Source organism: Spirillospora sp. NPDC029432 (assembly GCF_040703975.1).
Lineage (GTDB): Bacteria > Actinomycetota > Actinomycetes > Streptosporangiales > Streptosporangiaceae > Spirillospora.
Map to the genome: position 1 here is coordinate 1 of NZ_JBEZWH010000037.1, position 57,014 is coordinate 57,014.

Genomic DNA, 57,014 nt, shown 5'->3' on the forward strand with positions numbered 1-57,014 from the left:
GCGGCGGCCGCCGGCGGCGGGGGCACCGCGGGCACGGCGGCGGGGGCCACCGGTGGCGGGATCTTCGCGGCGGCCGGTACGAAGATCGCGGTGACCGTGGCCGCGACCGCGCTGGCGGCGGGCGGAGCCGGCGCGGTGGTCGTGAGCACCCAGGGCGGCGACGACGGGCCGCGGGCGCAGGGGCCGGTCCGGCTCGTCCCGGTGGCGGCCCGGGTCGTGACCGCGAACCAGCCCGCGGGCGGGAGCGGGGCGGCGGCGTCCCAGCAGTACGTGACGATCAGCGGGCATTCCGACCCGGCCCTGGAGAAGAAGATCAACGCGGCCCTGCGCGCGGCGTCCGACAAGGGGCTCGCGACCTACCGCAGCGAGTACGCCGGGCGGGAGGACGTCCAGGAGGTCCACTCCACCGCGCAGGTCACGCTCAACACCAAGCGCTACCTCTCGGTCGCCTACGGCTTCGGCGTCACCCCCACGCCGGACAGCTTCGGCAACTGGGTCAAGAACTTCACCAGCGACAGCGCGGTCGTCATCGACCTGTCCAACGGGCGCCAGCTCGGCGTGGGCGACATCTTCACCGCCGCCACGCTCCAGCCGGCGGGGCTGAGCAGGCTGGCCGGCGTGCTGAAGAAGGGCAACGACTGCCTGAACCCGGACGCGGCGTTCCTGTCCGAGCCGCTCAAGCCGTTCCGGATCAGGCCGGCGGACCTGCACCGGCCCGGGTCGGCGATCCAGGTCACGCTGCGCCCCCGCGCCCTCGCGTTCAAGATCTCGGTGGAGGGGCTGGACATGACCATGAGCAGCCAGGCGTGCCAGATCACGAGCGCGACGCTCGCGGCGGACCAGGCCGCGCCGTTCCTGAACCCGGACGTGGCCAAGGAGCTCCGGGCGGCGACTCCCACGCCGTCGCCCTCCACCACTCCCTGACCGGCCCGCAGATTCCCCTGGAGACGGGGAAGGCCCCCGCGTGCAGGGCGCGGGGGCCTTCCGGTCCGGCTTCGTGCCGGTCGCGTTTCAGCGCGTGCCGGGCGTCAGTGCGTGTGCCGCCTGGCGCCCCAGCTCCGCCGGCCACCGCCCCCGCGGGTGTTGAACGAGGTGAGCATGGCCACCCCGAGCGCCGCGATGACGACGGCGAAGACGATCGCGACGAGCGTGCCGGCGCCGAGCGCGTCGGACACGACGCCGCCGAGCAGCGCGCCGGCGATCCCGACGAGGATCGTCAGCAGGATCCCGATGGGGTTGCGGCCGGGGACTATCAGACGAGCCAGCGCCCCGACGACGGCCCCGACGACGATGAACCAGAGGATCGTCCCGAGCATTGGTCGATCACCATCCGTTCCAGGGGGTCGCGTTCCCTTCGTTTCAACGACCCGTGGTCGGCGATCGGTATGCCCGTTGTGCCGGATTCAAACGCGCCGCAGGTCAGGCGTACCGGCTGCCGCCGAATCCGACCGTGCGGTCCTCCTCCTCGGCGATCTCCAGGTAGCCGACCCGGTCGGCCGGAACGACCACCCGTCCGCCGCGCTGGTCCCGGAGCACCAGGACCCCGCGGTCCTCGGCCAGCGCGTCGGCCAGCGCGCGCTGCACCTCGTCGGCGGACTGCGACGTCTCGACGACGAGCTCCTTGGGCACGAACTGGACCCCGATGCGAACCTGCACGCGATGCTCCCTGTGTCCCGCGGCCCCCGCCGTCGGCGGCGGGGCGTCCGACTCCGATGGTCGCACGGAGATCGCCGCGCGCGCCGTCCGGCGCCTTCGCTGCGAGTGAACGCGAAGACGCGGGCGCCGTGGAGACGCGGGAGGCCGGGGTGACCGTCAGGCGTTCATCGGGAAGCCGGAGATGCCGCGCCAGGCGAGCCGGGCGATGATCTTCTCGGCGGTGTCCTTGGGGATCGCGCGGTGCTGGGACAGCCAGTACCGCGCGCTCACCTCGGCCATGCCGACCAGGCCCATGCCGAGCAGGTGCGCCTCGTCGCTGGGGGCGTCGGTGTCCTCGGCGATCACCCGGGCGATCATCTCGGCGCACTGCTGGTTGGCCCGCTCGACCCGGGCCCGTACGGGGGCCACGTTGCGCAGGTCGGACTCGAACACCAGCCGGTAGGCCTCGCCGTCACCGGCCACGAAGTCGTAGAAGGCCCGCATGCTGGCCTGCACGCGCAGCTTGTTGTCCGAGGTGGACTCCAGAGCGTCGCGCACGGTCTTCACCAGGGCCTCGGCGTGCTCGTCCAGCAGCGCCAGGTAGAGCTCCAGCTTGCCCGGGAAGTGCTGGTAGAGCACGGGCTTGCTGACGCCGGCGCGCTCGGCGATCTCGTCCATCGCCGCGGCGTGATAGCCCTGGGCGACGAACACCTCCTGGGCCGCGCCGAGCAGTTGCCTGCGGCGCGCCAGTCGCGGCAGTCGCGTGCCACGAGGGCGGGCGTCCGGGGTCGCGGTCACCACACTCTCCGATCACCGAATAACGCGACGGAAAGGGGTACCCGCCGCTGGGAACCAATCTCCTCATCCTACGCGCCGGTAACCTCGCAGGTAACCACAACACCGAGGCGGATCGGTACGAGTCGGCCGCCCGCGGTGGCCCGGCCGGTCAGCGGTAGTCGTCCTCGTCGAGTTCGACCACCCGGCCCTGCTCGGCCGCGTCGGCCTCGTCCGCGTCGAAGGGTACCTGCTGCGGCCACTCTCCGTCGCCCGTGCGCTCCTCCTCGTCCCGGACCGCGAGCCGCTGCTCCGCCGCGTCGGCCTCGGGGGCCTCCTCGCCGAGCCCGTTCCCGGTGGGAGCGGGGTCCCGATCGGCCGGATTCATCTCGCTCATCTCCGTCATCCTCCCCAGGTCGGCGCCGCCGGCGGCCGCCGGCGGGTCCGGGACGCGCGCGGCCAGCTCGCGCAGCGGCGCCTCCAGCGCCTCCCCGTACGTCGGGAACGCGTGCACCACGTCGGTGAGCACGCCCAGCGGCGTCCCCGCGCGCACGGCCAGCGCGATCTCGCCCATCCATTCCTCCGCGTACGGCCCGGCCGCGGCGGCGCCGGCGAGCACGCCGCGGGCACGGTCGGCGTACAGCTCCACGCGGCCCCGGTCGTCGGCCCGCACCGCCGCGCGGGCGGTGGCGGCGAGGTCGTACCCGGCGGCGACCAGGTCTATGCCGCGCTCGGCGGCCTGAATGGGGGACAGCCCGACCGCGTAGACGGCGGGCGAGGTGTGCACCACGCGCGGGATCGCGCGGTAGTCGGCCGCGCGCCGCCCGCCCAGCAGGTTGGCGGCGACGACGCGGGCCTGGTAGCGGGCGGCGTGCGCGGTACGGCCGGCGGTGGTCACGTCCCCGGCCGCCCAGACCGTCCCGCCGGCCCCGGTGGCCGCGGCGGTCCCGTCCCGCCCGGTCACCCGGCACGCCGCGTCGACCGCCAGGCCCTCGCCGGGGCGTACCGGGACGCCGATCGCCTCCAGCCCGAGCCCCTCCACGCGGGGCCGCCGCCCGCAGGCGACGAGGACGCGGTCGGCGTCGACGATCCCGCCGTCCGACAGCCACAGCCGCAGCCCGCCGGCCCGCTCCACCTTGCCCGCCTCGGCGCCGAGCCGCAGGTCCACGCCGGTGCGGCGGAGCGCGTCGGCGAGGATCTCGCCGGCGAACGGCGCCTCGGCGGCCAGCAGCCGCCCGGCCGGCTCGACCAGCGTGACCTGGGAGCCGAACGCCGCGTACACCTGGGCGAGCTCGCAGCCGACCGGCCCGCCGCCCAGCACCACCAGCCGGCGCGGCAGGTCGGGCACGGTGAGCGCCGCGTCGCTGGTCCAGACGGGCACCTGGTCGAGCCCCTCGACCTCGGGGAAGGCGGGCGCGCTGCCGGTGCAGACGACCAGGTCGCCGTACCGGTACGCGGCGCCGCCCACCTCGGCCGTGCCGGGCCCGGTGATCCGGCCGCGGCCGCGCAGCACGGTCACCCCGGCCGCGGCCAGCGCCGCCACCGCGGCGCCGTCGTCCAGGTGCCGGGCGACGGCGTCGCGCCGCGCGAGCGCCAGCTCCCAGCTCTCCCCGCGCCGCGCCGACAGCAGCAGCGTCTTGGACGGGACGCACGCGAAATACGGCGGCTGCCCGCCGACCAGGCGCTCCTCCACCACCGCGACCGAGCGCCCGGCGCGCGCCGCCGCCGCGGCCACCAGCTCGCCCGCGGCGCCCCCGCCCAGCACCATGACGTCGAAGCGACGATCCTCTCCCACCGTGCCCGCCCTCCCGTTCCGCTACCGATCGATCACCCATGGTGGCGGAAGCGAGGGCCGAAATGTAGTCGTTCGACTACTCAAAGGGACTGATCGTGTTTTTCCAGGAGCGGTGCGAGAAGGTCGCCGTGCTCGTCCACCCTGCTCAGCACCTCGTCCGGGCCGAACCTCAGGTGCGCGGCGTCGTCGCAGCCCTCCAGCTCCGTCCAGGTGACCGGCGCGGACACCGACGGGGAGTCGGCGGCGCGCAGCGAGTACGGGGCGACGGTCGTCTTGGCCGGGTTGTTCTGGCTCCAGTCGACGAGCACCTTGCCCTTGCGCAGCCGCTTCTCCATCTTGCTGACCACCAGGTCCGGGTGGTCGGCCTCCAGCCGCCGCGCCGCCTCCTTCGCGTACTCCGACGTCCGGTCGCTCTCCTTGATCGGCACGTACAGGTGCAGGCCCTTCTTCCCGCTCGTCTTCGGGTACGAGTCCAGCCCGTCCGCGGCCAGCAGGTCGCGCAGCAGCCGGGCGACCTCGCACGCGTCCACGATCGTCGCGGGCTCCCCGGGGTCGAGGTCGAACACCATCAGGTCGGGGCTGCGCAGCCCGCCGCGCGGCCCCGCCTTCCACTGCGGCACGTGCAGTTCGAGCGCCGCGAGGTTGGCGCACCACACCAGCGTCGGCAGGTCGTCCACCACGACGAAGTCCAGGTGCTCGCGGCCGGTGGAGCTGCCGGGGGTGGGGACGCGCGCGGTGCGGATCCAGTCCGGGGTGTACGACGGCGCGTTCTTCTCGAAGAACTTCCCGCCGTGGACGCCGTCCGGCCAGCGGATCCGGGTCGCGGGACGGTCCTTCAGATGCGGCAGCAGCACCGGCGCGATCCGCACGTAGTAGTCGATGACCTCGCCCTTGGTGAACTCCGGGTACAGGTTCTTGCCGAGGTTCGACAGCGTCAGGTCGCGGCCCTCCACCCGGACGCTCTTCTTCTCAGTGCTCACGGGTCACCTCAGTGCTCGCGGGTAATCAGTGCTCGCGGGTAACTTCCAGCGGGTCCTTGTCGTCGCGCAGGCCGCGCCATGACGGGAAGCGCAGCCGGCCGTCCCTGGTCCGCACGCTGTAGGCGACCTCCCCGACGAGCCGCGGCTCAACCCATTGGGCGTCGCGGGCGAACTCGCGCGGCACCGGCTCGTCGTACGGGCTCGTCGGGCGGCGCAGCGGCCACAGCGTCGCGTACAGGTCGTCCAGCGCCCGGTCGCTGAACCCGGTGCCGACATGGCCGACGAAGCACAGCCGGCCCTTGCCGTCGTACTCCCCGAGCAGCAGCGACCCGACGCCGCCCTCGCGCCGCCCCTTGCCGGGCTTCCAGCCGCAGACGACCACGTCGCGGGTGAGGAAGTTCTTGACCTTGCGCCAGTAGTCGACCCGGCGGCCCGGCCGGTAGACCGAGTCGAGCCGCTTGGCCATCAGGCCCTCGAGCCGCTGCTCCTTGGTGAACTCCATCAGCTCGGCGACCTGGGCGGCGTCGCCGCCGTCCAGGTACGGCGGCACCTCGACCGGACCGGACCCGGCGAGGTCCAGGCCCGCCAGCAGCGCCCGCCGCCCGGTGTACGGGACGTCGTGCAGCGGCTCGCCGTCCAGGTAGAGGATGTCGAACACCACGTACCGGACGGGCACCTCGCGGATCAGCCGGGGGTCGGGGCGGGCGACGTGCATCCGGCGCTGGAGGCGCTCGAAGCTGGGGCGGCCGTCCTCGAAGGCGACCACCTCGCCGTCGAGGATCACGTCGTGGTGCGGCAGCAGGTCGGACAGGCCGGACAGCTCGGGGTAGCGGCCGGCCAGCTCGGTGACGCGGCGCCCGCTGGCACGCACCCCGTCGGCCGACACGTAGGCGATCACGCGGACGCCGTCCCACTTGAGCTCCAGTCCCCAGCGCCCGGTGTCGTCGGGGAGGTCTCCGGTGGCGGCCATCATGGGGCGTACGGGCCACGGCATGGTCATAATCGCGTCTTACCCCCGCCATCGCGCGGAGAAAAAAGGATCAAGAGCGTCTTTCTGGAGTAAAACGCTCTCGCTTGCGACGCTAAGGGGCACAGGCGCCGGGGTAAGGACGCATCATGCGCAGTATCTGGAAGGGCGCGATCTCTTTCGGCCTGGTGACGATCCCGGTGAAGGTCTACTCCGCGACCGAGCAGCGGGACGTCTCCTTCCACCAGGTCCACCGGGAGGACGGGGGCCGCATCAAGTACAAGCGGGTCTGCTCGGTGGACGGCGAGGAGGTCCCGTACGCCGACATCGCCAAGGGCTACGAGCTGCCCGGCGGCGAGATGGTCGTGCTCACCGACGAGGACTTCGCCGACCTTCCGCTGTCCACCAGCCGCCGCATCGACGTGCTGCAGTTCGTCGAGCAGGAGGAGGTGGACCCGATCTACTTCGCGAAGTCGTACTACCTGGAGCCGGACGCCCAGGGCGCCAAGCCGTACGTGCTGCTGCGCGACGCGCTGGAGAAGTCCGACCAGGTCGCCATCGTGAAGGTGGCGCTGCGCCAGCGCGAGTCGCTGGCGACCCTGCGGGTGCGCGAGGGCGTGTTCGTCCTGGAGACCATGCTGTGGCCGGACGAGGTGCGCGCGCCGGACTTCCCGTTCCTGGAGGAGGACATCGAGGTCCGCAAGCAGGAGCTCAGCATGGCCACCTCGCTGATCGAGAGCATGCAGGGCGACTTCGAGCCGTCGGAGTACAAGGACGCCTACCGGGAGGCGCTCCAGTCGGTGATCGACGCCAAGGTCGAGGGCCGCGAGGTCACCCGGCCGGAGCCGGAGGGCGAGGAGGAGCCGGCCGCCGACCTGCTGAGCGCGCTGCGCGCCAGCGTCGAGGCCGCCAAGAAGGACCGCGGGGAGAAGAAGGCGCCCGCCAAGAAGAAGTCCACCGCGAAGTCGTCGTCCCCTTCCTCGTCCTCGTCGTCTTCGTCGTCGAAGAAGGGCGAGTCGAAGCCACGCCGCCGCAAGTCGGCGTAGCCGCGTCCGGTGGCGGCGAGCCGCCGCTGGCCCGCCGCCGTACGCGTTCGCGTACCGGTCCGTCCGCCCGGCTCAGGAGCCGAACGGGACCGTGGTGCAGAGGAGGCGGTCGCCCGCGTCGCCCGTCCTGGGGTTCGTCGGCTTGGCGTGCAGGACGACCGACCCGGCGGTGCCCTTCTCGACCTTCCAGGGCACGACGGCCGTGGACGCCCCGCGGCCCTTGCGGTCGACCTTCACGTCCAGCCAGATCTCCTTGTCGCGCAGCGGAGTGCCGGGCTTGGCGTTCGGGTTCTGGTAGTGCGGGCCCGCGTCGGCCGGCCTGGGACCGCACTTGTGGCGGTGCACGTGGACGCCGAAGCGCTTGCCCTTCGCCGACTTCGGCATCCCGGCCACCTTGAACCGGACGGTGGTCCTGCCGCGCTCGTACTCGACGTGGACGGCCGTCCGCGCCTTCTTGTACGCCTTGGCGTAGGCGTGGGTCGGCCCCTTGGCCTTCAGGCCGTGCGGTTCTGGGCAGGCCGCGGCCGGGGCGGCGAGGACGCCGAGCGCGATCCCGGTCGCGGCGCAGGTGAGGGCCGTACGTCTGATCGTGGGCATTCGATGGTTCCTCTCGTCAGATGACGGACGGAACGATCATGCCTGCGGAGCGTGTCCGGCGCGTCACTCGAACGGCGAGAGAGACGGCCGCTTCGCCGAGATTTCATCTCCGGAAGACCGGCCGCGGAGACGGCGGCCGATCCACGGCGCCAGATGGCCGCGCGCCCACCGCACGTCGAACAGCAGCCGCGCGCCCCGGCTGAGCTCGGGGAGCGGCTCCAGCTCCGGCGCCCGCCAGTCCTCCAGCTCGGGGACGCCCAGCGCCTCCAGCATCGCCAGCGCGACCCGGCGGTGCCCCTCCGGCGACATGTGCAGGCGGTCGACGCCCCACATCCGCCAGTCCTTCAGCACGTCCATCGCCCACTGGTCCACCACGTACGCGCCGCGGCGGACGGCGATGGCGCGCAGGTGCTCGTTGTAGACCGCCACCCGGCCGCGGGTTCGGCGGATCACCGCGGAGCCGACCGGGTCCACGCCGGTGAACAGCACCACGTCGGCGCCCGCCGCGCGCAGCCGCTCGACCGCGCCGTCCATGCGCCCGGCGAGCGCGTCCACGTCCGTGCCGGGGCGCAGCAGGTCGTTGCCGCCGCCGGAGACCGACACCAGGTCGGGCTCCAGCGCCAGCGCGGCCGGCAGCTGCCCGTCGATGATCTCGTCCAGCAGCCGGCCGCGGATCGCCAGGTTGGCGTAGGCGAAGCCGTCGGTACGGGCGCTCAGCGCTTCGGCCACCCGGTCGGCCCAGCCGCGCCAGCCGCCGTCCGGATAGGGGTCCCCGATCCCTTCGGTGAAGGAGTCGCCGATCGCTGCATATCGCGTCCATGCCATGTCCACCATGCTATTGACCTGCGGTAAGGGCTCCGTACCGGGTCAGGTTCCGGCGGGCTCCAGAGGGCGCTCCACCGGCGGGGCGTCGCTCTCGCGGATGCCGTAGCGGCGGTGGACGCGGGCCAGCGGGCCGGGCGCCCACCAGTTGGCGCGGCCCAGCAGCCGCATGGTCGCCGGGACGAGCAGCGCCCGCACCACCGTCGCGTCCACCACGATCGCGATCACCATGCCGACGCCGACCAGCTTGATGAACGTGATCCCGGAGGTGGCGAACGCCCCGATCACGACCACGAACAGCAGCGCGGCGCTGGTGATGATGCCGCCGGTGCGCTGCAGCCCGGTCGCGACGGCGGCGGTGTTGTCGCCGGTCAGGTCGTACTGCTCGCGGACGCGGGAGAGCAGGAACACCTCGTAGTCCATCGAGATCCCGAACAGCATGGCCAGCATCAGGATCGGCATGGACGGGTCGATCGACCCGGTGGCGGTGAACGCCAGCGCACCGGACAGGTTCCCGTCCTGGAAGATCAGCACGATGGCGCCGAACGTGGCGGACAGCGACAGCAGGTTCATCACGATGGCCTTGAGCGGCAGCAGGATCGACCCGAACGCCAGGAACAGCAGCACGAACGTCGCGGCCCCGACCAGCAGGGCCAGCCACGGCAGCGTCGCCGACATGCTGTCGAGCTGGTCAACGACCTCGGCGGTGGCGCCGCCGACGTGCACCTCGGCGCCCGGCGGCGGCGCGACGGCCCGCACGTCGCGGACCAGTTCGCGGGCGGCGTCGGAGTTGGGCTCGGACTCGTACAGGAGCGCGAACCGCACGGTGTCGCCCTTCGCGCCGGTGGGCGCGACGCTCGTGATGCCCGGCACGGCGTCGAGCCGCCCCGCGAACGCGGCGATCCGCGCCTGGTCGGCGGTGCCGTCGGCGACCACGACGATCGGGCTGGTGGTGTTGCGCGGGAAGCGCGACTCCAGCGCCTCGGCGACGACCCGCTGCTCGTTGCCCTCGGGCAGCGCCCTGGCGTCCGTACCGCCCCAGTTGGCGCGCAGGAACGGGGTGCCGAGCGCGAGCAGCAGCGCGATCGTGGCGACGGCGTAGACGACGGGACGGCGCATCACGCTGTGCGCCAGCCGGAACCACCAGCCCTGCTGAGTCTGGGCGGACGACCCCCCAGGCCCCCCGCGCCCGGCGCGGGTGGCTCCACCCCTCGCACCCCCGGGGCGGCGGACGCGGAGCGCGTCGACGCGGGGGCCGAGGACGCCGAGCAGCGCGGGCAGCACGGTCAGCGCGCCGAGCATGCAGACGAAGACGGTGGCGATCCCGCCGTACCCCATGGAGAGCAGGAACTTCTGGTCGAACAGCAGCAGCCCGGCCAGCGACACCGCGACGGTGATCCCGGAGACCGCGACGGTGCGGCCCGCGGTGGCCATGGTCGCGGCGAGCGCGTCCTCGGTGGACGGGGTGCGGCGCAGCTCCTCGCGGAACCGGCTCACCATGAACAGCCCGTAGTCGATCGCCAGCCCGAGCCCGAGGAACGTGGTGATGTTGATCGCGAAGATCGAGACGTCGGTCACGTACGTGAGCAGGTGCAGCGCGGTGAACGAGCCGAGGATCGCCACCCCGCCGACCAGCAGCGGCAGGCTCGCCGCCACCACCCCGCCGAAAATGATCAGCAGCAGCACGACCAGGACCGGCAGCGCCATCCCCTCGGCGCGGCCGATGTCGGAGGTGACCCGGTCGTTGATCGCGGTCTCGGTGGGGAGCTGCCCGCCGACCTTGGCGGTGAGCCCGCCGCCGACCTCGGCCAGGTCGCCGCGGATCGCCTCGTACGCGTCGGCCCGCGCCCGCGCGTCCCCGGCGAGGCGGAGCGCGGCGTACGTCTCGGTGCGGTCGGCGCTCACCAGCTGCGGCGACCGGCTGCTCCAGTAGGTCGTCGCGGCGGCGACCTTGCCGTCCGGGAGCGCCGCGAGCGCGGACTCCACGGCGGCCCGGTAGGCCGGGTCGTCGACCGTGCGGCCGCCGGGCGCGTCGTACAGGACCACCACGTCGGCGGCGTCCCGGCCCAGCTCGCGCTCGGCGACCGCGGCGGCGCGGGCGCTGCCGCTGCCGGGGGTGCCGAACCCGCCGGACGCGTCGAGCGCGCCGAAGACGCCCGTTCCCCAGACCGCGGCGGCGACCATCGCGACCAGTGCGGCGGCGAGGACCGGCCGCCGGCGCCGGTACGTCCACCGTCCCCATCTCTCGAACATGCCCTGTGCTCCCCACGTGCGCTACATGGCGTCACGGTAGTGAACGCCGTTTACTCACGAACAGTGTTAACTTTGCATACGGCATTAGCTTTAGTCAACGCCGTGAATGGGGAATCATGCGGGAACGGCCGATGGCGGCCGGAAGGCGGCGCGAGCCGCGCGAGCAGGACGCGAGAAGGGGGGTGCCGGTGAAGTCACGGCGCGACCGGCTCCGCGAGGCGACCGTCCGGGAGATCACCCAGACCGCCCGGCGGATCCTCGTCGAGGAGGGGCCCGAGGCGGTGACCCTGCGCGCGATCGCGCGCGAGATGGGGATGACGGCACCGGCCCTGTACCGCTACTTCGGCAGCCACCACGAGCTGCTGCGGCACGTCGTCGGCGACGTCTTCGCCGACCTGACCGCCGCGCTGAAGGCGGGGCTGCACGCCGTGCCCGAGGGCGACATGGACGGCCAGTTCCTCGCGGCGGCGCGGACGTTCCGGCAGTGGGCGTTCGCGCACCGGCGCGAGTACGCGCTGCTGTTCGGCGCCCCGATGCCCGGGCTCACCGACCACCGCGAGCAGGCCGACTTCGCCGAGGAGAACGCGCGGCGCTTCGGCCTCACGTTCCTGACGCTGTTCCTGGAGCTGTGGAGCAAGTGCCCGTTCGAGGTCCCCGCCGATGAGGACATCGACCCGGGGCTGCGCGAGCAGCTGCGCCGCTACCGCGAGCTGGGCCTGGAGGGGGCGGACCTGCCCCTCGGGGTCATCCAGGTGTTCCTGCAGTGCTGGGTGCGCCTCCAGGGCGCGGTGAGCCTGGAGGTCTTCGGGCACCTGGACTTCGCGCTGGACGACCCCGAGCCGATGTTCGAGCTGATGCTGACCGAGCTGGCGCCGGTGCTCGGCCTGGAGTACTCGCCCCCGGCCCCGCCCGCTGGGGGCGGAACCGGGGACGGAGCCGGGGACGGAGAGACCCGCTAGGAGCGGCTCAGTAGGAGGGCAGGCTCGGGTCGATCTGCTTGACCCAGGCCAGCACGCCGCCGCCGACGTGGACGGCGTCGGAGAACCCGGCGTTCTTAACGACCGCCAGGGCCTCGGCGCTGCGCACGCCCGACTTGCAGTGCAGGACGATCTTCTTGTCCTGGGGCAGCCGCTCCAGCGCGCTGCCGTCCAGGATGTCGCCCTTGGGGATCAGCGTGGCGCCCGGGATCGAGACGATCTCGTACTCGTTGGGCTCGCGCACGTCCACCAGGAAGATGTCGTCGCCGCGGTCCTGCATGGCCTTGAGCTCGGTGGCGGTGATGGTGGAGTCCTTCACCGCGTCGGCGGCCTCCTCCGACACCGCGCCGCAGAAGGCCTCGTAGTCCTCCAGCAGCTCGGTCTGCGTCGGGTTCTTGCCGCACAGCGGGCACTCGGGGTCCTTGCGGACCTTGACCTGCCGGTACGTCATCTCCAGCGCGTCGTAGATCATCAGCCGGCCGACCAGCGGCTCGCCGATCCCGGTCAGCAGCTTGATCGCCTCGGTGGTCTGGATGGAGCCGATCGAGGCGCACAGCACGCCGAGCACGCCGCCCTCGGCGCAGGACGGCACCATGCCGGGCGGTGGGGGCTCGGGGTAGAGGCAGCGGTAGCAGGGGCCGTGCTCGGCCCAGAACACCGACGCCTGGCCGTCGAACCGGTAGATCGAGCCCCACACGTACGGCTTGCCGAGCAGCACCGCCGCGTCGTTCACCATGTAGCGGGTGGCGAAGTTGTCGGTGCCGTCCAGGATCAGGTCGTACTGGCCGAAGATGTCCATGATGTTGTCGCGGTCGAGCATCGTGTTGTGCACCACGACGTCGATCAGCGGGTTGATCTCGCGGACGGTCTCCGCCGCCGACTCGACCTTCGGCTTGCCGAGCGACGACTGCCGGTGGATGACCTGCCGCTGCAGGTTGGACTCGTCCACCACGTCGAAGTCGATGAGGCCGAGCGTGCCCACGCCGGCCGCGGCCAGGTACATCAGGGCGGGCGAGCCGAGGCCGCCCGCGCCCACGCACAGGACCTTGGCGTTCTTGAGCCGCTTCTGCCCGGCCATCCCGACGTCGGGGATGATCAGATGCCGCGAGTAACGATTGACCTCGTCGTGGGTGAGCTCCGCTGCGGGCTCGACCAGAGGTGGCAACGACACGGTGAGTGCTCCTGTGCTGACGCTCGGCTGGGGTTACGGGGGCGGACGCCATCGGCCGCGTTCATCCCTTCACCGCACAACCTTGCCATGTCGCCGCGCATTCCCCCCAGGTGAGGGCCCCTTCCGGGGGCATGCCGGCGGAACGGGTCTTGACAGATCACCCTGACGACAGGGCGGAACAGGGCAAAGCACGGCTAATCTGTGCGGTTGTGGCGTTCATGCCTCCTCCCCCCATGCCGCCGGCCCCGTCGGGCCCCCCGGCCCCATCGGCGAGCGGCCCGCGGGCTCCCGCGCCCGCGACCGTACTCGGGCTGCGCGCGCGCCAGTGGATGGTCGTCGCCGCCGCCCTCGCCGGCTGCTACCTGACCGCCAGCGCGGCCGCGCTCACCGGCTCCTGGGCGCTGATGAACCGCGAGCCGACGAACGCCGAACTGCGCCAGGCCGCGCTCGCCGAGGTGGCGCGCCGCTGGCAGGTGTGGCCGGCCGGCCGGATCTTCCCCGAGCGGGTCGCCTACAGCAGGGGCGGCGGCGAGAGCGAGTTCGCCACCCGCGTCGGCATCGCGCCGCAGACCGGCTGCGACACCGCCGTCGACCAGGAGTACGCGCTGGTGCTGCGCAAGCACGGCTGCCGCGCCGTGCTGCGCGCCACCTACACCGACCAGCTCCAGGGCGTGGTGGTGACGGTCGGCGTGGCCGCGTTCCCGGACCAGTGGCGGGCCGACAAGGCGTTCCGCGAGCTGCCCGCGAACGCGGACCCGGACCGTTCCGGCGGGGTCCGGCCCACCGTCCGCGCCGCCGCGTTCCCGGGTACGGCCGCGGCCCGGTTCACCGACGCGGCGCGGCAGGAGCGCGGCACCGACCGCGGCGGGCCGTACGTCATGCTCACCGCCTCGGGGTACGCCGACGGCCGCCCCGCCGAGGTGACCACGAAGAAGCACCCCGCCCGCCCGTTCGTGCTGGCCCCGCAGGTGGCGCGCGGGATCGCCAAGCCACTCTCCACGCAGGCCCTGCCGGACTGCTCCAGCCGTGAATGGCGGTGCTGAGGTGCCCCTACTGCGCAAGGCGGCCGGCGGCGCCGCGGCCGCGCTGGCGCTGGCCGCCGTGCTGGTGCCCGCCGCCCCGGCCGGCGCCGACGAGGTGCGCGACCGGCAGCGGCCCATGATCCGGACCCTGGACCTGGAGAACGCCTGGAAGACCACCCGCGGCCGGGGCGTGACCGTGGCCGTGGTGGACTCCGGCGTGGACGCGGACCAGGCCGACCTGAAGGGCTCGGTCACCACCGGGCCCAACATGCTGGCGGCCGTCGACGGCCGTACCCGGCCGACCCGGCTGCACGGCACCGGGATGGCGTCGCTGATCGCCGGGCACGGGCACGGCCCCGGCGGCCGCGACGGCGTCATCGGCGTCGCGCCCGAGGCGCGCATCCTGGCGATCCGCTCCCTCGCCGAACCCGAGGACCCGAGCTTCCCCCTCTTCCGCTCCTCCGAACGGGCCGAGGGCGCGGTGGCGCGCGGCATCCGGTACGCCGCCGACCGGGGCGCCGACGTCATCAACCTCTCCCTCGGCAAGTACCAGGACAACCCCGAGGAGCGCGAGGCCATCGGGTACGCCATCGGCAAGGGCACGGTGGTCGTCGCGGCGGCCGGCAACGACGGCGACAAGCGGTCCCGGCTCGACGACGACGGCTTCGCCCCGTACTCGTACCCGGCGTCCTATCCCGGCGTCATCGCGGTCGCCGCGACCGACGACGAGCACCGGCGCGCCGCGTTCTCCAACACCAACTACTCGGTGCTGGTCTCCGCGCCCGGCGCGGGCGTGCCGGTCGCGGCCCCCGGCGGGGACTACGTCCTGACCAACGGCACCAGCGACTCGACCGCGCTGGTCTCCGGCATCGCCGCGCTCATCCGGTCCCGGCACCCGAAGATGCCGCCGACGCTGGTCGCCCAGGCGCTGATCCAGGGCACCCGGCACAACCCGGGCAGCACCTACGACGCGGAGGTCGGCTACGGCGAGGTCAACGCCGCTCGCTCGCTCGCCGCCGCCGACGGCCTCACCAAGCCCCGCGCCGGCGCGTCCGGCAAGCCCGCCCGGCAGCGCTTCGGCGCCGGCGACCCGGGCCCGGTCAGCGTCATCCCGCGGCCCGCCTGGGTGAACGGGATCATCATCGTCGTCACCACGGCGGGCGTCGCCGGCGCCGTGATCGCGCTGATCATCACGATCACCCTGCACCGCCGCAACCCCAAGCGCCGCGCGGGGCCCGCACCTGCGGGCCCCGCCCCGCCCGCCGCCGCCGGTCCCGCCCCGGACCCCTGGCGGCCGCCGCGCGGACCGTACTGATCGCCCTGGCCGGTTCCGGACGGCCGTCGTGATCATGATGAGACACGCTGCCAGTTGGATCTGGCATCGTGTCCCCATCCCCGAAACCCCCGCTCATCGCGGTGATCGCCACCGCGCTGCTCGGCCTGACCGCCATCGCGGGCGGCGCGTCCGCCATCGTCCACGACCTCACCCGCGAGCCCACCGAGGCCGAGAAGCGCGCCGCCGCGGATGCCGAGGCCGCCGACCGCTGGCGCATGCGCACCGCGTCGGAGATCTTCCCGGCGCGCGTCGACCAGCGCACCGACGGGATCTCGCGGGGTGAGGTCATCTACACCGCCCTCCGGGTCGGGATCGCGTCCCCGGCCTCCTGCGGTGCCGCGTTCGACGCCAGGGTCGCCGCCGTCCTCGCCAAGTACGGGTGCCGCACCACGCTGCGGGCCACATATGTCGACGGCAGCCGGACGCTCGCGTCGACCCTCGGCGTCGCGGTGCTGCCCGACGCCGCTCGCGCCACCAAGGCGGGCGGCGAGCTGAGCACCATGCTCGGCTTCCGTGGGGCCAAGGGCAGGGAGGGCCTGCGGACGGTGCCGTTCGCGGGCACGGTCGCCGCGGCGTACACCGACTCCCTGCGGCAGGAGTTCTGGTTCAACGCAGACAACAGCCCGTACGTGTTCTTCAGCTCCAGCGGCTGGCTCACTGGCCGCGGCACCCCCGAGAAGGGCCGGGTCGTCGAGTCGTTCCACTTCGCGCGGTACGGCCTCCAGCAGGTGGAGCGGCTGTTCGGGGCTAACGGGCCGGCCTGCGAGAGGCGGGGTGTCCGATGCTGAAGCGACGTTGCGCGGGAGTCGCCGCGGCGGCTCTGCTCCTCGCCCTGGCCCAGCCGCTGGCGCCGCCCGCGGAGGCCCGCGCGGCCGCGCCCACCTGGCTGTCGCGGATCGCGGGAGATTTCATGGAGGCGCACCGGATCACCCGTGGCAAGGGCGTGCGTATCGCGCTGCTCTCGGACGGTGTGGCGCCCGGCGTGGCCACCCTGGACGGGGCGCTGGAGAAGGGCCGCGACTTTGTGGGGACGCCCCGGCCGAAGCGCGAGCTGGGGACGTTGCTCGCCTCGCTGATCGTCGGCGGCGGCCCTACCGCCGACGCGCCGCTCGGCGTGCGCGGTCTGGCCTCGGCGGCCACGCTGCTGCCTGTCCGCGTCTACGCCACGCCGCGGGAACCGGGCGGCCGCGCGTGGGCGAACCGGGACATGTGGGACGTGACCCTGGCCAAGGGGATACGCTACGCCGTCGACCAGGGGGCCCAGGTCATCGCGGTGGAGCCGTACTCGCTCAACGGGCACGCCTTCGGCGGCAGCCCGGGCGGTTCGCTCCCGGCGGCGATCGCGTACGCCCAGAGCAAGGACTCCCTGGTCATTGCGGCCGCCGGTGTGCAAGAGACCTACCGGGTCGCCTACCCGGGCGTGATGGCGGGCGTGGTCGGCGTCGGTGCTGTCAACGAGAAGGGGCGGCGCTCCGCGAGGTTCACCAGCGGGACCACGGCGGTGCTCCTGTCCGCGCCGGGCTTCAAGGTGCCGCTGACGGGGCCGGACAACCGGCTGTGGACGGTCTGGGGCCACCCGGTCGCCATGAGCTGGGCGGCGGGGGCGGCCGCCCTCGTCCGGGCGAGGTATCCCGAGCTGACCGCGGCGCAGGTCGTCCAGGCGCTCACCTCGTCGGCCCGGCACCCCAAGGGCAAGGGGCGGTACGACACCGACCTCGGATTCGGTTACGTCAACGCGGTAGGGGCGCTCAACGCGGCGCGCGAACTGTCGGGGAAGCCCGCCCCGCCCGTGGCGGCCAAAGTGGGCGTGGTGAAGGACGGAGCGCACTTCGGGGAGCGGCGCGGGACGGTCCGGGCCGTCCCGTACGACCCGGCCGTGCTCGGAGGCTTCGGGGCGCTGACGCTGGCCGGGCTCGCCGCGGTCGTGCTCGCCGGGTGGATGCTGGTGAGGCGGCGCCGGTGGAGGCGGCTCCCCGCCGTGCCCGAGGTGGCGGAGGCCGGGCCGGTGGCGCCAGAATCGGCGGGTGCAGACAGCGCCTGACGACTACGCCGAAGCGGTCCTGGACGCGGTCGAGCGGATCCCGCCCGGCCGCGTCCTCGCGTACGGCGACGTGGCCGAGCTGGTGGGGAGCGGCGGGCCGCGCCAGGTCGGCCGGGTGATGTCGCTGTACGGCGGCGCCGTCCCGTGGTGGCGGGTGATCCGCGCGGACGGGCGCCCGCCGGACGGCCTTGAGGTGCGGGCGCTGGAGGAGTACCGGGTCGAGGGGACGCCGCTGCGTCCCGACGGGCGCCGCGTCGACATGCGCCGCGCCCGCTGGGACGGCCGCTAGGCGGGACCCCAGCTAGGCGGGACCCCAGCTAGGCGGGACCCCAGCTAGGCGGGACCCCAGCTAGGCGGGACGTCGGTGCAGCGGGAACGCGGCCGCGATCACCAGGGCGACGATGACCGGGCCGAGGGCGGCGGCCGCGAGGGGAGCGGAGTGCATCAGCGCGCCGCCCGCCGCGGCGCCGGCGGCCAGGCCGCCGATGACGGCGGTGCGCAGGCCGGCGGAGGCGGCGGAGCCGATCGCGAACGAGCCCATCATCGAGGTGAGCGTCCCGGTCACGAACGTGGTGGTGATGCCGTCGGCGGCGAGCGTGCGCGCGGCGGCGGTCTGCACGCCCATGGCGGCCGACGACAGCGCGATGAGCCCGAGCAGCATGGCGCCCTCGGGGCGGGCTCCGGTCGCCGCCCAGCCCGCCAAGAAGACGAGCTGCAGGACGAGGTCGGCGGCCAGCGCGCGGGTGACGGCGGGCGGCCACAGCCGGGCCGGGTCGCCGCGGCCGGCGAGCCGGAAGCCGAGCAGCAGGCCGAGCGCGAACGCGAGCGTGGCCACGCCGCAGCGGGCCAGTTCGGCGCCGTCGCCCTCGCCGGCGGCCATGCCGAACAGCACGATGTTGCCGGTCATGTTGGCGGTGAAGACCTGGTGCATGCCCAGGAAGCCGACGATGTCGATGACGCCGGCGCCGAAGGTCAGCGCCACCAGGAGGGCGATCCGGACGCGGCGGGGGGCGGGGGACGGGACCGGCCCGGTCTCCTCCGGGGACCGGGCCGGTTCGGTTGCGGTGGTCAACGGGCTCCTCAGAAGATCGCGATGCCGACCAGCGTCGAGACGACGAGGCCGGCGACGACGGGCACGAACGAGCGGCGGACCAGCTCCAGCACGGGGACGCGGGCGAACCCGGCCACGGCCAGCAGCGACGACCAGGCGATCAGCACGCCGCCGCCCGCCCACACCGAGCCCATCTGCCCGATCGCGGCCAGCAGCGCCGGGTCGGTGCCGGAGGCGGGGCCGAGGGTGCCGGCCAGCGAGCCGGTCAGCGGCAGCCCGGAGAAGCCGGAGCCGTCCAGGCCGGTGATCACACCGATCAGCAGCAGCCCGAAGCCGACGATGAGCCCGCTGTCGGGGATCGCCCCCTGGATCTTGGTGACCAGGTCGAACAGGAAGCCGGGCGCCGTGGCGCCGTCGCCCAGCGACATGATCTTCCCGGCGAAGTCGGCGTTGCCCAGGAAGAAGAAGCCGGCGATGGGGATCACGACGCCCATCGCCTTCACCGAGAAGACCAGGCCGTCCACGATGTGGTCGGCGCAGGTGTCCAGGCAGCGCGGGCCGTCCAGCGACAGTGCCGCCGCGATCAGCAGCAGCACGGTGACGCCGCCGACCAGGGCCGCCGCGTCGCCGCCGACGACCTCCGGGACGAGCCCGGTGAACTTGCCGAGCAGCATGTAGACGACCAGCCCGGCCAGCGTCAGCGGGACGATGACCGCGAACGCCTTGGAGCGCCGCACGCAGTTCTCCCCGGGAACCGCGCCGCCCTCACCGTCCGGGCCGCCCTCGCCGTCCGCGCCGTCCGAGGCGTCCGTGCCGGTGCCCGCGCCGCCGGCGAGCGCCCGCTCGGTCATCGCGTCCCGGCGCGGCGGCCCCTTGTCGATCACGGTGGTGCCGCCCGCCGCGCCGCCGCCCCCGGCGGGGACGGCCACCGGCTCGGCGGGCGCGCGCCGGATGGACAGGAACCGGCGGCGGGCCCGGACGACCGTCTCCTCCGTGCCGTTCTCCCAGGCGACCAGGTGCTGGACGTCGGGGGCGCGCATCTCGCGCCGGTTCATCAGGTAGCCGACGAAGAGCGCGACGCCGCCGGTGATCAGGGACAGCACCATGGCGCGGTCGGCCACCTCGGTGGTGCCGACGCCCGCGGCCTTGGCCGACAGGCCGGGCGCGACCTGGATGACGTAGTCGCTGGACAGCGCCATGCCCTGGCCGGCGATCGCCATCGCCATCGCGGCGGCGATCGGGCGCAGCCCGGCGGTGATCGCGGCCGGCAGCAGGATGGCGCCGATCAGCGGCACCGCGGGCGTCGGCCAGAAGAACAGGCTGATCAGGTACGTCATCCCGGCGATCACCCAGAACGCCGAGTGGCCGCTGCGCATCACGTGCCGGAACGGCTCGACCATCCGGCGGTCGGCGCCGAGCCCGCGCAGCGCGCCGAGCAGCGCGGTCACCAGCGCGATGATCAGGAAGATGTTGAACAGCTCGGCGGCCGCCGTGAGGCTGGCGTTGAAGACGGACTGGAGCGCCCGGACGGGGCTGCCGTCGAAGGCCAGCGCGGTGAGGAAGGTGGCCGCGATCGCGGGGATCACGACGTTCTTGCGAGCGATCATGGCCGCGATGATGACCACGATCCCGGACAGGAAGACCCAGTGTGCGGCGCCTATCTGCACGCCACCACCTCCTTGTCGACCCCGGGGGGACGAGTCGAGCAAACGTGTGGACGGGGTGGATGCAGAGAATCTGCTGGATCCCTCGCGGGTGAACAATGAGGAACGTGCACAGCCGGGACGTGGTCGTTTTGTGCATCGTGCAGGGTGACCGGCCCAAGGTTCGGGTGACGGCACCCGGTACGGCGCCGGATGTGCGCACTGCCCAAGGATCACCTCCGATCTTCGGCATTGCGTCCATGTCGGAGCCGCGGCGGCGGCCCTGACACTTGGGGCATGCCAGCAGATTCAGCAGCATCCCTCCTCGCGGAGCTCGGCTGCCAGGGGCGCGGGCCGACCGTCGGGACCGGCGGGATGGTCTCCTCCAGCCATCCGGCGGTCAGCCGCGCCGGGATCGCCGTCCTGGAGGCGGGCGGGAACGCCGCGGACGCGGCGCTCGCCATGGCCGCGATGTCGTGGCTCGCGCTGCCGGGCCAGTGCGGGGTGGGCGGCGACGCGTTCGTCCTGCTGCACCGGCCGGACGGGACGGTCGTCTCGTACGGCGGCAGCGGTTTCGGGCCGGACGGCGGCGAGCCGGGCTTCTACCGGGACGGTCGCGGCCTGTCCGCCGTACCGCTGGAGGGGCCGCTGGCGGTCGCCGTGCCGGGCGCGGTCGCAGCGCTGGCGGCGCTGCACGCCGGCGCGGCGACATGGGACCTGCCGCGCCTCTGGGAGCCGGCCGCCGCGGCCGCCGAACGCGGCATGCCCTGCACGTACAAGACGCGCGAGGACATCCTCGAACGCCGCGACGCGCTGTCCCGCGACCCGGGTACGGCCGCCGTCTACCTCCCCGGCGGGAACGTTCCGGCGGTGGGGACGCCGCTGCCGCAGGCCGACCTCGCGGCCACGCTGCGCCGCCTGGCCGCCCGCCCCGCCTCCTTCTACTCGGGCGGGCTCGCCGAACGGGCCGTGTCCGCCCTGGCCGCCGCGGGCGCCCCGTTCAGCGGGGACGAGTGGGCCGCGACCGGCGAACCGCTGGTCGGTGCCAGCATCACCGGCCGCTACCAGGGCGCGACCGTCCACCAGACGCCGCCGCCCACGCCCGGCTGGATGGTGCTCCAGCAGGCGGGCCTGAACGACGGGCTCCTCGCGGAGCGGCCGTGGATGTCGGCCGAGGCCGTGCACCTCGCGGCGGGCGCGGCGCGGCTGGCGTTCGCCGACCGGTACGCGGGCTGCGGCGCCGACAACGACCACTGGGCGGGCCTGCTGGCCCCGGACGCGATCGCCGCCGCCCGCGCCCGCCTCGCCGCGGGCGACCTCCCGGACCCCGCCGTACCGGCCGTCCCGGTGGACGGCGACACGACGTCGATGGTCGTGGTGGACGGCGACGGCATGGCGGTGAGCCTGATCCACTCGCTGGCGTTCACGTTCGGCGCCCGGATCACCGTGCCCGGCACCGGCGTCGTCCTCAACAACCGGCTCGGCCGCGGCGCGTACCTGATCGACGGCCACCCCAACGAGGTCCGGCCGCGCCGCCGCCCGCTGCACACCCTCAACGCCTGGCTCGTCACCGACGCGGCCGGGCGGCTCCGGCACGTCGGCAACACCCCCGGCGGCGACGGCCAGGTGCAGTGGAACACGCAGCTGCTCTCCCACCTGCTGGACCACGGCCTCGACCCGGCGGCGGCGGTGGCCGCGCCGCGCTTCACCGTCCACCCCGGCAGCGACGCCGACGTGCTCGGGCAGCCGCCGGAGCTGCGGGTCGAGTCCCGCATCGGCACGGCGCGCATCGAGGCGCTGCGCGACCTGGGGCACGCGGTGACCGTCCAGTCTGCGTGGGGAGCGGGCGGCAGCGCCCAGATCATCTCGGTCGACGGAGCGACGGGCGCGCTGCTCGGCGCCGCCGACCCGCGCCAGGACGGAGTGGCCCTCAGTGTCTGACCTCCCTGAAGCGCCGCGGCCGCAGGGCGCGTACGTGCCCGCCGTCATCGCGCCGTACGCCCCCGGCCTGAGCCTCGTCACCAGTGCCGGCATGACGCCGCGCCGCGACGGCGTGCTGACCGTGACCGGGCTCGTCGGCCGCGAGGTGGACGCCGCCGCCGCGCACCGTGCCGCCGGCCTGGCCGCCCGGAACGCGGTCGCCGCCGTCGCCGCGGCCGCCGGCGGCGTGGAGCGCGTCCGGACCTGGCTCCGGATGACCGTCTACGTCGCCTGCGCCGACGGCGTCACCGAACTGTCGGCCGTCGCCGACGGCGCCTCCGCCGCGCTCGCCGGCCTGACCCCGGACGCGCGGCTCCCGGCCCGCAGCGCCATCGGCGTGCGGGCGCTCCCCGGGGGCGCCCCCGTCGAAGTGGAACTGACCGCCCTCGCAACAGCCCAGGAGGACCGCTGACCATGCCGACCGGACAGCAGCACACCGGACAGCAGCACACCGGACTCAACCTCATCGCGGGGGAGTGGGCGCCGGCCGCCGGCGGGCGCACCTTCGAGCGCCGCAACCCGGCCGACCGCGGCGACCTCATCGGAACGTTCCCGGACTCGTCGGCCGCGGACATGGCCGCCGCGGTCGCCGGGGTGGCGGAGGGCGCCGCCGAGTGGACCGCGGCCCCCGCCGAGCGCCGCGCCGCCGTCCTGGAGAAGGCCGCGGACTGGCTGGAGGCGCGGCGGGACGAGCTCACGGTCGAACTCGTCCGCGAGGAGGGCAAGACCCGCGCCGAGGCGGCCATCGAGACCGGCCGTACCCCCAAGAACCTCCGCTTCTACGCCGCTGAGGCCCTGCGCATCACCGGGACGAGCTACCCCGCCGACGACGGCGGCCTCGTCTACACGCGCCGCGAGCCGGTCGGGGTGGTCGGCGCCATCACGCCGTGGAACTTCCCGCTGAACATCCCGTCCCGCAAGCTCGGCCCCGCGCTCGCCGCCGGGAACGGCGTCGTCTTCAAGCCGTCCCCGGTGACCCCGCTGCTGGCGCAGCGGCTCGTCGAGGCGCTCCTGGCGGGCGGGCTGCCGCCGGCGGCGATCGCGCTGGTGCAGGGCGGCGCCGAGCCGGGCGCGGCGCTGGCCGCCGACCCGCGCGCGGGCGCGATCACGTTCACCGGCTCGACCGCGGCCGGTCGGAGGATCCACGCGTCCGTGGGGCCGTCCCGGCGCTGCCAGCTGGAGATGGGCGGCAAGAACGCGGTGATCGTCCTTGAGGACGCCGACCTCGACCGCGCCGCGCAGATCATCGCCAAGGGCGCGTACGGGCTGAGCGGCCAGGCGTGCACCGGCACCAGCCGCGTCATCGCGCACGAGGCGGTCCACGACGCGCTGCTGGAACGGGTCGTCCGGCTCGCCGAGTCCCGCACGGTCGGCAACGGCCTGCACGAGGGCGTGGACATGGGCCCGCTCGCCGCCGACTTCCAGCTGGAGAAGGTCCTGGAGTACGTGCGGATCGGCGAGGAGGAGGGCGCCAAGCTCCTCACCGGCGGCCGCCGCCTGGAGGACGAGGCCGGGTACTTCGTCACCCCGGCGGTCTTCGCCGGCGTCTCGGCCGCCGACCGGATCGCCCGCGAGGAGATCTTCGGGCCGGTGCTGGCGTTCCAGAGCGCCGGCGACCTGGACGAGGCGATCGCGCTGGCCGACGACACCGAGTACGGCCTGTCCGCCGGGATCGTCACCCGCGACCTGGACCGCGCGCTCGCGTTCGCGCGCCGCGTCCGCAGCGGCCTCGTCAAGATCAACCAGCCGACCAGCGGAATGGCGATGACCGTGCCGTTCGGCGGGCTCAAGGAATCCAGCACGCAGACGTTCAAGGAGCAGGCGGGCGACTCGATGATGCTCTTCTACACGCAGGAGAAGAGCGTCTACATCACCCCCTGACCTCGGCGCCCGGGTGCTGCACAGTGCACACCGAACGGTGCGAGGCGTGTGCTGACCGGCCATGGCCGGACCGTACGGGCCCCTCTTAGCTTGAGACCAAAGAAAGGAGCCGGAAAATGGCGGAACTGCTCTCCAAGGATGAATTCCGGACCGCACTCCAGAATGCCATCAAGGGGCGGGAGGCGAAGAACGCGTCATTCAGCCTCGCGTGGGCGAACGGCGAGCTCAAGCGCGAGCACTTCGCCCGCTGGGCGGAGAACCACTACCACTACGTGGGCCCGTTCGCCGACTACCTGGCCCACGTCTACGCCAACACCCCCGACGAGTTCACCGGGGCCAAGGACTTCACCCTCCAGAACATGTACGAGGAGGAGCTGGCCGACATCCGGCACACCGACCTCCTCATCAAGTTCGCGGAGGCGTGCGGCACGACCCGGGAGCGGGTCGAGGACCCGTCCAACATGAACGCCATCACCCGCGGCCTCCAGGCCTGGTGCTACTCGGTCGCGATGCGCGAGCACTTCGTCGTCGCCACCGCCGCGCTGGTCGTCGGCCTGGAGTCGCAGGTGCCGAGCATCTACAAGAAGCAGATCGTGCCGCTCCGCGAGGTGTACGGCTTCACCGAGGACGAGATCGAGTTCTTCGACCTGCACATCACCTCGGACGTGGTGCACGGCGAGCGCGGCTACCAGATCGTGCTCGACCACGCCGACACCCCGCAGCTCCAGCAGCGCTGCCTCCAGCTGTGCCGGTGGGGCGCGGAGATGCGCTTCTCCTACACCCAGGGCCTGTACGACACCTACGTCAAGCCCGACCTGGTCGGTTCCCCGGCCTGACGAGACCCGCGCGGGCGGCGGCGGGACCGTACCCGCCGCCGCCCGCCGGTCCCAGAAGAACGAGGAGAGGGACATGACGACGGAGCACTGGGTGGAGGCCGCCTCCCTGGCGGACGTGCGCCGCCGCAGGCGGCTGGCCGTCACCGTCGCCGGGCGGGAGATCGCGCTGTTCCTGGTGGGCGACGACGTGTACGCGCTCGACGACGTGTGCGTGCACAAGGAGCGCCGGCTGACCAAGGGGACGCTCCTGTACGGCCGGGTGATCTGCCCCGGCCACCAGTGGAAGATCGACCCGGCCACCGGGGAGATCGAGGACCGCGAGGAGTGCCAGCCCGCGTACGCGGTGCGGGTCGAGGACGGCGTCGTGTACGTCGATCCGCGCCCGCGCGTGCTGACCGCCGGCGGCACGTCGAACGAGCAGGAGTCGTGATGCCCGAGCCCGCATCCCAGCCGCCATCCCAGCCCGCCTTCCAGCCCGTGCCGGAATCGGTCGCCGTCGCGGGCGCCGGGCAGACCGCCGCCGTCGCCGCCCGCACGCTGCGCCGCCGCGGCTTCCAGGGCCCGATCACCCTGTTCGGGGAGGAGACCGAGGCCCCGTACCAGCGCCCGCCGCTGTCCAAGGAGTACCTGACCGGCGAGCAGGAGCGCGACGAGCTGTGCCTGCTCACCCCGGCCTGGTGCGCGAAGAACGGCGTCGAGCTGCGGCTCGGCACCCGCGTCACCGCGATCCGCGCCGCCGACCGCGCCGTGGAGCTGGCGGACGGCTCCACGGTGACCGCCGGGGCCGTGCTGGTCGCGACCGGCGGGCGGCCGCGGCGCCTGCCCGGCGTCGAGGGCGACCGCGTCCGCTACCTGCGCACCCTGGCCGACGCCGACCGGCTGCGCGCCGAGCTGCGGCCCGACGCCCGGGTGATCGTCATCGGCGCCGGGTTCATCGGCTCCGAGATCGCCTCCACCGCGCGCGGGCTGGGCGCCGAGGTCACCGTGGTCGAGCAGGCCGGGCAGCCGCTCGGCGCCGTGCTCGGCGAGCTGATGGGCGACACCCTCGCCGCCCTCCACCGCGGTGCGGGAGTGGACCTGCGGACGGGCGAGAAGGTCGAGTCGTACCGCGAGACCGGGTCCGCCGCCGTGGTCACCACCAGCGGCGGCGCGACGATCGAGGGCGACCTCGTCGTGGTCGGCGCGGGCATGGTGCCCAACACCGAGCCCGCCGCCGGGCTGGAGCTGGCCCCGGACGGCGGGATCGCGGTGGACGAGTTCTGCCGCACGAGCCAGGAGGGCGTGTACGCCGCCGGCGACGTGACCAGCTTCCACCACCCCGTCTTCGGCCGCCGCATCCGCGCCGAGCACTTCGACAACGCCAACGCGCAGGGCATGGCCGCGGCCAAGGCCATCGCCGGGAAGCCGGCCGCGCACGCCGCCTCGCCGTGGTTCTGGTCCGACCAGTTCGACCGGAACCTCCAGTACACCGGGTACGCGGGCGGCGCCGACCGGCTCGTCGTGCGCGGCCGGATCGAGGACTTCGACTTCACCGCGTTCTACCTGGCCGGCGGCGTCCTGCGGGCGGCGTTCGGCATGGACCGCGGCGGCGACGTCGCCGCCGCCCGCGAGCTGGTCGCCGCCCGCGCCGCCCCGGACCCGGACGTCCTGCGCGACGAGGACGCCGACCTGACCGACCTGCTGACCTGACCGACCTGCCGAGCTGAGGAGCATCGGATGGAGTTCCAGTACGTGGCCCGTTCGGGCCAGGTGCCCGACGGGGTGGTCCGCCGCTTCTTCATCGGGGAGGCCGAGGTGGCCGTCGCCCGCTGGGACGGCGAGGTGCACGCGATGTCGAACTACTGCACCCACCTGGACTGCCTGCTGTCGTCCGGGAAGGTCACCGAGGACGGGCTGCTGTGCTCGTGCCACGGCAGCGTGTTCGACTTCGCCGACGGCGAGCCGATCACCCCGCCCGCAACCCGGCCGATCGACGTCTACCCGGTGAAGGAGGAGGACGGGCAGATCTTCGTGGCGATCCCGCCGGGCGTCGAGCAGCCCGGGCCCCGGCGGCGGCGGCGTGTCGGGCAGTAACCAGGGCGAGGACGGCGGGGACGGGGGCCGCGGGAACTGGGTGGCGCTCGTCCCGCTGCTGCTCGGCACGTTCACCGGCACGCTCGCCAACACGATCGTGAACGTGCCGCTGAGCCTCATCCTCGACGACCTCGGCGTCCCGGTCTCGGCCGGGTCGCTGCTGGTCATCGCGTTCACCGTCACGTTCGCGGTGCTGCTGCCGGTGTCCGGCTGGCTCGGCGACCGGTACGGCCACCGCCGCGTGTTCGCCGCCGCGATGGCGCTGCTCGGCGCCGCCTCCGCCGGCGCGGCGCTGGCCCCCGACCTGGCCGCGCTGGCGGTGCTGCGCGCCGTCCAGGGCGCGGCGACGGCGGCGATGCTGCCGACCGTCATGTCGCTGATCTCCGTCCTGTTCGAGGGCGGGCGGCGCGGCCGGGCGCTGGGCCTCTGGGCCGCCGCGAACGGCATCGGCCAGGCCGCCGGGCCCACGCTCGGCGGCGGGCTGGCGACCTGGTTCGGCTGGCGCTCGGTCTTCTGGCCGATGCTGCCGCTGGGCGTGGCCGCCGCGATCGTCGCGCTGCGGCTGGTCCCGCGCGACCGGCCGCGCGCCGTGCCGCTCGAATGGCGCGGCGCGGTCCTGCTCACGCTGGCCGCCGGGCTCGGCCTCGGCGCCGCCTCCGCCGTCGCGCCGCTCGGCCCCGGGTCGCCGGTCGTGTGGCTGTCGGCGCTCGCCGGCGTCGCGGCGGCCGGCGCGTTCATCGCGATCGAACGGGGCCGCCCCGACGCGTTCCTGCCGCCCCGGCTGCTGCTGGAGACGCGCTACCTGAGGTCGTGCCTGACCGTGCTGGCGCAGATGTTCTGCCTGGGCGCGACGCTGCTGGGCGTCCCCCTCTACCTCACGACGCAGAAGCACGCCGAGACCCTCATGGCGGGCGCGCTGCTGCTGTTGCTGCCGATCGCGATGTCGGTGCTGGCGCCGATCGTCGGCGTGCTCATGGAACGGCTCGGGGCGCGGCCCGTACTGCGGTGCGGGCTGCTCCTGCTGGTGGCCGGGCAGTCGCTGGTGGCGGCCGTCCTTGTCGGGTACGGCGGCGGCGTCCCCGGGCTGCTCGCCGCGATGTTCCTGACCGGCGCGGGCGTGGCCCTCGTGCAGACCCCGGCCGCGACGGGCGCGACGCGCTCCGGGGCCGGGCGGTACGGGGCCGGGCTCGGCCTGTTCAACCTGCTGCGCTTCGGCGGCTCCGCCCTCGGCGCCGCGTGGGTCGCCGCCGTCCTGGACGCCGGGCCCGCGTTCGGCACCGTCTTCGCGGGCTGCGCGGCGATCGCCGCGCTCGGCCTGCTCTCCTCCTTCGCGGGCCCCGACCCCGCGTCCTGACCGCCCTGCCGCCTAGCGCGGCTCGGCGGGCGGGGCCAGCTCGTCGGCCAGCGTGTGCGTCACCGAGCTGAGCGTCTCGATGTGGTGTGCCAGCCAGAACATGAACTGCGCCTCCGCCGTGCGGACGTCCATCCGCAGCGCGCGCGAGGCGCGGTCCAGCTTGTAGAGCATCGTGTTGCGGTGCAGGTTGAGCGAGCGGGCCGCCGCGTTCAGGTTGCCGGCGGCCTTGATGTACGCCAGCACGATCGGCTCCAGGTCGCCGCCGCCCGCCTGCCGCAGCGGCGCGAGCGTCTCCGCCGCGAACGACCGGCCCTCCGCGCTCCCCGCGACCTCCTTCAGCGCCGCGAACACGCGCAGGTCGTCGTACCCGCACACCGGCTCCGCCCCGGTGTGCCAGGCCAGCCCCATCGCCAGCCGCGCCTCGTAGTAGCTCGTCGCGACGCCCGCCGCGCCCTCGCCGGGACGCCCGTACGTGACGCGCAGATCGTCCCCGAGCGGCTGCAGGAGCCGCCGCCGGAGCCGCTGCGCGAAGCGGGCGGCCTCCTGCCGCTCCTGGAGCGGATCGCCGCAGGACGCGAGCTGCCGGATGACGACGATGGTGGAGCCGATCGCGGCGGTCAGCGTGATCCCGTCCGGGTCCATCGCCTGCGCGATCCGGGTGGCGGTCAGCTTCAGCCGCAGGTAGTCGCGGCCGACCGGGAGCAGCGACGCGGCCGCGACCACGTGCACCGCGAAGTGCCCGTCCACGTCGAAGCCGTGGTGGCGGGCGCGGGCGCCCAGCTCGTACGGGTCGGCGAACCGGCCGTGCACCAGCGCCTCCACGAAGTCGCCGCGGGCGCGCTCCTCGGCGGCCCGCACCGACCGCTGCCGCAGCATCTCCGAGCCGGTCAGCGTCGCGCCGTGCTCGGCGATCACCCGGTGCTGGGCCAGGTCGTGCTCGTCCGGCGGGTACGCCCGCTCGGCCATCACCAGCCGCCCGTACGGCTCGCCGCCCACGATGATCGGCGTGACCAGCACCCGGACCGGCTCGCCCGCGGAGTCGCCGCCGAGGTCGAGGTCCAGCTCCTCCGGCTGCCCGCCGGACGCCACCGGCAGGTCCGCGACCACCGGCCACGGGGACTCCGCGCGCGCCGGCATGGGCGGCAGCGCCACCGCGAGCGCGTCGGGGTCGGTGGCCGTGCCGTCCGGCGGCTCGGCCCACGCCAGCCGCTCGCCCTCGTCGTCCTGGATCAGCACCGGGCAGCGGGCGAGGTTGGCGATCGCGTGCGCCATCGCGGGGATGCCGGAGCCCTGCGCGAGGACGTCGCCCAGCGCGCGGTGCACGCGCGCCCCGTACTCCAGGACGTGCGAGGTCTGCGCCAGCGCCTTCTGCCCGACGAGCCGGCTCACCGCCCGGTAGTCGGCCTCCTCGCGCAGGTCCAGCAGCGGGACGCCGGCCCGGTCCGCCGCGCGCGCCGCGGCCTTCAGGTCCGACCGGGTGCCCGGCGGCTGCCAGGCCAGCAGCGCCGCGGCGCCGCGCCGGGCCAGCTCCAGGATCAGCGCGCCCGCCTCCTCGGCGGCGGCCAGCTTGGTCGCGGGCAGGTGGATGGCGATGCAGCCGAGGTCGGGCGCGCCCACGCCCTCCTCGGCGTACCGGCGGGTCTCCGACAGCGGCAGGCACCAGGAGACCGGGCGGTCGAGGCCCGCCGCGCCGGCGACCAGGCTGCCGCGCAGCAGCGGCTCGGCCAGCAGGGCCCCGACGCTGATCCGGCCGTCCTGGCCGGCGGTGACGACGTCAGCGTGCTGATGTGCCATGTGCCCACATCCCGTCCCTCTGGTTCGGCAGAGTGTACATAGTCCGGTCCGGTGGGGTCCCGGAGACTTGCTGCCGTGGCCGGGGAGCGGGCGGGCGGAACGAGGCAGGGAATCCTTAAATCCGCATCCCCATTCTGCGGCGGCGCGACGTGTCGGGCAATACCTCGAATGCACATTTTCCATTTCGAGGAATTTTCGGAAGGAGTCGATAATGCAGACCGTTCACCGGCTGACCCTGGAGGACGCCCTCGTGCTGCTCAGGGCGGCCGAGGAGGAGGCGGAGCGGATCGGCGTCAAGGAGACGATCTGCATCGCCGACGACGGCGCGCACCCGATCGCGCTGCACCGGATGACCGGCGCCCGGCTCACCGGCGTGGAGATCGCGATCGCCAAGGCGTTCACCGCCGCCGGGCACCAGCGCGACACCCACAAGTTCAACGAGCCGCCGAACGGCCCCGCCCTGCCCGGCAACGAGGCGTTCGGCATCAACCAGATGCACCCGGGCAAGTTCGCGATCTTCGTCGGCGGCTTCCCGATCGTGTACGAGGGCCAGGTCATCGGCGCGGTCGGCGTCAGCGGCGGCAACGGCGAGCAGGACAAGGCGGTGGGCGCCGCGGCGCTGCGCGCCTTCGACGAGAAGATCGCGAAGAGCGCGTCCCGTCCGGCCGGATGAGGTGAAGGGGGCCGGCGGCCCGTGCCCGGCCCGGTGGCCGGACCGGGGCGGGGCGGGCGGCGCATGGGCGGCCCGAGGCGGGGTAGCCGATATCCGGACATATCGGCCCGGCCGGGCCGCCGGACCCTGGAGCGTCATGACCGCCTACCGATCGGCGTCCCCGAGCGTGGGGACGGCCGCCGACACGCCCGCCGAGCAGCGCGTCCGCCGCCGCCTGGAGCGGCTCATCGGGATCGCGGCGACCGAGGGCAACGCCCTGGTCCCGCTGCGCAACGGGGACGAGATCTTCCCCGTGATGCTGGACGCCATCGCCGCCGCCGAGCGCACCATCGACATGATGACCTACGTCTACTGGCGCGGCGACATCGCGCGCCGGTTCTCCGCGGCGCTCTGCGACCGGGCCCGCGCCGGGGTCCGGGTGCGGCTCCTCCTGGACGGGATCGGCAGCCACCCCATCGAGAAGGACCTGCTGGAGGAGATGAGCCGCAGCGGGGTCACCGTCGCGTGGTTCCGCAAGCCGCTGCGCCACTCGCCGTTCAAGCAGAACCACCGCTGCCACCGCAAGGTGCTCGTCGTGGACGAGAGCGTCGCGTTCACCGGCGGCGTCGGCATCGCCGAGGAGTGGTGCGGCGACGCCCGCGACGAGACCGAGTGGCGCGACACCCACGTCGAGGTCCGCGGGCCCGCGGTGGACGGCGTCGCGGCCGGGTTCGCGCAGGGCTGGGCCGAGTGCCATGACGAGCTGTTCGACGAGCGCGACCGGTTCACCGCGCACGAGCCGGCCGGCGACGCGATCGTGCAGGTCGTGCGCGGATCGGCCAGCATCGGCTGGCAGGACATGCAGACGCTGACGCGCGTCGTGCTGGAGTCGGCGGAGCGGCGCGTCCGCCTCTCCACGGCCTACTTCGCCCCCGACGACTACTTCACCGGCCTGCTGCGGCGGACCGCCCGCCGCGGCGTCGAGGTCGAGATCCTGCTGCCCGGCCCGCACATCGACAAGCGCGTCTCGCTGCTGGGCGGCCAGCGGCACTACGAGTCCCTGCTGGCCGAGGGGGTGCGGATCTGGCAGTACCAGCCGACGATGCTGCACACCAAGGTCCTCACCGCCGACGGGATCGTGTCGCTCGTCGGCTCCACGAACTTCAACCGCCGGTCCATGGACCACGATGAGGAGATCATGCTCGCGGCCGTCGACCGCGATTTCACCCGCGCGCTGGACGGCCATTTCGACGAGGACCTCCGTCGCAGCGAGGAGATCGTGGAATGGCGCTGGAAGAGGCGCTCCCGCGTCCAGCGCGCCGCGGAACTCTCCATCGCCCCGATCCGCCGCTTCCTGTGATCTGGATCGCCTCACGGAAAGTCTCCGGACATTCGCCGTGCGCACCGAGTCCGAACCGTGATCTTTGCCTCGCATGAGTCCGCCACCTGCGGGGAGACCGGGGGCCGAGGAGGAAGAGAGGAAATGAGATGCCCTGGTTGATGATTCTCGTCCTGCTCCTGGTGCTGCTCCTGTTCGGTGCCGGATTCGCGGTGAAGATCCTCTGGATTATCGCCGGAATCGTGCTCGTGCTGTGGCTGCTGGGATTCGTCACGCGCAGCACCGGCCCGAGCGGAAAGCGCGGCCGCTGGTACCGCTGGTAGCGATATCGCGGCCACGCGCGCCCGGAAAAGGGAACGCCACCGCGCCCCTCCCTCTCGCGGGGACGGGGCGCGGTGGCGCCTCTCCTCAGCGGCCGGGTGCCGCGCCCAGCGCCTCCACGGCCGCCGCCGCGGCCAGCACCGTCGCGTCCTGGTGGCGCCGCCCGACGATCTGCAGCCCCACCGGCGCGCCGCCCGCCGTACCGGCCGGCACGGACACCGCCGGATGCCCCGACAGGTTGAACGGGAACGTCACCGCCAGCGCGCCCCAGTGGTCCACCGCCCGCCCGGCGATCTCGGTCGGCATCGGCCCTTCCGCCGCGAACGCCGGAACCTGCGTGGCGGGAGTCAGCAGCAGGTCGAACCGCTCGAACGCCCCGGCCAGCTCCGCCACCAGCCGCGCCCGCGCCTGGTGGGCGTCCACCAGCGCGTCCGCGTCCAGCGCCGCCGCCGCGTCCCCGTACCGGCGCACGGTCGGGTGCACGTCCCCGAGCCGGCCGGCCGCCTCCCGCAGCTCGGCGTGCACGTCCGCGACCGACAGCGTCCGGAACGCGGCACCGCACGCCGCCTCCAGCCGCAGTCCTGCGTCCACCCGCCGCACGCCCGCCTCCGCGGCGAACTTCTCCGCCACCGCGCCGACCACGGCGGCCACCTCGGGATCGCACGGCGCGTTCCCGAGGTCCGGCGCCCACGCGACGCGCAGCCCGCGCAGGGCGCCCGCGTCCAGGAGGGCCGCCAGCGCGGACTCGAACGGCTCGGCCGGCGCGGGCAGCGAGGACCGGTCGTACTCGTCGGCCCCGCACACGCAGTCCAGGTAGCGCGCGGTGTCCCGCACCGTCCGCGTGAGCACGCCGTAGTGGTCGTTCTCGGCCGTGCCCCAGTGGTACGGCCCGCGCGGGACGCGCCCGTACGTCCCCTTGAAGCCGACGAGCCCGCAGTACGAGGCCGGGATCCGCAGCGACCCGGCCCCGTCCGTGCCGGTCGCGACGGGCACCATCCCGGCCGCGACCGCCGCCGCGGACCCGCCGCTGGACCCGCCGGGTGTGAGCGCCGGGTTCCACGGGTTCCGGGTGACGCCGTGCAGCCGCGACGCCGTGAACGATGCCCGCCCGAACTCCGGCGACGCCGTCAGCCCGACCGGCACCGCACCCGCCGCCACGGCCCGCGCCACCAGCGTGGACGTGTGCCGCGCGACCCGTTCCGCGTGCAGGGCGCTCCCCATCGCGAACGGCCATCCGGCCACCGCGTGCAGCTCCTTCACCCCGAGCGGGACCCCCGCCAGCGGCCCCGGATCGTCCCCGCGCGCGACCTTCCCGTCCACCTCCCGCGCCCGCCGGACCGCGCCCTCGGCGTCCACGTGCACGAACGCGCCCAGCGCGGGATCCAGCCGCGCGATCCGTTCCAGCGCGTCCTCGACCACCTCCCGCGCGCCGAGCGCGCCCTTCCTGACCAGCTCGGCCGTGCCGACGACGGTGAGCGCGCCGCCCGCGGGGTCGTACACTGCCGGCCGCGCGCCGGACCCCGGCGTCACAGCAGCACCGTCGCGATCGCGGTCGCCACGACCAGGCCGGTGACGACGGGGATGAACAGGCGGCGGGCCAGGTCGATGACGGAGACGCCGGTCAGGCCGGCGACGACGATCAGCGACGACCAGATGACCAGGGTGCCGCCGCCGGTCCAGCTGGCGCCGTTCTGGGCGATCGCGGCCAGCGTGGCCACGTCGGCGCCCGAGCCGTCGCCCAGCGAGCCGGCCAGCGAGCCGGTGAACGGCAGGCCGGGCCAGCCGTTGCCGTCGAGGCCGATCACCATCCCGATCAGCAGCATCGCGAACGAGGCGAAGACCGGGACCTCCGGGATGTGCGGCCGGACGTTCGCGATGGCGTCCAGCAGGAAGCCGGGCGCCTTGGCGCCGTCCGGGAGGCCGAGGATCTCGCCGGAGTAGTCGGACAGGCCCACGTACACGAAGCCCGCGACGGGGATGACCATGCCCATCGTGCGGAACGCGAACGCGATGCCCTCGGTGAAGTGGCCGCCGATGTCCTCCAGCCGGCCCCTGCGGTTCGCGACGAGGGCGATCACCACCAGGGCGAGCGCGGCGGTGCCGCCGACCAGCGGGGCGCCCGCGCCGTCGTCGATGTTCGGCACGAGCGAGGTGAAGCGGCCCAGCAGCATGAACACGAGCAGCAGCGCGAAGACGGCCGGTACGGCGACCGCGACGATCCGCGCCCGCGCGGACGGGACCGGCTCGGCGGGCTCCGGGCCGGCGCCGCCCGTGGCGGTGAGCGTGGCGGTGCCACCGCCGCCGCCCGGCTTCGCGCCGCCGCCGCCTTCGGCACGTTCCAAACGGGTGCCGGCCTGCGCGGTCGCCGTCTCCGTGACCGGCAGCCTGATCGCGGCGGCGGCCATCGGGTCGAGCATCTTGGTGCGGACGTCGCGCAGGTACGCGACCGCGAGCGCGACCACGCCGGCGATCAGCGAGATGACCAGCGCGCGGTCGGCGATGAGCGAGGCCGGGACGTTCGCGCCCTCGGCGGACAGGCCCGGGGCGACGCCCATGATGTAGTCCGAGCTCAGCGCCATGCCCTGGCCGGTGATGGCGATCGCCAGCGCCGCCCCGAACGGGGCCAGCCCGGCCTTCACGGCGGCGGGCAGCAGGATCGCGGCGATCAGCGGCAGCACCGGGGTGGGCCAGAACGACATCGACAGCAGATACGTCACCACCGCGAGGACGGCGTACGCGACATGCCCGTTGCGGAACAGGCCCCGCAGCGGGCGGATCATCAGGGCGTCCGCGCCGACCGCCCGCATCGCCCCGAGCATGGCGGTGACCAGCGCGATGATGATGAAGATCGGCAGCAGTTCGCGGGTGGCGACGATCGCGCCGTTGAAGATCGCGCCCAGGCCGGTGACGACGCCGCCCCCGTACGCGACGCCGGTGGCGAAGGTGGCCACGACGGCCAGCGCGATCACGTTTCGCTTCGCCACCACGGTGGCGATCAGGGCGGCGAGGCCGAGCAGGTAGATCCAGTGGGCAGTGGACAACGCGTCACCATCCATCGCGGGGAGGGGCGGGCCGGAGAAAAGGGGGCCTGCGGGAGACTGCTAGGCTTTTGTTAAATGCGGATTGCGCGGCTGTTACGGTCGTTCCGGGGATATTCATACGGGTGCCAGTGACTCTGGCGGATGGTTTTTCGACCGACAATGAGAAAAGCGCACACCCGGCGGGCCGGCGTTTTGTGCAGGGTGCCGGATGACGCTGCGTGTCCGGTTGGTATATGGCGGCGGTCCGGGCGGCGTCCCCACCGCGTCCCCTTCGCGTCCCCAAGGTGTCCCTCACCGCGTCCGCACGGGGCCGTCACGGCGCGTGCACGGTGCGTGGCCGGTTCCGGAGTCTCATCCGCGACATGCGGGCGATGTGGTCAGAGCAGGCCCGTTGATCTGCTCCAATGAAATGTTGTGCCTCCAGCCTCCTATCGCCTCGTGCGCCGCGCGGGTCCCGCGCGTGCGGTCCCGCCGGTGCTCGACGAGCGGCAGCGGCGGGTCGTCGAGCATGCGGGCGGGCCGCTGCTGGTGCTGGCCGGCCCGGGGACCGGGAAGACCACCACGATCGTCGAGGCGGTGGTCGACCGCATCGAGAACCGCGGCACCGACCCCGAGCGGGTGCTGGTGCTCACGTTCGGCCGCAAGGCCGCGGGCGAGCTGCGCGAGCGGATCACCGGCCGGCTGCGCCGCACGACGCGCACGCCGCTGGCGCTGACGTTCCACGGCTACGCGTACGCGATGCTGCGCCGCGACGCCGTCCTGAACGAGGAGCCCCCGCCGCGCCTGCTGTCGGGCCCCGAGCAGCTGCTGGAGGTGCGGCGGCTCCTGGAGGGCGAGCTGGCCGACGGCGCGCGGGAGTGGCCCGAGCGGCTGCGCGCGGCCCTGGCGACCCACGGGTTCGCCGAGGAGCTGCGCGACTTCACGCTGCGCGCCGCCGAGCGCGACCTGCTGGCGGAGGAGCTGGTCGCCCTCGGCCGCATGCGGGGGCGCGACGACTGGACGGCCATCGGCCGCTTCATGGACCGCTACGCCGACCGCTTCGCCGTGGACCCCGTCGCGACCTACGACTACACCGACATCATCCGCGTGGCCGCCGGGATGCTCATGGACGAGGAGGTGCTGGTCCGCGAGCGCGACGCCTACGACGTGGTGTTCGTGGACGAGTACCAGGACACCGACCCGGCGCAGGAGGCGCTGCTGCGGGGCCTGGCGGGGGAGGGCCGCGACCTGGTCGTCGTGGGCGACCCCGACCAGTCCATCTACGGGTTCCGGGGCGCCGACGTGCGCGGGATCCTGGAATTCCCGCAGCGCTTCCCGACCCTGGACGGCGACCCGGCGCCGGTGGTCGCGCTCCAGGACTGCCGCCGGATGGGCCCGGAGATCCTGGAGGCGTCCCGGCGGATCGCGCGCCGGCTCCCGGCGGGCGTGCTGGCCGCCGAGCACCGCGCGCTGCGTCCAGTGCAGCCGGCCGGCTCCGAGAGCGCCGAGGTCCCCGAAGAGGTGCGGGCGGTGATCGCCGACTCCGAGAGCCAGGAGGCCGCGCTGGTCGCCGACGAGCTGCGCCGCGCCCACCTGCTGGACGGGGTGCCGTGGTCGCGGATGGCGGTGCTGGTCCGCAGCGCCGTGCGGCAGGTCCCGGCGCTGCGCCGCGCGCTCGCGCAGGCGGGCGTGCCGGTGGTCGTGGCGGGCGACGAGGTGCCGCTGATCGCCGAGCCCGCCGTCCGGCCGATCCTGGTCCTGCTGCGCGCCGCGCTCAAGAAGGAGTTCCTGGACGAGCTGGTCGCCGAGGACCTGCTGACCGGCCCGCTCGGCGGCGCCGACGCGCTCGGCATGCGGCGGCTCAAGCGGGCGCTGCGCGACCTGGAGGACCTGTCGGGCGGGAGCCGGTCGCTGAGCGAGCTGCTCGTCGCGGCGATCGACGACCCGCGCGAGCTGCTCCTCGTCCACGAGAAGGTGCGCGCGCCGGCCGAACGGGTCGCGAAGCTCGTGCAGATCGCCCGCGAGGCCCAGGCCAGGGGCGGCACCGCCGAGGACGTCCTGTGGGACGTGTGGCGCGAGAGCGGCCAGGCCGAGGTGCTGCTGGAGCAGAGCGTCCGGGGCGGGACGCGCGGCGCGTCGGCGGACCGCGACCTGGACGCGGTGGTCGCGCTGTTCGACCACGCCGCGCGGTTCGTGGACCGGCTGCCGCAGGCCGGCCCGGAGCTGTTCGTCGACACGATCTCCTCGCAGGAGATCGCCGGCGACACGCTCGCCGACAAGGCGCCGCAGGGCGAGGCGGTGCGGATCCTGACCGCGCACCGGTCCAAGGGCCTGGAGTGGGACGTGGTCGTCGTCGCGGGCGTCCAGGAGGGCGTGTGGCCCGACCTGCGGCTGCGCGGCTCGCTGCTCGGCGTGGAGGAGCTGGTCGAGCTGGCGGCGGGCAGCGAGCTGGAGCGCGAGCCGCACCCGAACGACCCCGGCCGGAGGGCCGCCGCCGGCGCGGCCGGGGCCGCCGCGGCGTCCGCGGCGTCCATGGCGGCCAAGATGATGGACGAGGAGCGCCGCCTCTTCTACGTCGCCGTCACCCGCGCCCGGCGCCGCCTGGTCGTCACGGCGGTCGGCGGCGACGACTCCGAGGAGCGCCCGTCCCGGTTCCTGAACGAGCTGCTGCCCGGCGCGATCGAGCAGTCCCAGCTGGACGAGAAGACCCGCTGGCTGTCGCTGCCCGCGCTGGTCGCCGACCTGCGCTCGGTGGTCGCCGACCCGGCCCGGCCGGAGCCGATGCGCCGCGCCGCCGCCGGGCACCTCGCCCGGCTGGCCCGCGCCGGCGTGCGCGGCGCCCGTCCCGAGAACTGGTACGCGATCACCGCGCTGTCCGACGCCGGGCCCGCGTTCGCCGAGGACGAGCAGATCACGATCTCGCCGTCGCAGGTGGAGGCGTTCACCACCTGCGGGCTGCGCTGGCTGCTGGCCTCGGCGGTCGGCGCGCAGGAGGGCGGCCCCAACGAGTTCAGCACGATGGGCAAGGTCATCCACGCGGTGGCCGAGATGGCCGGCGCCGACGACGGGGTCGACGAGGTCGATCTCGCCAAGCGGCTCGACGACGTGTGGAACGACCTGGAGTTCCGCTCCTCCTGGTACTCGGAGAAGCAGCGCGAGCAGGCCGCGAGGATGGTCGACAAGTTCCTCGGCTGGCACCGCGACAACCCCAACGACGTCGTGGCGCTGGAGGAGTCGTTCAAGGTCGACCTCGGCCGCGTCGTCATCAAGGGGCGCATCGACCGCGCCGAGCGGGACGCCGACGGCCGCGCCGTCATCATCGACATCAAGACCTCCACGACGGCCGTGCCGAAGGACGACCTGGCCCGCCACCCGCAGCTGGGCGTCTACCAGTACGCGGTGATGCTGGGCGCGTTCGAGCGGCACGGCCTGATCGAGCCGGGCGGCGCCAAGCTGATCCAGGTCGGCAAGGCCGCGTTCACCGCGAAGGCGCGCGAGCAGGAGCAGCCGCCGCCCGCCGACGACCCCGATCCCGAGTGGCCGAAGAAGCTGGTCGAGATCGTCGCGACCGGGATGGCCGGGGAGGTCTTCCAGGCCCGGGCCAATGACAAGTGTCGGACCTGCCCCGTACGGTCCTGCTGCCCGGTCCATGACGAAGGGGGCCAGGTGGGGCCGTGACAGCCCTGTTCTTGAGAGCTTCGCGGGAGGGCGGTTGATCACTCCGGCGGAGCTGGCCCGGCTGCTGGAGATCCCCGAGCCGACCGGGGAGCAGGCCCGGGTGATCGAGGCGCCGCTGGCGCCGATGGCGGTGATCGCGGGCGCCGGGTCGGGCAAGAGCGAGACGATGGCCGCCCGGGTGGTGTGGCTCGTCGCGAACGGGTTCGTGCGGCCCGAGCGCGTCCTCGGCCTGACGTTCACCCGCAAGGCGGCGGCCGAGCTGGGCGCGCGGGTGCGCAAGCGGCTCGACAAGCTGCGCGAGGTGCTGCCCTCAGACGAACTGGACCGGCTGGGCGGCGAGTCGCTGTTCGACGGCGAGCCGATGGTGTCGACGTACCACTCGTACGCCGCGCGCCTGTTCGGCGACCACGCGCTGCGCGAGGCGCTCGAGCCCACGATGCGGCTGATCTCACCGGCGGTCGCCTGGCAGATCTGCTCCCGCGTCGTGGACGCCTACGACGGCCCCATGGACCGCGTCGACTGGCAGCCGGACACCGTCACCAAGGCCGTCATGGAGCTGGCCGGCGACCTGTCCGAGCACCTGCGGACCGGCGATGACGTCCGCAAGGTCGGCGCCTGGCTGGACGAGCGGTTCGCGGCCGTGAAGAAGCCGCTGAAAGCGCAGCGCGACATCCTCGCCAAGCACGCCGTCCGCGAGCAGCTCATGCCGCTGATCGAGGCGTACCACCGCGCCAAGGCGAGCCGCGAGGTGATCGACCACGGCGACCAGATGGCGCTGGCCGCCCGGATCGCCTACAAGCACCCCGAGGTCGGGATGATCGAGCGGTCGCGCTTCTCGGTCGTCCTCCTGGACGAGTACCAGGACACCAGCCAGGCGCAGCTCGTCCTGCTGCGGTCGCTGTTCGCGGGCGGCCACCCGGTGACGGCGGTCGGCGACCCCTGCCAGTCCATCTACGGCTGGCGCGGCGCGAGCGCGGGCAACCTGCTGCGCTTCGCGTACGACTTCCCGCTGCACGCGCCTGTCGCCGGGCGGCGTCCCGACCCCGCGCCGGTCGTCCAGCTGAGCAAGAGCTTCCGGAACGGCGAGCGGATCCTGGACGCGGCCGCCAGGGTCCAGGACGAGCTGCGCAAGGACACCGCCGCCGTCCCGCGGTTGACCCCGGGCGCCGGGCGCGAGGAGCGCGGCCGGGTCGAGTGCGCGCTGTTCGAGACCGTCGAGGAGGAGGCCGACCGGATCGCCGCCCGCATCCAGCGGGAGCTGGCGGGCGACCCGGCGACCGCGCCCGACGGCGGCGCGTGGCTCGGCGACGAGCCGCTCCAGTACGGCGACATCGCGGTGCTGGCGCGCAAGCGGTCGCAGTTCCCGCTGATCCGCAAGGCCCTGGAGACGCGCGGCATCCCGGTGGAGGTCGTCGGCCTGGGCGGGCTGCTGACCGTTCCCGAGGTGCAGGACGTCGTGGCGACGCTGCGCGTCATGCACGACCCGACCGCCGGGGCGTCGCTCGCCCGGCTGCTGACCGGCCCGCGCTGGCGGCTCGGCCCGCGCGACCTGGTGGCGCTCGGCCGCCGCGCCCGCTCGCTCGCCCAGGAGGCCGCCCGCGACGTCACCCCTCCCGAGAAGCCCGGGAACGCCGAGGCGCCCGCCGCCGAGGCCGATGCGGAGGCGTCCGGCGACGACCCGCTGCGCCAGCTCGTCAGCGAGCTGAACCAGGAGACCGGCAGCCTCGTCGACGCGCTCGACGACCTCGGCCCGGCGAGCGCGTTCAGCCCCGAGGGGTACGGGCGCCTCCGCCGCCTCCGCGACGAGCTGCGCCAGCTCCGCTCCCAGGTGGGCCTGCCGCTGCCCGACCTGGTGAACGAGGTCGAGCGCGCCCTCGGCCTCGACATCGAGGTCGCGGCCCGCTCCGGGCTCGACCCGGTGACCGCGCGCGCCGACCTGGACGCGTTCGTCGACGCCGCCGCCAAGTTCGCCGGCGACGCCGAGGACCCGACGCTGGGCGCGTTCCTGGCCTACCTCAAGGCCGCCGAGAGCGAGGAGTTCGGCCTGGAGGCGGGCCGGGTCGGCGAGACCAACAGCGTCAAGCTCCTCACGGTGCACGCCTCCAAGGGCCTCGAATGGCCCGTCGTGATCGTCCCCGGGCTCTCGTTCACGCCGATGAAGAGCGGCGGCCCCGCCAAGGGCTCGATCTTCCCGTCGCCGCCGCAGAACGCCACCCGCTGGACGGCCAACCCGCGCGTCCTGCCGTTCATGCTCCGCGGCGACCGCGCCGACCTGCCCGACCTGAAGGGCCTGGAGAAGGACGACCTCGCCGCCTTCGACGACGCCTGCGCCGAACGCGACCTGCGCGAGGAGCGCCGCCTGGCCTACGTCGCCGTGACCCGCGCGTCCAGCCTGCTCATCGCCACCGGCTACTGGTGGGGCGCGTCGGGCCGCCCGCTGGGCCCGTCCCCGTTCCTGGAGGAGGTCCGCCAGGTCTGCCTCGACGGCGCCGGCTCCGTCGCGGTCTGGGCCGACCCGCCCGGCGAGGACGAGACCAACCCGCTCCTCGCCGAGCAGGAGGCCGCCGAATGGCCCGCCGAGCAGGGCGCCCGCGGCGACGCCGCGTCCCGCGCGCGGTACGAGGCGATCGTCGAGGGCGCCCGCATGGTCGAGGACGCCATGCTCGGCCGCACCCGCCCCTGGGCCGGCGACGAGGGCCTGAGCGCCGCCGACCGGGGCCGCATGTCCGCCTGGGCCCGCGACGTCGAACTCCTCCTCGCCGAACGCGACCGCGGCCGCGGCGGCGACGGCCTCCTGGTCGAGCTGCCCGCCCACCTGTCGGTCTCCTCGCTGGTCTCCCTCGCCCGCGACCCCGCCGCGCTCGCCCGCCAGATCCGCCGCCCGATGCCGCGCCCGCCCGCCCCGTACGCGCGCCGCGGCACCGAGTTCCACGCCTGGCTGGAGAGCCGCTGGGGCCAGCAGCGGCTGCTGGACCCCGACGAGCTGCCCGGCGCCGCCGACGAGGACGCCGCCGACGCCGACTTCGCCGATCTCCGCGACAGCTTCGAGGCGTCCGAATGGGCCGCCCGCGAGCCGCTCGACATCGAGGTCCCGTTCGAGACGATCATCGGCGACCGGCTGGTCCGCGGCCGGATGGACGCCGTGTTCCGCTCCGGCGACGGCCGCTACGAGGTCGTCGACTGGAAGACCGGCCGCCCGCCGTCCGGCGACGAGGCCCGCTTCGCGTCCGTCCAGCTGGCCGCGTACCGGCTGGCCTGGGCCGAGCTGATGGGCGTCCCGGTCGACCAGGTCAGCGCCGCGTTCCACTACGTGCGCGCGAACGTGACCGTGCGCCCCGCCGACCTCCTGGACGCCGCCGGCCTGACCGCCCTCCTGGAGTCGGTCCCCGCCGTCTGACACCGTTCGCAGGGACTCTGGTCACACTGCGTGCTTTCAGGGATGATGCCCCCAAGTACCCCGGTGTGACTGGAGGGCCAGTTGACGGTGGCGGCGCATGACGAGCGGATCGTACGGGAGTTCTCCAAGCAGGCGGCGGGGTTCGGGAACCCTTCCCTGAACGCGGGACTCACCCGCCATCTCGACCGGCTCGTCCGGTTCATGGCGTCCGAGCTGGACCCGGAGGACGTCGTCCTGGAGGTCGCCGCCGGCACCGCCCTGGTCTCGCGCGCGATCGCCCGCCGGGTCCGTCATGTCACGGCGCTCGACCTGACCCCGGCGATGCTCGCGCAGGGCAAGCGCGAGGCCGACCACGACGCGATCACGAACGTGACGTTCACCCGCGGCGACGCCGCCGACCTGCCGTACGCCGACCGCTCGTTCACGCTCGTCGTCACCCGCTTCTCGCTGCACCAGGTCGCCGACCCGGCGGCCGTCGTCCGCGAGATGGCGCGGGTCAGCCGCCCCGGCGCGGCCCTGGTCGTGGCCGACCTCGTCCACCCAGGGGCCGGCGACCCCGACCGCATCGAGCGGTTGCGCGACCCGTCCCACAACACGATGCTCACCGAATCCGGTATCGCCGACCTGCTCACCGCCACCGGCGCCGAAGTGAAGGAGACGGACCGCTTCGACTTCGTCCGCCCCCTGGAGCCGTGGCTGGAACTCGCCCACACCGACCCGGACGCCGCCGCCCGCATCCGCCAGGAACTAACGGACGAGATCGCCGGCGGCCCCACCACGGGAATGCGCCCCACCGTCGTGGACGGTGACCTCCACTTCACCCAGACCTACGCGTTCCTCCTCGCCCACGCCGCCTGAGGGGCCCCGTGAACTTCGAGCAAACGTTCGACGCGAGTCGCTCGTGTGTTCTATGTTGTCCGCCATGACTTCCCCTGCTGCGCGCCTGGACCGCGAGCCCGCCGCGCTGGCGATGCGGATCGGCGTGGTGGCCGCCGAGGCCGCGCTCGCCACGTTCGCCCGCAACCTCGACCTCGACGAGGTCGAGGACGGCGAGGTCGACTTCCGCGGCGCCATCGGCCCCGCCGAATGGCCGCTGTTCTCCCTGGTCATCGACACGCTGGCAGAGGCGTCCCCGGACGACGAGCGCACCCTGGACGAACGCCGCGTAGCCGCCCTGAACGACCTCGCCCGCATCTGCATGGCCGCCAAGCAAAAGGCCCAACCAGCCGCCTAGGGGCCGTACTTCCCGCGCTTGATCTCGTCCAGCAGCCCGCTGAACGTCTGCCGGTCGAGCCTCAGGACCCCGCCCTCAGGGTCCTTGGAGTCCCGCACCCCGTTCGCGGCACCCACCCGCGCGACTTCCACGCAATCCGACTGCGTGGGCTGGCTGTAGGAACTCTTTCGCCACACCGTGCGGGGTGATGCATGACCAGCCAACGGGCGACCTCGTCTCATTTCATTCCAGCTCTGCGACCGCCTAGAGGTCGTACGCCCCGTCCTTGATCTCGTCCAGCAGCCCGCTGAACGTCTGCCGGTCGAGCCTCAGGACCCCGCCCTCAGGGTGCTTGGAGTCCCGCACCCCGTTCGCGGCACCGACCCGCGCGACCTCTACGCAACCATTAGCGCCTTCGCTGTGACTGCTCTTGCGGAAGATGGGGTGTGGCTCAGGCACTCTGCCCTCCTTGTGGTCATCGTCGGGCAAGCCGTTCGAGCATGGTCAGGGAGTCTGCAGGGCTCAGGGCCATGGCCTGCATCTGCTCGAACGCCAGGGAGTAGCTGTGCACCTCCCTCTCATCCTCAATGTACAGAGCACTAGTCATGTTCTCGACATACACGACATCCGGAGTAAAGCGCTCGGGGAATCCGACGACGGTGAAGCTGCCTACAACCCCTGGATGGGCACCCGCTTCAAGCGGCATCACCTGGAACATCACATTCGCCGTATCGGCCAGGCGCAGGATGTGTAGGTACTGCTCGCGCATGACCTCGGGGCTGCCGATGATGCGCTTGAGCGCCGTCTCGTCCAAGATCGACCAGAGGCGGACGGGAGCTTCTCTCTCGAGCCATGCCTTCTGTCGTGCCAGGCGCGCCGCGACCCGTTTTTCCACATCGGAGGGCGGCGAGAGGCGCATCAGGATCGATTTGGTGACCTGGTACGTGTAGGCCTCGGTCTGCATCAGGCCGTGGACCAGTCCCATCGTGTACGAGTTGAGCCACTCCGCCTCGGCCTCCAGCCCGATGTAGGTGGCGTAGTCCGTGGGGAGGCTGTGGGTGTAGGCGTCCCACCAGCCGCGCTGTCTTGTGGTGCGAGCGAAACTCACAAGCGCGTCCGAGCGGGGACCGCACACGCCGTACAGGGTGAGGATCTGCCGGACCTCGGCCGGCGCGACCCGCCGTACCCCGGTTTCGACACGAGACAGCTTCGCCTTGCTCCAGCCGAGTTGGTCTGCGGCCTCCTCGAGTCCCATGGAGGCTGAGGTTTCGCGCAATCTACGCAGTTCGCGGGCAAGGCGGCGCTCGCGGATGGTCGGTGACCTGGCAGACATGTAGCCGAGCATGGTCAGTCCGTAGTCGTGGGGCAAGCGCTTCCGGCAAGTCCAGGCCGAGAAAGAATCTTGTACTCCTTTTCTGAAACCGTTGCGGCAACTGTTGCTGCTAACGCATCATGAGGTCCGATCGAGTGCGGAGAGTGTTCAATTGATCACTCTTTGGAGGATGGCGACTCCATGAGGGGCCTGATGATGAAGAACGGTGGGCTGCCGGTCCTGGCCAAGGGGGGCGTGTGTGCTTGGCCTCTGCCCTACGACGAGACCGGCCCCCATGCGGCCCGTTCACTGCTTCACAGGACCATGGCCGGGCTGGGGCTGGGGCGTGATGTGATCGAGGACGGCAGGCTCGCCGTGTCCGAGGTCGCGACCAATGCCCTGCGGTACGGCGGGAACGCGCCGGGCGGCCGTCCGCCGACCTGCCCGGAGCTGTGGGTCTGGGCGCGTACGGTTCCCGCGCCGCAGCTGATCGTCTCGGTCTTCGACCGTGCGAGGACCTCGCTTCCCCGGGCGTCCGGCGCCGGACTGCTGGACGAGCACGGCAAGGGCCTGGGCCTCCTCGGCGAGGTCGCCGTGGAATGGGGAGCGGGTCCTTCGCGGGCGCGGCTGGCTCCGGAGCCTCTTCATGGCAAGACCGTCTGGTTCGCGCTTCCGCTGCCCGTCTCCTGGCCTGGTCTGGGGCTCAAGGTTCATCCGGGTACGGCCGCGCAATGCCTCCTCCGGGCCCTTCAAGGACGCGGCTTCCCTGGCAGGCGCAGCTGCGATCAGCGCGGGATCTCCGTACTGGAGCTTCCGGGCCTCAACATCTGGGCCCATTCGCGGCACTTCACGTGGCGGGCCGCGCCCGCCCGCTACGCACGGCAGCCGTTCATCGATCTGCAGGAGACCGCGGAATGCGTGGTGCGCCAGTTGGACGGTTCTTCTAGCGCGTGTTGAGGGACTTGGCTCGGACCTTGCCGGTGCTGGTGCGGGGGAGTTCGTCGACGAAGTGGACGTCGCGGGGGACCTTGAAGCGGGCCAGGTGCTCCTTGACGTGGGCCTTGAGGGCGTCCTCGGTGATGTCCGAGCCCGGGGCGCGGACGACGTGGGCGGCCAGGCGCTGGCCGAACGACTCGTCGTCTACGCCGGTGACCGAGACCTCCGCGACGTCCGGGTGGGCGCCGAGCAGGTCCTCGACCTCGCCGGGGAAGACGTTCTCGCCGCCGGAGACGATCATGTCGTCGGCGCGGCCGTCGATGAACAGCCGGCCGGCGCCGTCGAAGTGGCCGAGGTCGCCGGTGGCGAGGAGGCCGTCGTGGCCCTCCTTGCCGCCGCCCCCGGTGTAGCCGGCGAAGCGCAGGCCGCCGCCGGTGTGGACCTCGCCGACCAGGCCGGCGGGGACCTCGCGGCCGTCCTCGTCCAGGATCTTGATGGTGAGGCGGAACGACGGCCTCCCGACGGTGCCGGGGGCCTCGCGGAGGTCCTGGGGGGTCGCGATGGTCGCCCAGCCGGTCTCGGTGGCGCCGTACACGTTGATCAGGACATCGCCGAACGCGTCCATGAACGCCTCGGACAGGTGCGGGTGCAGCGCCGACCCGCCGCACACGACCGCGCGCAGCGATCCGGGGCGCGGGCCGTCCGGTACGTCCAGGATGCGCTGGAGCATGACGGGCACCGCGACGAGCGTCTCGGCCTGATGCTCGTCGATCGCCGCCAGGGTCGCCTTCGGGTCGAAGTGGCGGGACAGCACCAGCGGCGTCCCCATGCCGAGCCCCACGGACATGTAGGCGAAGCCGAGCACGTGGAAGAGCGGCGGCGCGATCACGAGGGGCGCCCCGGACCGGACGGGGACGCGCATCAGGTGGCTGATCGCGGCGGGGAGGAGCGCGCCGAGGCCGATGTCGTGCCGGGCGCCCTTGGGGGTGCCGGTGGTGCCCGACGTCATGATGATGACCTTGCTGGGGCCGGCGGGCCGGGCCGGCGCGGGGCCGGTCGCCGCCACCAGGCCGTCGATCGTCTCGTACGGGCCGGGGGCGTCGTGCCACGCGTGGACGCGGGCGCCGGTGTACGCGGAGCCGTCCACCACCCGGTCGAACTCTTGGTCGTGGATCAGCAGCCCGAGACCCTCGCGCTCGGCGACCTCGCCGAGCTGCGGGGCGGAGAAGTCGGTGTTCAGCAGCACGACGTCGTTCCCGAGACGGGACGCCGCCAGCACCGCCTCGACGAAGCCGCTGTGGTTGCGGCACAGCACGCCGATGCGGTCCTCGTCCCCGAGGCGGGAACGGAGTGCGGCGGCGAGGGCGGACGCGCGGCGCTCCAGCTCGCCGTACGTGAGCGTCCCGCGCTCGTCGACGACCGCCGTGCGGTCGGGGAAGCGCAGCGCGGCCATCGCCCCGACGGTCGCGGGCACGGGGCCGTACCGGAGGTACTGGAGCGGCATCCGGACGGCGCGGTCCGGCCGTACGGGACGCAGCGCGCCGGCGTCCCATACCGCGCGCGAGATCGTTCGCATCCGGTCGAGCAGCGGCACGGCGCTTCCTCTCGTTCGGGGTAGATTCAGGGCACTACCCGGCTCCAGGTCCTCTATGTATGGCGACGACCGTTAAGGTGCCCACATGCCCGCTCGACCCGTTCCGCAGCAGACCCGCGAGCACGCGCTCGCCCTCGTCTCCCAGGGGCTCCTGATCCAGGCGATCAAACTGGTGCGCGAGGCCACCGCGTTCGACCTCCGGGAGGCCAAGGAGTACGTGGACGGCCTCCAGGTGGAGGTCCTCGCCGCGATCATCCCCCCGGAACTGGACGAGCGGGTGCGCTACCTGGTCGCGACCGGCGAGCGGGGCGAGGCGGTGAAGGTGCTGAGGGCCGGTTCCCGGATCGGGCGCGGCGACGCCAAGCTCTACGTCGAGGCGGTGCGGCGGGGCTACGTCCGCCCGGCCGTGGTGCCCGGCGCGGCGCTTCCGGTGGACGCGCTTCCGGTGGACGCGCTTCCGGTGGACAATGTGCCCGCGCTCCCCGCGCCCGCGGACCGCGTGCCGCTGTCGGAGCGCGTGCGCGCCTTCGAGCGGGCCGCGGACCACGCGTCGGCGGTCGCGCTCGTCCAGGCGGAGACGGGCATGACGCGCGCGGAGGCGGAACGCTTCGTCGCCGCCCTCGACTGATCGCGGTGGCGCGCCCGTCCGGTCAGCGGGGCGCGGCGCCGGTGTAGAGCAGTGGGACGAGGTAGGTGCGGGCGAAGGCGCGCATGTCGTCCTCGGTGTCCAGCGGTACGCAGCCGTGCGGGGCCAGGTAGAACGACATCGCCAGCCGGACCATGATCTCGGCGGCGGCGTCGGGCGCCGCGACGGCGGGCGGGCCGGGGGAGCGGCGGAACTGCTCGGCCAGGAAGTCCCGGATGAACGTCAGCACGAACCGGGAGTCGGTGGTCAGGTAGGGCAGGATCACCTCCGGCTCGGCGCTGATCAGCCGGGTCAGCAGCCGGTTGGCGCGGGCCTGCGTGACGCCGGTGACGAAGCCCTCGACCAGCCGGTCCTCGATGGTCGGCAGGTGCTCGGCGGCCCGCACCATCACGACCATGGCGCGCCGCGCCTCGCGCAGCGAGACCGCGCGCATCAGCTCCAGCTTGTTGCCGAACCGCCGGTAGACGGTGGCGCGGCCGAGCCCGGCGCGGCGGGCGACGTTGTCGACGGTGGTCCGGCGGAGCCCGTAGGCGCCGAACTCCTCCAGCGCGGCGTCGAGGATCCGCGTGGTGAGTTCCCCGGTGTCCTCGTCCTCGGCGTGGAGCAGGTCTTCGGATGGCGCCATGTCGGCGCCACTATAGCCGCCGGGACGGCCTGTGGTCCGCGTCACCTTGACCCTGAGCGAGACAGGGAGACATATTTCTCTATATGTATCTCGGTGTCGCAAGGACCATAGTGTGCAGGAGTGGCGGATGACCTCCCCGACGCTCCCTCCCGAACTGCGCGAGTACGACCTGTCGGAGATGTCGTTCTGGACGCGCCCCGAAGCCGACCGGCTGGAGGCCTACGCGCGGATGCGGGCCATGGAGCGGCCGCCCGTCATCCCGATCAAGAAGCTCCCGTTCACCAGGTCCAAGCCGGGCTTCCACGCCATCACCCGGCACGCGGACGTGACCGAGGCCAGCCGCACGCCCGAGCTGTTCAGCAGCGAGCCGACCACGAACTCGCTGTTCGAGATGCCCGCCTGGGCCGCCCGGTTCTTCGGCTCGATGATCAACATGGACGATCCCCGGCACGCCCAGATCCGCCGCGTCGTCTCCCGCGCGTTCAGCCCCCGCGTCCTCGAACGGGCCGAGGAGAACGTCCGGCGGCGCACCACCCGGATCGTCGACGAGATGATCGCCGAGGGGCCCCGGGACTTCGTCGCGCAGGCCGCCGCCCGGCTCCCCGTCGAGGTCATCTGCGACCTGATGGGCATCCCCGAACGCCACCACGACCTCGTCCTGCGGCGCACCAACGAGATCCTCGGCTACACCGACCCCGAGTACAACGGGGCCAAGGCCGACGACCGCTTCTTCACCGGCACCCCGCGCCGCACCGACGTCCTGCGCGCCTCCGCCCGGCTCGTCCGCGCGGGCCGGGACCTGTTCCGGCTGGTCGAGCGGCTGGGCGAGGAGCGGCGCCGCGACCCGGGCGACGACCTGATCTCCAAGCTGGTGACCGCCAACGCCGACGGCGAGTCGCTGACCGCGCAGGAGACCGGCTCGTTCTTCATCCTGCTGGTCACCGCCGGGAACGAGACCACCCGCAACGCCATCGCGCACGCGCTGCGCCTGTTCACCGAGTTCCCCGAGCAGCGGCGGCTGCTGATGGAGGACTTCGACGGGCGGATCGGGACCGCCGTCGAGGAGATCGTCCGGTACGCCACCCCGGTCATCCAGTTCCGCCGCAACGTCACCCGCGACTGCGAGCTGAACGGCGCCCCGCTGAAGAAGGGCGACATGGTCGTCCTCATCTACACCGCCGCCAACCGGGACGAGACGGTCTTCACGGACCCCGACCGGTTCGACATCCTGCGCTCGCCCAACCCGCACGTCGGCTTCGGCGGCCCCGGACCCCACTACTGCCTGGGCGCCCACCTGGCCCGCCGCGAGATCACCGTGATGCTGCGCGAGCTGTTCACCCGGCTGCCCGACATCCGGACCGACGGCGAGCCCGACCGGCTCGTCTCGCACTTCATCAACGGCATCAAGCGGATGCCGTTCACGTTCACGCCGCCCGCCACCCGGGACGGCGAGCAGGAGAGGACCTCATGACGGAGGCGAAGCTCGGACCCGGCTCGCTCACCTGGCGCTACTTCGGCGACACCCGGATGGCGCTGGTCGGGCCCCGCGCGGCCGTCCTGCAGAACATGCTCCCCGCGCTCGGCCAGGGCGTCCTCGACCACTCGGTCTTCTTCGACGAGACGTTCGCGCGGGTGAAGCGCTCGGCCGGGCCGATCCTCGACACCGTGTACGGCGGCGCCAAGGCGCCCGAGACCGGCCGGAAGGTCCGCGACTACCACCGCGAGATCAAGGGCGAGATGCCGGACGGGACGCGCTACCACGCGCTCGACCCCGAGACCTACTACTGGGCGCACGCCACGTTCCTCGACAACATGCTGTACGGCATCGAGACGTTCATCCGCCCCCTGAGCGAGATCGAGAAGCGGCGCGTCTACGAGGAGTCCAAGACCTGGTTCCGCATGTACGGCGTCAGCGACCGCGCCATGCCCGAGGACTGGGAGGCGTTCCAGGCGTACTGGAAGCGCATGATGGAAGAGGTCGTCGAGCCGCACAAGACGGCCCGCTACGGCGTCGGCTACGTGACCAAGGGGCTGCCCCGTCCCAAGAAGGTGCCCGCGCCCGTCTGGCGCGCGCTCAGCCCGCCGCTGAACTCCGTCGCCCGCTTCATCACCGTGGGCGGCCTGCACCCGCGCATGCGCGAGCTGCTCGGCACCCCCTGGAGCGCGGCCGACGAGCGCCGCTACCAGCGCTTCGCGGCGACCGTCCGGAAGCTGAACGCGGTCTGGCCGCTGCTGCCCGAGGCCGTACGGTACGTGCCGCAGGCGCGCAGGGCGTTCGCCCGCGACGGCCGCCGCCGGGCGAGGTGACGGCCGTGCCGTCCGCGACCCACGCGGCCACCGTGACCAACCGCGACCGGCTCGCCTGGCTGCGCGCCGCCTGGCGGGCCGGGATGCTCGCGCCGATGCCGCCCCGCACGGCGGTCGCGGTGGCGCGGGCGATGCGCGCGTACGGGCCGGTCGGCGCCGCCACCGCGGTCGGCGCCGCGCGCTTCGGGGACCGTACCGCCATCGCCGACGACCAGGGCACGATCAGCTACCGGGGCCTGGACGCGGGCGCGAACGCGCTGGCCACCGCCTGGCACCGGCGCGGGATCGGGTCCGCGAGCCGTGTCGCCGTCCTGTGCCGCAACCACCGGAACCTGCTGCTGGCCGTCTCGGCGGCCGCCAAGCTCGGCGCCCGGATCATCCTCCTCAACACCGACTTCGCCGCGCCCCAGCTGCGGGCCACGGTCGAGGAGCAGGGCATCACGGTCCTGGTCCACGACGACGAGTTCGCGCCTCTCCTGGACGGCCTGACGCTCCCGGAGGGCGCGTTCACCGCCTGGACGGACGGCGGGGCCTCCGACGTCGACGGGCTCGCGCGGGGCCGCGGCCTCACCCCGCCCGCCCCGCCGCGCCGCAGCACGCTGGTCATCCTCAGCAGCGGCACGTCCGGCCGGCCGAAGGGCGCCGCACGCTCCTCGGCGCCGGGCGAGCCGCTGGCGCTGCCCGGCGGCATCCTCACGCGGATCCCGTTCCGCCGGAACGAGGCCGTCCTCGTCGCCCCGCCGCTCTTCCACGGCTGGGGGCTGACCGCCGCGACGCTCACGCTGGCGCTGGGCTCCACGCTCGTCCTGCACCGCCGCTTCGACGCCGCCCGCGCCGCCGCGGACCTGGCCGCGCACCGCTGCACCGCCCTGGTCGCGGTGCCGACCATGATCAGCCGCCTGCTGGCCGCCGGGAACCTGGACGGCCACGACCTGTCCGCGCTGCGGATCGTCGCGTCCGGCGGCGGCCCGCTCGCCCCCCACCTCGCCGAGGAGGTCGCGGGCGCGTTCGGCAAGGTCCTCTACAACTTCTACGGCTCCACCGAGGCGTCCTGCATCACCATCGCCACCCCCGACGACCTCGCGGCCGCGCCCGGCTGCGCCGGCACGCCCCCGCCCGGCACCACGGTCGCGATCCTGGACGAGGACGGCCGCCCCGTGCCGCCGGAGACGGTCGGCCGGATCCACGTGAGCAGCCCGACCCGCTTCGACGGCTACACCTCCGGCCAGGCGGTCACGGCGAACCTGCTGCCCATCGGCGACCTCGGCCACCTCGACCGCGCCGGCCGGCTGCACGTCGACGGCCGCGCCGACGACATGATCGTCTCCGGCGGCGAGAACGTGCATCCGGCCGAGATCGAGGAACTGCTGGCCGGCCATCCCGACATCGCCGAGGCCGCCGTCGTCGGCGTCCCCGACCCGGACTTCGGCCAGCGCCTGCGCGCCTACGTCGTCGCCACCGGCGCCCTGGACGCCGACCAGGTCAAGAAGCACGTCGCCGCCAACCTGGCCCGCTACAAGGTCCCCCGCGAGGTCGTCTTCGTCCCCGAACTGCCCCGCACGACCACCGGCAAGGTGATCAAACGCGAGCTGGGTAGCTGAAGTGCGGGTGGGGGTGCATCAGGAAGTCGTGGTGGGAGATGTTCCAGGCGTAGGCGCCGGCCATGCCGAACGCGATGAGGTCACCCGGCCGTAGGCGCGGGCAGGGGGCGTCGCGGGCGAACACGTCCTTGGGCGTGCAGAGCTGCCCGACCAGTGTGGTGGGGTGGGTGTCGCCGGTGTCGTCGGTGTCGTCCGCCGTCAGCAGCGTGAACGGCTGGTCGTGGCCCTTGGTGACGGGTGTGCGCAGATGGTGGGTGCCGCCCCTGAGGACGGCGTAGTGCTCCCCATGCGTGGTCTTCACGTCGAGCACTTCGGTGACGTACCAGCCGTGGTACGCGGTGAGCGCCCGGCCCGGCTCCACGCGGAACGTCACGGACGGGTGGGCGGGAAGGCCCGCCGCGTACGCCTTCCAGTCGAAGCGCGACTCGGGCGCCTCGTAGTCGACCGCCATGCCGCCGCCCAGGTTGATCTCCGGCTCCTCCACGCCGTTCGCGCGCAGCCAGGGGAGGGCCCAGTCCGTTATGCGGGCCGCCAGGTCGAGCATCGCGGGGGCGTCCAGGCCGGACGCCAGGTGCGCGTGGACGCCGCGGAGTGTGAGGTGCGGCGTGTCCCTGAGAACGGCGGCGCACCGGGACAGGGCCTGCTCGTCCATGCCGAACGGGCCGCTCATCTGCAGGGCGGCCCCGGTGGTCCCGAACCGCAGGTTCGCGCGGAGGAGGACGTCGGCGGGGCGTTCCGACGCGGCCAGCCGTTCGAGTTCGTACGGGCTCTCCACGTGCAGGCGCTCGACGTCGAGGTTCGACGCCAGCGCCAGCTCCTCGTCGGTCTTCCCCGGGCCGCCGAAGGCGATCCGGGCCTCGGGCAGGGTCGCGCGGACGTGGGCCAGCTCGCCGCCCGAGGCGACCTCGATGCCGTCCACGTGAGGCGCGAGGGTGCGGAGGATCGCGGGATCGGGATTGGCCTTGGCGGCGTAGAAGAGCTCCGGGCCGCCGGCCAGGGCGCCCCGGACGGCCGCCACGTTCTCGCCCAGGCCGTCCAGGTCGTACACGTACGCCGGGAGGCGCTCCAGGGCGCGCATACGGTCGCGCAGGAACGCGGGCGGCGCGCTCATCGGCCGGCGAACGGGTTGGGGACCGGCACGTACGTCGCGGCGCGGTCGGCGCTGCGGGCCCAGCGGGCGCGGAGGTTGGCCTTGGCGGGGAACGGGACGCCGGCCAGCAGCGCGCGCAGCTGGGGGTGGTCGGTCCCGCAGGCGGCGAAGTGGTGCCGCACGGACGGCCAGAGGTCGGGATCGAGCTCGGGGTGCAGGTCGGCGACCGCGGCGGCGATCTCGGTGAGGTGGTTGACCAGCAGGCAGTACACGACGCGGTTCCAGGCGCGGCCGCTGTCGTAGGTGACGGCCTCGCGCACGCGCGCGGGGAGCCCGTCCAGCCGGGGCCGCCACTCGGGCGTGAGCTTGGTCCCCTCCAGGTCGCGGAACGCGGTCTCCACCGGCATGCCGCCGTCGTCCACGGCGACCAGCACGTTCTGGAGGTGCGCCTCCAGGACGATCCCGTGGTCGAGGTAGGCGGTGAGGGCGGGCTTGGCGACGTGCCGTACGTAGGCGTCCCACCAGGCGAGCGCGCCCTCGGGCGTGGCCACGGCCGGAAGGGACGCGAGGGTCGTGCCGTACGGGTCGGCGAGCGCCGCCGCCAGGAGCGGCGTCCCCTTGAGGCCCCCTACGCCCTGGCGCAGGATGATGCCGAGTCCCTCGTGCAGTTGCAGATCGGCGAGGGCGACGCTGCGGTACGCGGGTTCGGCCAGGAACGTGCAGCCGTCGAGCGCCGCGAACACCGGCCGGACGAGGCGGTCGAGGGCGACGGCGCCGGTGAGCTCGTACCAGGCGTTCTTGCGGACGCAGTTGGTGATGCGGATGTCCAGGCTGAACTTGCAGAAGACGTCGGCCGCGGGCACGTAGGCCGTCCGCACGGACGACGTCGGGACGACCTCGGGACCGGCCGGGCCGAGGTCCTGGAGGAGGCCCGCGGCGAACGCGCGGCGCAGTACGGGACGCTCCGCCAGCAGGGACAGCTGCCAGGGATGGGCCGGCAGGAGCCGGTGTCCGGGAGGGGCGGCCGGAGCCAGCTCGTCCAGAGGAGCGAAGGCGGCCGGGTCTCCTTCCTCGACGAAGAGGTCCTCTCTTACGGCGAGCCATCGCGGCAGGAACCGGGACCTGGTCTCGGGCGCGTACGGCAGCCATTGGTCCGGTACGCCCTGGCGCGCCTTGGGGGACGGGTGGAAGCGGTGCCCGGACAGCAGCGACTGCTCGGACTCCACGTACCGGGCGACCGGCTCCTTGGACGGCGGCTCGGCGAGCGGTGCCGCGACCGCCTCGGGGTGCGGCTCGCCGCGTGCCTCCAGGATCGCGGCCAGGCCGGCGCGGCTGTCGCGCACCTGGGTGAGGAACTCGGGGTTGGCCTGGCCGGTGGCCAGCTCCAGCTCGCCCGCGACGAGGTCGGCCAGCCGCTCCCAGCCGGCGGCGATCCACTCGGTGCCGCGGTGCTCCTCGATCGGGGGCGCGAGCCGGTAGGTGGGGCCGGCCGGGGGCCGGGCGAGGCCGGTCCGGAGCGTGACGCCCGCCCTGGGGAGCCGCACGACCAGTCGCCCCCCGTCCCGCCATACCTGGTGCTCGGGCGCGCAGACCTCCCTCACCAGGCAGTTGAGCAGCGCTGTGGCGGTGGCGTCGTCGGCGGTGAGAGCCGGTCGTGTCAGCAGCACGTGTCGTCCCGATCGTCCCGAGGATGGTGAAGGTGACCGTGGTGAAGGTGGTCGTGGATGAGGTAGTTGGGCCCTGGCGGCCCGTAGTGCTTGTTGATGTCGGCGGATCCGGTGCGGGCCTTGTCGACGAGGGTTCCGGCGGTGACCATCGCCTTGCCCGGCAGGGCCGCGGCGTCCAGCGTGCGGGAGCGCAGGAACGCGTCGTCCGGGCCGAGCGCCGCGTCGAGCCGGTCCCGGATCATCGCCAGGCCGGTCCGCGCGGGCAGCAGCCCTCGCCGGGCCAGCCCGAACGCCGGTGCGGCGGCGCACAGGTGCAGGGTGATGGTGACGAAGACCCTGGCCAGCGCCTCCGGGTCGCGCGTCACCATCCGGGCGTCCTGGAAGTCGCCGTGGCCGTGCATTGGGCCGCCGTCCAGGACGAGGGTCCCGTCGTAGTCCTTGAGCAGCAGCTTGAGAGCGCCGTCGCCGCCGATGACGAGCGACACGTTCTGCTGGTGGGCCTCCAGGGCGATGCCGTACCGGAAGAGGGTGATGTTCCAGGCCAGCAGTGCGTCCAGGTAGGCGCCGAAGAGTTCCGGCACATCCCATCGCTCGATGACGGAACGGCCGTCGGGCGCCTCCGCCAGCAGGGCCGCCACGGGGACGACATGCGCGCCCGCTGTCTCCGGTGGGAAGCGCCTGACCATGTACGCGAGTAGCGGGGAGCCTGCGTGGCCGTAGGTCTGCTCGTCCGCGAGGAGCATGGGCAGGTGCGGTTCCTTGCGGAGCACGCCGTGCAGGAGGCGTTCCGCAAGGGCGCCGTCCGGAAGGGTGCGGGGGACGATCGTGCGCCTGTTGCGCAGCCCCAGAGTGCTGGTGGTCAGCGGCACCTTCAGGTGGGTCCGCCCGTCAACGGCGACGGTCCGCATGGACAGTGTCGGGACGACGTCCAGGAAGGGCTCCGGCAGTACCCGCACGTCCTCCAGATGCGGGACGGTCAGCGGATGCACCGGGAAGAGGCCCTCGTCAGGCCACCAGTCCGGCAGTACGCCCGCTGACGTGACCCGTTCCGGAGGGACGGCCGCCCAACGCATCGGGAACGTGGGAGCGAACTCGGGCGCGTACTCCTTCAGCTCCGCCTCGTTCAGCCCTATGCGGCACCGGCCAGTGGGGTGAACGGGGTGGTCCGTATACGCGGCGAGCGTCTCGTAGTAGGTGCCGGGGCCGCGGCGCAGCTCGTCCGGGACGCGCGCCAGCCGCCGCAGTACGGCCGGCCGGGCCGCCGCGTGCAGCCGGGCCGTGGCCAGCGTCTCCCGGCACTCCCGCTCGAAGGCCGCCACGTCGTCGCGCGGATCCGCCACCCGCCGCACCGCAGTGAGCACGTCGTCCAGGCGCAGTCCCTGGGACGGGTCGACGACGGTGCGCGAGAGGAAGCCGGGGCCGTCCTCCAGTAAGCGGACGCTGGGGCCGCCCGGAAGCGCCAGGACGTGCCCGCCAGCGAAGCGCCGCAGGCCGCCGTAGTCCTCGCGCAGGAGGGCGTCCAGGACTCGCGCCGCCAGCGCGCCCTCGTTCACGCGATCGTCCAGGCGTGGGCGGCGCGGAAGCGGGC

General features: G+C 73.5%; 52 protein-coding genes (1 of these 52 running past the window's edge). 28 read left to right on the forward strand and 24 right to left on the reverse strand.

Annotated elements, in window-relative coordinates; translation table 11 throughout:
- A partial coding sequence (locus AB0881_RS25830; protein WP_366620726.1) for a hypothetical protein occupies positions 1-924 on the forward strand: 924 nt, incomplete at its 5' end.
- A gap of 104 nt (positions 925-1,028) precedes the next feature.
- Here the strand turns inward: AB0881_RS25830 and AB0881_RS25835 are convergent.
- From AB0881_RS25835 to ligD (AB0881_RS25860), 6 genes are all read right to left on the reverse strand, one after another.
- Complete coding sequence (locus tag AB0881_RS25835; protein ID WP_366620728.1) at positions 1,029-1,316, reverse strand: hypothetical protein; 288 nt, start codon at positions 1,314-1,316, stop codon at positions 1,029-1,031.
- A 103-nt stretch (positions 1,317-1,419) separates the two neighbouring features.
- Positions 1,420-1,656: a DUF3107 domain-containing protein gene (locus tag AB0881_RS25840; protein ID WP_366620730.1), complete on the reverse strand. Its 237-nt coding sequence runs from the start codon at positions 1,654-1,656 to the stop codon at positions 1,420-1,422.
- Between the two features lie 156 nt (positions 1,657-1,812).
- Positions 1,813-2,433, reverse strand: a complete 621-nt coding sequence (locus AB0881_RS25845; protein ID WP_366620732.1) for a TetR/AcrR family transcriptional regulator — start codon at positions 2,431-2,433, stop codon at positions 1,813-1,815.
- Positions 2,434-2,581: 148 nt separating this feature from the next.
- Positions 2,582-4,204 (reverse strand): NAD(P)/FAD-dependent oxidoreductase, encoded by a 1,623-nt coding sequence (locus AB0881_RS25850; protein WP_366620734.1) that lies wholly within the window; start codon positions 4,202-4,204, stop codon positions 2,582-2,584.
- A gap of 80 nt (positions 4,205-4,284) precedes the next feature.
- Positions 4,285-5,184, reverse strand: a complete 900-nt coding sequence (ligD, locus tag AB0881_RS25855) for a non-homologous end-joining DNA ligase (RefSeq protein WP_366620736.1) — start codon at positions 5,182-5,184, stop codon at positions 4,285-4,287.
- 25 nt (positions 5,185-5,209) lie between these two features.
- Positions 5,210-6,184 (reverse strand): non-homologous end-joining DNA ligase, encoded by a 975-nt coding sequence (gene ligD, locus AB0881_RS25860; protein ID WP_366620738.1) that lies wholly within the window; start codon positions 6,182-6,184, stop codon positions 5,210-5,212.
- A 116-nt stretch (positions 6,185-6,300) separates the two neighbouring features.
- On the opposite strand from ligD (AB0881_RS25860), the gene AB0881_RS25865 reads away from it, so the two are divergent.
- On the forward strand, positions 6,301-7,197 hold the full coding sequence (locus tag AB0881_RS25865) for a Ku protein (protein WP_366620740.1): 897 nt from the start codon (positions 6,301-6,303) through the stop codon (positions 7,195-7,197).
- Positions 7,198-7,269: 72 nt separating this feature from the next.
- On the opposite strand, the gene AB0881_RS25870 is transcribed toward AB0881_RS25865, so the two are convergent.
- The 3 genes from AB0881_RS25870 to AB0881_RS25880 all read right to left on the reverse strand — a co-directional run bounded on the left by AB0881_RS25870 (position 7,270) and on the right by AB0881_RS25880 (position 10,869).
- A complete protein-coding gene (locus AB0881_RS25870; RefSeq protein WP_366620742.1) occupies positions 7,270-7,794 on the reverse strand; it encodes a superoxide dismutase family protein in 525 nt (174 codons plus the stop codon).
- Between the two features lie 63 nt (positions 7,795-7,857).
- Positions 7,858-8,619, reverse strand: coding sequence for an SGNH/GDSL hydrolase family protein (locus AB0881_RS25875; RefSeq protein ID WP_366620744.1), 762 nt, complete (start codon positions 8,617-8,619; stop codon positions 7,858-7,860).
- A 42-nt stretch (positions 8,620-8,661) separates the two neighbouring features.
- The gene (locus AB0881_RS25880) at positions 8,662-10,869 is read right to left on the reverse strand and encodes an MMPL family transporter (RefSeq protein ID WP_366620746.1); all 2,208 of its coding nucleotides are present in this window, start codon (positions 10,867-10,869) and stop codon (positions 8,662-8,664) included.
- Between the two features lie 188 nt (positions 10,870-11,057).
- On the opposite strand from AB0881_RS25880, the gene AB0881_RS25885 reads away from it, so the two are divergent.
- Positions 11,058-11,828: a TetR/AcrR family transcriptional regulator gene (locus AB0881_RS25885; protein ID WP_366620748.1), complete on the forward strand. Its 771-nt coding sequence runs from the start codon at positions 11,058-11,060 to the stop codon at positions 11,826-11,828.
- 7 nt (positions 11,829-11,835) lie between these two features.
- On the opposite strand, the gene moeZ is transcribed toward AB0881_RS25885, so the two are convergent.
- Positions 11,836-13,017, reverse strand: a complete 1,182-nt coding sequence (gene moeZ / locus AB0881_RS25890) for an adenylyltransferase/sulfurtransferase MoeZ (protein WP_366620750.1) — start codon at positions 13,015-13,017, stop codon at positions 11,836-11,838.
- A 218-nt stretch (positions 13,018-13,235) separates the two neighbouring features.
- Between moeZ and AB0881_RS25895 the strand changes: the two genes are divergently transcribed.
- The 5 genes from AB0881_RS25895 to AB0881_RS25915 all read left to right on the forward strand — a co-directional run bounded on the left by AB0881_RS25895 (position 13,236) and on the right by AB0881_RS25915 (position 17,705).
- Positions 13,236-14,060: a hypothetical protein gene (locus tag AB0881_RS25895; protein WP_366620752.1), complete on the forward strand. Its 825-nt coding sequence runs from the start codon at positions 13,236-13,238 to the stop codon at positions 14,058-14,060.
- Position 14,061: 1 nt separating this feature from the next.
- Positions 14,062-15,354, forward strand: coding sequence for a S8 family serine peptidase (locus AB0881_RS25900; RefSeq protein ID WP_366620754.1), 1,293 nt, complete (start codon positions 14,062-14,064; stop codon positions 15,352-15,354).
- Positions 15,355-15,422: 68 nt separating this feature from the next.
- Positions 15,423-16,163 (forward strand): hypothetical protein, encoded by a 741-nt coding sequence (locus AB0881_RS25905; RefSeq protein WP_366620756.1) that lies wholly within the window; start codon positions 15,423-15,425, stop codon positions 16,161-16,163.
- Positions 16,157-17,416 carry a S8 family serine peptidase gene (locus tag AB0881_RS25910; RefSeq protein WP_366620758.1) on the forward strand — a complete coding sequence of 420 codons (1,260 nt, stop codon included), beginning with the start codon at positions 16,157-16,159 and terminating at the stop codon, positions 17,414-17,416. Before AB0881_RS25905 ends, AB0881_RS25910 begins: the two co-directional genes overlap by 7 nt.
- Positions 17,400-17,705, forward strand: a complete 306-nt coding sequence (locus AB0881_RS25915) for an MGMT family protein (RefSeq protein ID WP_366620760.1) — start codon at positions 17,400-17,402, stop codon at positions 17,703-17,705. Before AB0881_RS25910 ends, AB0881_RS25915 begins: the two co-directional genes overlap by 17 nt.
- A 60-nt stretch (positions 17,706-17,765) precedes the next feature.
- On the opposite strand, the gene AB0881_RS25920 is transcribed toward AB0881_RS25915, so the two are convergent.
- Both AB0881_RS25920 and AB0881_RS25925 read right to left on the reverse strand, forming a co-directional pair.
- Entirely contained in the window at positions 17,766-18,488 is a 723-nt protein-coding gene (locus AB0881_RS25920) for a YoaK family protein (RefSeq protein ID WP_366620761.1), read from the reverse strand.
- Between the two features lie 8 nt (positions 18,489-18,496).
- Positions 18,497-20,134 carry a hypothetical protein gene (locus AB0881_RS25925; RefSeq protein WP_366620763.1) on the reverse strand — a complete coding sequence of 546 codons (1,638 nt, stop codon included), beginning with the start codon at positions 20,132-20,134 and terminating at the stop codon, positions 18,497-18,499.
- 273 nt (positions 20,135-20,407) lie between these two features.
- On the opposite strand from AB0881_RS25925, the gene AB0881_RS25930 reads away from it, so the two are divergent.
- The 8 genes from AB0881_RS25930 to AB0881_RS25965 all read left to right on the forward strand — a co-directional run bounded on the left by AB0881_RS25930 (position 20,408) and on the right by AB0881_RS25965 (position 28,234).
- Entirely contained in the window at positions 20,408-22,051 is a 1,644-nt protein-coding gene (locus AB0881_RS25930; RefSeq protein WP_366620765.1) for a gamma-glutamyltransferase, read from the forward strand.
- Positions 22,044-22,502: a RidA family protein gene (locus tag AB0881_RS25935; protein WP_366620767.1), complete on the forward strand. Its 459-nt coding sequence runs from the start codon at positions 22,044-22,046 to the stop codon at positions 22,500-22,502. Before AB0881_RS25930 ends, AB0881_RS25935 begins: the two co-directional genes overlap by 8 nt.
- A 2-nt stretch (positions 22,503-22,504) precedes the next feature.
- Positions 22,505-23,971, forward strand: coding sequence for an aldehyde dehydrogenase family protein (locus tag AB0881_RS25940; protein WP_366620769.1), 1,467 nt, complete (start codon positions 22,505-22,507; stop codon positions 23,969-23,971).
- 116 nt (positions 23,972-24,087) lie between these two features.
- A complete protein-coding gene (locus AB0881_RS25945; protein ID WP_366620770.1) occupies positions 24,088-24,807 on the forward strand; it encodes an iron-containing redox enzyme family protein in 720 nt (239 codons plus the stop codon).
- Between the two features lie 73 nt (positions 24,808-24,880).
- On the forward strand, positions 24,881-25,237 hold the full coding sequence (locus AB0881_RS25950) for a Rieske 2Fe-2S domain-containing protein (RefSeq protein WP_366620772.1): 357 nt from the start codon (positions 24,881-24,883) through the stop codon (positions 25,235-25,237).
- On the forward strand, positions 25,237-26,496 hold the full coding sequence (locus AB0881_RS25955) for an FAD-dependent oxidoreductase (protein ID WP_366620774.1): 1,260 nt from the start codon (positions 25,237-25,239) through the stop codon (positions 26,494-26,496). The genes AB0881_RS25950 and AB0881_RS25955 overlap by 1 nt, the downstream gene beginning before the upstream one ends.
- A 27-nt stretch (positions 26,497-26,523) precedes the next feature.
- The gene (locus tag AB0881_RS25960; RefSeq protein WP_366620776.1) at positions 26,524-26,880 is read left to right on the forward strand and encodes a Rieske 2Fe-2S domain-containing protein; all 357 of its coding nucleotides are present in this window, start codon (positions 26,524-26,526) and stop codon (positions 26,878-26,880) included.
- Positions 26,867-28,234: an MFS transporter gene (locus tag AB0881_RS25965; protein ID WP_366620778.1), complete on the forward strand. Its 1,368-nt coding sequence runs from the start codon at positions 26,867-26,869 to the stop codon at positions 28,232-28,234. Before AB0881_RS25960 ends, AB0881_RS25965 begins: the two co-directional genes overlap by 14 nt.
- A 12-nt stretch (positions 28,235-28,246) precedes the next feature.
- On the opposite strand, the gene AB0881_RS25970 is transcribed toward AB0881_RS25965, so the two are convergent.
- The gene (locus AB0881_RS25970) at positions 28,247-30,028 is read right to left on the reverse strand and encodes a helix-turn-helix domain-containing protein (RefSeq protein ID WP_366620780.1); all 1,782 of its coding nucleotides are present in this window, start codon (positions 30,026-30,028) and stop codon (positions 28,247-28,249) included.
- 211 nt (positions 30,029-30,239) lie between these two features.
- On the opposite strand from AB0881_RS25970, the gene AB0881_RS25975 reads away from it, so the two are divergent.
- The 3 genes from AB0881_RS25975 to AB0881_RS25985 all read left to right on the forward strand — a co-directional run bounded on the left by AB0881_RS25975 (position 30,240) and on the right by AB0881_RS25985 (position 32,342).
- The gene (locus AB0881_RS25975; protein WP_366620782.1) at positions 30,240-30,701 is read left to right on the forward strand and encodes a heme-binding protein; all 462 of its coding nucleotides are present in this window, start codon (positions 30,240-30,242) and stop codon (positions 30,699-30,701) included.
- Between the two features lie 136 nt (positions 30,702-30,837).
- Positions 30,838-32,040, forward strand: a complete 1,203-nt coding sequence (locus AB0881_RS25980) for a phospholipase D-like domain-containing protein (RefSeq protein WP_366620784.1) — start codon at positions 30,838-30,840, stop codon at positions 32,038-32,040.
- A 128-nt stretch (positions 32,041-32,168) separates the two neighbouring features.
- On the forward strand, positions 32,169-32,342 hold the full coding sequence (locus tag AB0881_RS25985; protein WP_366620786.1) for a DUF5670 family protein: 174 nt from the start codon (positions 32,169-32,171) through the stop codon (positions 32,340-32,342).
- An 85-nt stretch (positions 32,343-32,427) separates the two neighbouring features.
- Here AB0881_RS25985 and AB0881_RS25990 read toward each other — a convergent pair whose 3' ends face one another.
- Positions 32,428-33,870: an amidase gene (locus AB0881_RS25990; protein ID WP_366620788.1), complete on the reverse strand. Its 1,443-nt coding sequence runs from the start codon at positions 33,868-33,870 to the stop codon at positions 32,428-32,430.
- Positions 33,867-35,381 (reverse strand): hypothetical protein, encoded by a 1,515-nt coding sequence (locus AB0881_RS25995; protein ID WP_366620790.1) that lies wholly within the window; start codon positions 35,379-35,381, stop codon positions 33,867-33,869. The genes AB0881_RS25990 and AB0881_RS25995 overlap by 4 nt, the downstream gene beginning before the upstream one ends.
- 474 nt (positions 35,382-35,855) lie before the next feature.
- On the opposite strand from AB0881_RS25995, the gene AB0881_RS26000 reads away from it, so the two are divergent.
- The 4 genes from AB0881_RS26000 (at position 35,856) to AB0881_RS26015 (ending at position 43,669) form a co-directional block, all read left to right on the forward strand.
- A complete protein-coding gene (locus tag AB0881_RS26000; protein ID WP_366620792.1) occupies positions 35,856-39,038 on the forward strand; it encodes an ATP-dependent DNA helicase in 3,183 nt (1,060 codons plus the stop codon).
- 34 nt (positions 39,039-39,072) lie between these two features.
- Positions 39,073-42,435 (forward strand): ATP-dependent DNA helicase, encoded by a 3,363-nt coding sequence (locus tag AB0881_RS26005; protein WP_366620794.1) that lies wholly within the window; start codon positions 39,073-39,075, stop codon positions 42,433-42,435.
- A gap of 87 nt (positions 42,436-42,522) precedes the next feature.
- Entirely contained in the window at positions 42,523-43,293 is a 771-nt protein-coding gene (locus AB0881_RS26010) for a methyltransferase domain-containing protein (protein ID WP_366620847.1), read from the forward strand.
- Positions 43,294-43,357: 64 nt separating this feature from the next.
- Complete coding sequence (locus AB0881_RS26015; protein WP_366620796.1) at positions 43,358-43,669, forward strand: hypothetical protein; 312 nt, start codon at positions 43,358-43,360, stop codon at positions 43,667-43,669.
- On the opposite strand, the gene AB0881_RS26020 is transcribed toward AB0881_RS26015, so the two are convergent.
- The 3 genes from AB0881_RS26020 to AB0881_RS26030 are packed head-to-tail and all read right to left on the reverse strand — an operon-like array spanning position 43,666 to position 44,993.
- Positions 43,666-43,890, reverse strand: a complete 225-nt coding sequence (locus tag AB0881_RS26020) for a DUF397 domain-containing protein (protein WP_366620797.1) — start codon at positions 43,888-43,890, stop codon at positions 43,666-43,668. The two genes, AB0881_RS26015 and AB0881_RS26020, sit on opposite strands and share 4 nt — an antisense overlap.
- 22 nt (positions 43,891-43,912) lie before the next feature.
- Positions 43,913-44,107: a DUF397 domain-containing protein gene (locus AB0881_RS26025; protein ID WP_366620798.1), complete on the reverse strand. Its 195-nt coding sequence runs from the start codon at positions 44,105-44,107 to the stop codon at positions 43,913-43,915.
- A 16-nt stretch (positions 44,108-44,123) separates the two neighbouring features.
- Positions 44,124-44,993, reverse strand: coding sequence for a helix-turn-helix transcriptional regulator (locus AB0881_RS26030; RefSeq protein ID WP_366620800.1), 870 nt, complete (start codon positions 44,991-44,993; stop codon positions 44,124-44,126).
- A 168-nt stretch (positions 44,994-45,161) separates the two neighbouring features.
- On the opposite strand from AB0881_RS26030, the gene AB0881_RS26035 reads away from it, so the two are divergent.
- Positions 45,162-45,917 (forward strand): hypothetical protein, encoded by a 756-nt coding sequence (locus tag AB0881_RS26035; RefSeq protein ID WP_366620802.1) that lies wholly within the window; start codon positions 45,162-45,164, stop codon positions 45,915-45,917.
- Here the strand turns inward: AB0881_RS26035 and AB0881_RS26040 are convergent.
- A complete protein-coding gene (locus tag AB0881_RS26040) occupies positions 45,904-47,490 on the reverse strand; it encodes an AMP-binding protein (RefSeq protein WP_366620803.1) in 1,587 nt (528 codons plus the stop codon). The two genes, AB0881_RS26035 and AB0881_RS26040, sit on opposite strands and share 14 nt — an antisense overlap.
- An 85-nt stretch (positions 47,491-47,575) precedes the next feature.
- On the opposite strand from AB0881_RS26040, the gene AB0881_RS26045 reads away from it, so the two are divergent.
- Positions 47,576-48,118 (forward strand): hypothetical protein, encoded by a 543-nt coding sequence (locus AB0881_RS26045; RefSeq protein WP_366620804.1) that lies wholly within the window; start codon positions 47,576-47,578, stop codon positions 48,116-48,118.
- Between the two features lie 22 nt (positions 48,119-48,140).
- Here AB0881_RS26045 and AB0881_RS26050 read toward each other — a convergent pair whose 3' ends face one another.
- Entirely contained in the window at positions 48,141-48,761 is a 621-nt protein-coding gene (locus AB0881_RS26050) for a TetR family transcriptional regulator (RefSeq protein ID WP_366620806.1), read from the reverse strand.
- 127 nt (positions 48,762-48,888) lie between these two features.
- On the opposite strand from AB0881_RS26050, the gene AB0881_RS26055 reads away from it, so the two are divergent.
- From AB0881_RS26055 to AB0881_RS26065, 3 genes are read left to right on the forward strand one after another with little or no spacing between them, the layout of a single operon-like run.
- Complete coding sequence (locus tag AB0881_RS26055; RefSeq protein WP_366620807.1) at positions 48,889-50,232, forward strand: cytochrome P450; 1,344 nt, start codon at positions 48,889-48,891, stop codon at positions 50,230-50,232.
- Positions 50,229-51,068: an oxygenase MpaB family protein gene (locus tag AB0881_RS26060; RefSeq protein ID WP_366620808.1), complete on the forward strand. Its 840-nt coding sequence runs from the start codon at positions 50,229-50,231 to the stop codon at positions 51,066-51,068. The genes AB0881_RS26055 and AB0881_RS26060 overlap by 4 nt, the downstream gene beginning before the upstream one ends.
- Before the next feature lie 5 nt (positions 51,069-51,073).
- Positions 51,074-52,669, forward strand: a complete 1,596-nt coding sequence (locus AB0881_RS26065) for an AMP-binding protein (RefSeq protein ID WP_366620809.1) — start codon at positions 51,074-51,076, stop codon at positions 52,667-52,669.
- On the opposite strand, the gene AB0881_RS26070 is transcribed toward AB0881_RS26065, so the two are convergent.
- The 4 genes in view from AB0881_RS26070 to AB0881_RS26085 are tightly spaced (each overlapping or abutting the next) and all read right to left on the reverse strand, a layout consistent with a single transcriptional unit that may run on beyond the window.
- Positions 52,647-53,780, reverse strand: coding sequence for an alanine racemase (locus AB0881_RS26070; protein WP_366620810.1), 1,134 nt, complete (start codon positions 53,778-53,780; stop codon positions 52,647-52,649). The two genes, AB0881_RS26065 and AB0881_RS26070, sit on opposite strands and share 23 nt — an antisense overlap.
- Positions 53,777-55,426, reverse strand: a complete 1,650-nt coding sequence (locus AB0881_RS26075; RefSeq protein ID WP_366620811.1) for an IucA/IucC family protein — start codon at positions 55,424-55,426, stop codon at positions 53,777-53,779. The genes AB0881_RS26070 and AB0881_RS26075 overlap by 4 nt, the downstream gene beginning before the upstream one ends.
- Positions 55,417-56,979 carry an IucA/IucC family protein gene (locus tag AB0881_RS26080; RefSeq protein WP_366620813.1) on the reverse strand — a complete coding sequence of 521 codons (1,563 nt, stop codon included), beginning with the start codon at positions 56,977-56,979 and terminating at the stop codon, positions 55,417-55,419. The genes AB0881_RS26075 and AB0881_RS26080 overlap by 10 nt, the downstream gene beginning before the upstream one ends.
- A protein-coding gene (locus tag AB0881_RS26085) for a siderophore biosynthesis protein (protein WP_366620815.1) crosses the window boundary here: on the reverse strand, positions 56,976-57,014 show its 3' portion. It continues 1,140 nt past the right edge of the window; only the last 39 of its 1,179 coding nucleotides appear in the window; its start codon lies beyond the right edge, outside the window; the stop codon is at positions 56,976-56,978. The genes AB0881_RS26080 and AB0881_RS26085 overlap by 4 nt, the downstream gene beginning before the upstream one ends.

Bases quoted from the DNA above. Each gene is read 5' to 3' on its own strand.
- AB0881_RS26060 (WP_366620808.1), top strand. From the start codon at position 50,229: ATGACGGAGGCGAAGCTCGGACCCGGCTCGCTCACCTGGCGCTACTTC.
- AB0881_RS26030 (WP_366620800.1), bottom strand. From the start codon at position 44,993: ATGCTCGGCTACATGTCTGCCAGGTCACCGACCATCCGCGAGCGCCGC.
- AB0881_RS26055 (WP_366620807.1), top strand. From the start codon at position 48,889: ATGACCTCCCCGACGCTCCCTCCCGAACTGCGCGAGTACGACCTGTCG.
- AB0881_RS25980 (WP_366620784.1), top strand. From the start codon at position 30,838: ATGACCGCCTACCGATCGGCGTCCCCGAGCGTGGGGACGGCCGCCGAC.
- AB0881_RS25985 (WP_366620786.1), top strand. From the start codon at position 32,169: ATGCCCTGGTTGATGATTCTCGTCCTGCTCCTGGTGCTGCTCCTGTTC.
- AB0881_RS25950 (WP_366620772.1), top strand. From the start codon at position 24,881: ATGACGACGGAGCACTGGGTGGAGGCCGCCTCCCTGGCGGACGTGCGC.
- AB0881_RS26015 (WP_366620796.1), top strand. From the start codon at position 43,358: ATGACTTCCCCTGCTGCGCGCCTGGACCGCGAGCCCGCCGCGCTGGCG.
- AB0881_RS25910 (WP_366620758.1), top strand. From the start codon at position 16,157: ATGCTGAAGCGACGTTGCGCGGGAGTCGCCGCGGCGGCTCTGCTCCTC.
- AB0881_RS25945 (WP_366620770.1), top strand. From the start codon at position 24,088: ATGGCGGAACTGCTCTCCAAGGATGAATTCCGGACCGCACTCCAGAAT.
- AB0881_RS26050 (WP_366620806.1), bottom strand. From the start codon at position 48,761: ATGGCGCCATCCGAAGACCTGCTCCACGCCGAGGACGAGGACACCGGG.
- AB0881_RS25835 (WP_366620728.1), bottom strand. From the start codon at position 1,316: ATGCTCGGGACGATCCTCTGGTTCATCGTCGTCGGGGCCGTCGTCGGG.
- AB0881_RS25895 (WP_366620752.1), top strand. From the start codon at position 13,236: ATGCCTCCTCCCCCCATGCCGCCGGCCCCGTCGGGCCCCCCGGCCCCA.
- AB0881_RS26070 (WP_366620810.1), bottom strand. From the start codon at position 53,780: ATGAGCGCGCCGCCCGCGTTCCTGCGCGACCGTATGCGCGCCCTGGAG.
- AB0881_RS26020 (WP_366620797.1), bottom strand. From the start codon at position 43,890: ATGAGACGAGGTCGCCCGTTGGCTGGTCATGCATCACCCCGCACGGTG.
- AB0881_RS25955 (WP_366620774.1), top strand. From the start codon at position 25,237: ATGCCCGAGCCCGCATCCCAGCCGCCATCCCAGCCCGCCTTCCAGCCC.
- AB0881_RS25875 (WP_366620744.1), bottom strand. From the start codon at position 8,619: ATGGCATGGACGCGATATGCAGCGATCGGCGACTCCTTCACCGAAGGG.
- AB0881_RS26035 (WP_366620802.1), top strand. From the start codon at position 45,162: ATGAGGGGCCTGATGATGAAGAACGGTGGGCTGCCGGTCCTGGCCAAG.
- AB0881_RS26045 (WP_366620804.1), top strand. From the start codon at position 47,576: ATGCCCGCTCGACCCGTTCCGCAGCAGACCCGCGAGCACGCGCTCGCC.
- AB0881_RS25870 (WP_366620742.1), bottom strand. From the start codon at position 7,794: ATGCCCACGATCAGACGTACGGCCCTCACCTGCGCCGCGACCGGGATC.
- AB0881_RS25865 (WP_366620740.1), top strand. From the start codon at position 6,301: ATGCGCAGTATCTGGAAGGGCGCGATCTCTTTCGGCCTGGTGACGATC.
- AB0881_RS25970 (WP_366620780.1), bottom strand. From the start codon at position 30,028: ATGGCACATCAGCACGCTGACGTCGTCACCGCCGGCCAGGACGGCCGG.
- AB0881_RS25880 (WP_366620746.1), bottom strand. From the start codon at position 10,869: ATGTTCGAGAGATGGGGACGGTGGACGTACCGGCGCCGGCGGCCGGTC.
- AB0881_RS25930 (WP_366620765.1), top strand. From the start codon at position 20,408: ATGCCAGCAGATTCAGCAGCATCCCTCCTCGCGGAGCTCGGCTGCCAG.
- AB0881_RS25960 (WP_366620776.1), top strand. From the start codon at position 26,524: ATGGAGTTCCAGTACGTGGCCCGTTCGGGCCAGGTGCCCGACGGGGTG.
- AB0881_RS25940 (WP_366620769.1), top strand. From the start codon at position 22,505: ATGCCGACCGGACAGCAGCACACCGGACAGCAGCACACCGGACTCAAC.
- ligD (WP_366620738.1), bottom strand. From the start codon at position 6,184: ATGACCATGCCGTGGCCCGTACGCCCCATGATGGCCGCCACCGGAGAC.
- AB0881_RS25975 (WP_366620782.1), top strand. From the start codon at position 30,240: ATGCAGACCGTTCACCGGCTGACCCTGGAGGACGCCCTCGTGCTGCTC.